The organism is Clostridium sp. CTA-19, from assembly GCF_054767855.1.
The window spans coordinates 1-57671 of sequence record NZ_BAAABH010000012.1; the positions used below are offsets into that span (position 1 = coordinate 1).

The 57671-nt window shown below is 27.3% G+C and carries 60 protein-coding genes (1 of these 60 running past the window's edge); 11 read left to right on the forward strand and 49 right to left on the reverse strand.

The features are described 5' to 3' along the window. Positions 1-428: 428 nt before the first annotated feature. Entirely contained in the window at positions 429-1424 is a 996-nt protein-coding gene (locus ACYUE0_RS08235) for a M42 family metallopeptidase (RefSeq protein WP_061996225.1), read from the reverse strand. 808 nt (positions 1425-2232) lie between these two features. On the opposite strand from ACYUE0_RS08235, the gene ACYUE0_RS08240 reads away from it, so the two are divergent. Beyond that, positions 2233-2982, forward strand: coding sequence for a TSUP family transporter (locus ACYUE0_RS08240; RefSeq protein WP_061996224.1), 750 nt, complete (start codon positions 2233-2235; stop codon positions 2980-2982). 135 nt (positions 2983-3117) lie between these two features. Here ACYUE0_RS08240 and ACYUE0_RS08245 read toward each other — a convergent pair whose 3' ends face one another. After that, positions 3118-3363: a hypothetical protein gene (locus tag ACYUE0_RS08245; RefSeq protein WP_061996223.1), complete on the reverse strand. Its 246-nt coding sequence runs from the start codon at positions 3361-3363 to the stop codon at positions 3118-3120. A 1062-nt stretch (positions 3364-4425) separates the two neighbouring features. Between ACYUE0_RS08245 and ACYUE0_RS08250 the strand changes: the two genes are divergently transcribed. From ACYUE0_RS08250 to ACYUE0_RS08260, 3 genes are all read left to right on the forward strand, one after another. Further along, positions 4426-4779 (forward strand): hypothetical protein, encoded by a 354-nt coding sequence (locus ACYUE0_RS08250; RefSeq protein ID WP_061996222.1) that lies wholly within the window; start codon positions 4426-4428, stop codon positions 4777-4779. Positions 4780-5011: 232 nt separating this feature from the next. After that, positions 5012-5404 (forward strand): hypothetical protein, encoded by a 393-nt coding sequence (locus ACYUE0_RS08255; protein WP_061996221.1) that lies wholly within the window; start codon positions 5012-5014, stop codon positions 5402-5404. Between the two features lie 988 nt (positions 5405-6392). Next, the gene (locus ACYUE0_RS08260; RefSeq protein ID WP_010294046.1) at positions 6393-6764 is read left to right on the forward strand and encodes a hypothetical protein; all 372 of its coding nucleotides are present in this window, start codon (positions 6393-6395) and stop codon (positions 6762-6764) included. A gap of 61 nt (positions 6765-6825) precedes the next feature. Here ACYUE0_RS08260 and ACYUE0_RS08265 read toward each other — a convergent pair whose 3' ends face one another. The 22 genes from ACYUE0_RS08265 to ACYUE0_RS08370 form a co-directional block, all read right to left on the reverse strand. Continuing rightward, positions 6826-7290, reverse strand: coding sequence for a cupin domain-containing protein (locus ACYUE0_RS08265; protein WP_061996220.1), 465 nt, complete (start codon positions 7288-7290; stop codon positions 6826-6828). Between the two features lie 13 nt (positions 7291-7303). Next, positions 7304-8392 (reverse strand): ethanolamine utilization protein EutH, encoded by a 1089-nt coding sequence (gene eutH / locus ACYUE0_RS08270; protein ID WP_061996219.1) that lies wholly within the window; start codon positions 8390-8392, stop codon positions 7304-7306. A 78-nt stretch (positions 8393-8470) separates the two neighbouring features. Then, on the reverse strand, positions 8471-9013 hold the full coding sequence (locus ACYUE0_RS08275; protein ID WP_061996218.1) for an ethanolamine utilization microcompartment shell protein: 543 nt from the start codon (positions 9011-9013) through the stop codon (positions 8471-8473). A 27-nt stretch (positions 9014-9040) separates the two neighbouring features. Then, the gene (locus ACYUE0_RS08280) at positions 9041-9313 is read right to left on the reverse strand and encodes a EutN/CcmL family microcompartment protein (protein WP_010294052.1); all 273 of its coding nucleotides are present in this window, start codon (positions 9311-9313) and stop codon (positions 9041-9043) included. A 32-nt stretch (positions 9314-9345) separates the two neighbouring features. Continuing rightward, on the reverse strand, positions 9346-10068 hold the full coding sequence (locus ACYUE0_RS08285) for a TIGR02536 family ethanolamine utilization protein (protein ID WP_460270183.1): 723 nt from the start codon (positions 10066-10068) through the stop codon (positions 9346-9348). Positions 10069-10103: 35 nt separating this feature from the next. Beyond that, positions 10104-10940 (reverse strand): ethanolamine utilization protein EutJ, encoded by an 837-nt coding sequence (eutJ, locus tag ACYUE0_RS08290; RefSeq protein WP_010294057.1) that lies wholly within the window; start codon positions 10938-10940, stop codon positions 10104-10106. 3 nt (positions 10941-10943) lie between these two features. After that, a complete protein-coding gene (gene eutD / locus ACYUE0_RS08295) occupies positions 10944-11579 on the reverse strand; it encodes an ethanolamine utilization phosphate acetyltransferase EutD (RefSeq protein WP_460270184.1) in 636 nt (211 codons plus the stop codon). Positions 11580-11591: 12 nt separating this feature from the next. Next, entirely contained in the window at positions 11592-12356 is a 765-nt protein-coding gene (locus ACYUE0_RS08300) for a cobalamin adenosyltransferase (protein ID WP_061996216.1), read from the reverse strand. A 207-nt stretch (positions 12357-12563) separates the two neighbouring features. Next, a complete protein-coding gene (eutM, locus tag ACYUE0_RS08305; protein WP_010294063.1) occupies positions 12564-12848 on the reverse strand; it encodes an ethanolamine utilization microcompartment protein EutM in 285 nt (94 codons plus the stop codon). Positions 12849-12906: 58 nt separating this feature from the next. Beyond that, a complete protein-coding gene (locus tag ACYUE0_RS08310; RefSeq protein WP_460270186.1) occupies positions 12907-14376 on the reverse strand; it encodes an acetaldehyde dehydrogenase (acetylating) in 1470 nt (489 codons plus the stop codon). Between the two features lie 12 nt (positions 14377-14388). Then, positions 14389-14934 (reverse strand): BMC domain-containing protein, encoded by a 546-nt coding sequence (locus ACYUE0_RS08315; protein ID WP_460270187.1) that lies wholly within the window; start codon positions 14932-14934, stop codon positions 14389-14391. Between the two features lie 15 nt (positions 14935-14949). After that, positions 14950-15606 carry an ethanolamine utilization microcompartment protein EutL gene (gene eutL / locus ACYUE0_RS08320; RefSeq protein ID WP_010294071.1) on the reverse strand — a complete coding sequence of 219 codons (657 nt, stop codon included), beginning with the start codon at positions 15604-15606 and terminating at the stop codon, positions 14950-14952. Between the two features lie 18 nt (positions 15607-15624). Further along, positions 15625-16509, reverse strand: coding sequence for an ethanolamine ammonia-lyase subunit EutC (gene eutC, locus ACYUE0_RS08325; RefSeq protein WP_460270189.1), 885 nt, complete (start codon positions 16507-16509; stop codon positions 15625-15627). 13 nt (positions 16510-16522) lie between these two features. Further along, positions 16523-17890, reverse strand: a complete 1368-nt coding sequence (locus ACYUE0_RS08330; RefSeq protein ID WP_061996213.1) for an ethanolamine ammonia-lyase subunit EutB — start codon at positions 17888-17890, stop codon at positions 16523-16525. Positions 17891-17911: 21 nt separating this feature from the next. Further along, positions 17912-19345 (reverse strand): ethanolamine ammonia-lyase reactivating factor EutA, encoded by a 1434-nt coding sequence (eutA, locus tag ACYUE0_RS08335; protein ID WP_061996212.1) that lies wholly within the window; start codon positions 19343-19345, stop codon positions 17912-17914. Between the two features lie 217 nt (positions 19346-19562). Further along, positions 19563-20990 carry a sensor histidine kinase gene (locus ACYUE0_RS08340; RefSeq protein ID WP_460270190.1) on the reverse strand — a complete coding sequence of 476 codons (1428 nt, stop codon included), beginning with the start codon at positions 20988-20990 and terminating at the stop codon, positions 19563-19565. Between the two features lie 4 nt (positions 20991-20994). Beyond that, complete coding sequence (locus tag ACYUE0_RS08345) at positions 20995-21573, reverse strand: ANTAR domain-containing response regulator (protein ID WP_061996211.1); 579 nt, start codon at positions 21571-21573, stop codon at positions 20995-20997. A gap of 58 nt (positions 21574-21631) precedes the next feature. Further along, positions 21632-22066, reverse strand: a complete 435-nt coding sequence (locus tag ACYUE0_RS08350; RefSeq protein WP_082761251.1) for a EutP/PduV family microcompartment system protein — start codon at positions 22064-22066, stop codon at positions 21632-21634. A gap of 11 nt (positions 22067-22077) precedes the next feature. Next, positions 22078-22479, reverse strand: coding sequence for an ethanolamine utilization microcompartment protein EutS (gene eutS / locus ACYUE0_RS08355; RefSeq protein ID WP_242865302.1), 402 nt, complete (start codon positions 22477-22479; stop codon positions 22078-22080). Between the two features lie 148 nt (positions 22480-22627). Beyond that, positions 22628-23797 (reverse strand): 1-propanol dehydrogenase PduQ, encoded by a 1170-nt coding sequence (locus ACYUE0_RS08360; RefSeq protein ID WP_460270192.1) that lies wholly within the window; start codon positions 23795-23797, stop codon positions 22628-22630. A 174-nt stretch (positions 23798-23971) separates the two neighbouring features. Further along, positions 23972-24700 (reverse strand): glycerophosphodiester phosphodiesterase, encoded by a 729-nt coding sequence (locus ACYUE0_RS08365; RefSeq protein WP_460270193.1) that lies wholly within the window; start codon positions 24698-24700, stop codon positions 23972-23974. Positions 24701-24771: 71 nt separating this feature from the next. Continuing rightward, positions 24772-25662: a class I SAM-dependent methyltransferase gene (locus ACYUE0_RS08370; protein ID WP_061996208.1), complete on the reverse strand. Its 891-nt coding sequence runs from the start codon at positions 25660-25662 to the stop codon at positions 24772-24774. A gap of 267 nt (positions 25663-25929) precedes the next feature. Here ACYUE0_RS08370 and ACYUE0_RS08375 point away from each other — a divergent pair, with 267 nt between their 5' ends. Further along, on the forward strand, positions 25930-27543 hold the full coding sequence (locus tag ACYUE0_RS08375) for a sensor histidine kinase (RefSeq protein WP_061996207.1): 1614 nt from the start codon (positions 25930-25932) through the stop codon (positions 27541-27543). A gap of 255 nt (positions 27544-27798) precedes the next feature. Here the strand turns inward: ACYUE0_RS08375 and cobT are convergent, their stop codons facing one another. Together cobT and ACYUE0_RS08385 are read right to left on the reverse strand one after the other, a co-directional pair. Then, entirely contained in the window at positions 27799-28881 is a 1083-nt protein-coding gene (cobT, locus tag ACYUE0_RS08380; protein ID WP_460270196.1) for a nicotinate-nucleotide--dimethylbenzimidazole phosphoribosyltransferase, read from the reverse strand. 34 nt (positions 28882-28915) lie between these two features. After that, the gene (locus ACYUE0_RS08385) at positions 28916-29590 is read right to left on the reverse strand and encodes a uracil-DNA glycosylase (RefSeq protein WP_460270197.1); all 675 of its coding nucleotides are present in this window, start codon (positions 29588-29590) and stop codon (positions 28916-28918) included. A gap of 155 nt (positions 29591-29745) precedes the next feature. On the opposite strand from ACYUE0_RS08385, the gene ACYUE0_RS08390 reads away from it, so the two are divergent. Beyond that, positions 29746-30411, forward strand: a complete 666-nt coding sequence (locus ACYUE0_RS08390) for a DUF4397 domain-containing protein (RefSeq protein ID WP_199869769.1) — start codon at positions 29746-29748, stop codon at positions 30409-30411. Positions 30412-30594: 183 nt separating this feature from the next. Here ACYUE0_RS08390 and ACYUE0_RS08395 read toward each other — a convergent pair whose 3' ends face one another. The 7 genes from ACYUE0_RS08395 to ACYUE0_RS08425 form a co-directional block, all read right to left on the reverse strand. Next, a complete protein-coding gene (locus ACYUE0_RS08395) occupies positions 30595-31035 on the reverse strand; it encodes a PadR family transcriptional regulator (RefSeq protein WP_061996203.1) in 441 nt (146 codons plus the stop codon). 3 nt (positions 31036-31038) lie between these two features. After that, positions 31039-31884 (reverse strand): DegV family protein, encoded by an 846-nt coding sequence (locus ACYUE0_RS08400; protein ID WP_061996202.1) that lies wholly within the window; start codon positions 31882-31884, stop codon positions 31039-31041. A gap of 338 nt (positions 31885-32222) precedes the next feature. After that, positions 32223-32447: a DUF1450 domain-containing protein gene (locus tag ACYUE0_RS08405; protein WP_061996201.1), complete on the reverse strand. Its 225-nt coding sequence runs from the start codon at positions 32445-32447 to the stop codon at positions 32223-32225. A 12-nt stretch (positions 32448-32459) separates the two neighbouring features. Beyond that, positions 32460-33221, reverse strand: a complete 762-nt coding sequence (gene cobS, locus ACYUE0_RS08410) for an adenosylcobinamide-GDP ribazoletransferase (protein ID WP_082761249.1) — start codon at positions 33219-33221, stop codon at positions 32460-32462. A 13-nt stretch (positions 33222-33234) separates the two neighbouring features. After that, complete coding sequence (cobU, locus tag ACYUE0_RS08415; RefSeq protein WP_061996200.1) at positions 33235-33783, reverse strand: bifunctional adenosylcobinamide kinase/adenosylcobinamide-phosphate guanylyltransferase; 549 nt, start codon at positions 33781-33783, stop codon at positions 33235-33237. 48 nt (positions 33784-33831) lie between these two features. Beyond that, positions 33832-34434 carry an alpha-ribazole phosphatase gene (gene cobC, locus ACYUE0_RS08420; protein WP_061996199.1) on the reverse strand — a complete coding sequence of 201 codons (603 nt, stop codon included), beginning with the start codon at positions 34432-34434 and terminating at the stop codon, positions 33832-33834. A gap of 371 nt (positions 34435-34805) precedes the next feature. After that, positions 34806-35741 (reverse strand): metal ABC transporter substrate-binding protein, encoded by a 936-nt coding sequence (locus ACYUE0_RS08425; protein ID WP_460270199.1) that lies wholly within the window; start codon positions 35739-35741, stop codon positions 34806-34808. Between the two features lie 284 nt (positions 35742-36025). Here ACYUE0_RS08425 and ACYUE0_RS08430 point away from each other — a divergent pair, with 284 nt between their 5' ends. Both ACYUE0_RS08430 and ACYUE0_RS08435 read left to right on the forward strand, forming a co-directional pair. Further along, a complete protein-coding gene (locus tag ACYUE0_RS08430) occupies positions 36026-36673 on the forward strand; it encodes a metal ABC transporter ATP-binding protein (RefSeq protein WP_199869766.1) in 648 nt (215 codons plus the stop codon). Positions 36674-36771: 98 nt separating this feature from the next. Continuing rightward, positions 36772-37560, forward strand: coding sequence for a metal ABC transporter permease (locus tag ACYUE0_RS08435; RefSeq protein ID WP_460270201.1), 789 nt, complete (start codon positions 36772-36774; stop codon positions 37558-37560). A 54-nt stretch (positions 37561-37614) separates the two neighbouring features. Here the strand turns inward: ACYUE0_RS08435 and ACYUE0_RS08440 are convergent, their stop codons facing one another. From ACYUE0_RS08440 to ACYUE0_RS08465, 6 genes are all read right to left on the reverse strand, one after another. Beyond that, positions 37615-38310 carry an NAD(P)/FAD-dependent oxidoreductase gene (locus tag ACYUE0_RS08440; RefSeq protein WP_460270202.1) on the reverse strand — a complete coding sequence of 232 codons (696 nt, stop codon included), beginning with the start codon at positions 38308-38310 and terminating at the stop codon, positions 37615-37617. Positions 38311-38447: 137 nt separating this feature from the next. Next, positions 38448-39314: a ribokinase gene (gene rbsK, locus ACYUE0_RS08445; RefSeq protein WP_460270203.1), complete on the reverse strand. Its 867-nt coding sequence runs from the start codon at positions 39312-39314 to the stop codon at positions 38448-38450. 98 nt (positions 39315-39412) lie between these two features. Then, a complete protein-coding gene (locus ACYUE0_RS08450) occupies positions 39413-40060 on the reverse strand; it encodes a site-2 protease family protein (protein WP_460270204.1) in 648 nt (215 codons plus the stop codon). A gap of 246 nt (positions 40061-40306) precedes the next feature. Next, positions 40307-41413 carry a hypothetical protein gene (locus tag ACYUE0_RS08455; RefSeq protein ID WP_460270205.1) on the reverse strand — a complete coding sequence of 369 codons (1107 nt, stop codon included), beginning with the start codon at positions 41411-41413 and terminating at the stop codon, positions 40307-40309. A gap of 15 nt (positions 41414-41428) precedes the next feature. Further along, positions 41429-42475 carry a phosphodiester glycosidase family protein gene (locus tag ACYUE0_RS08460; RefSeq protein ID WP_460270207.1) on the reverse strand — a complete coding sequence of 349 codons (1047 nt, stop codon included), beginning with the start codon at positions 42473-42475 and terminating at the stop codon, positions 41429-41431. A gap of 138 nt (positions 42476-42613) precedes the next feature. Beyond that, a complete protein-coding gene (locus tag ACYUE0_RS08465; protein WP_199869759.1) occupies positions 42614-43987 on the reverse strand; it encodes a PhoH family protein in 1374 nt (457 codons plus the stop codon). Positions 43988-44665: 678 nt separating this feature from the next. Between ACYUE0_RS08465 and perR the strand changes: the two genes are divergently transcribed. Further along, the gene (perR, locus tag ACYUE0_RS08470; protein ID WP_199869758.1) at positions 44666-45109 is read left to right on the forward strand and encodes a transcriptional regulator PerR; all 444 of its coding nucleotides are present in this window, start codon (positions 44666-44668) and stop codon (positions 45107-45109) included. Positions 45110-45212: 103 nt separating this feature from the next. Then, positions 45213-46145 (forward strand): hypothetical protein, encoded by a 933-nt coding sequence (locus ACYUE0_RS08475; protein ID WP_199869757.1) that lies wholly within the window; start codon positions 45213-45215, stop codon positions 46143-46145. A gap of 137 nt (positions 46146-46282) precedes the next feature. Here the strand turns inward: ACYUE0_RS08475 and ACYUE0_RS08480 are convergent, their stop codons facing one another. The 4 genes from ACYUE0_RS08480 to ACYUE0_RS08495 all read right to left on the reverse strand — a co-directional run bounded on the left by ACYUE0_RS08480 (position 46283) and on the right by ACYUE0_RS08495 (position 48944). Next, on the reverse strand, positions 46283-47476 hold the full coding sequence (locus ACYUE0_RS08480; RefSeq protein WP_460270208.1) for a hypothetical protein: 1194 nt from the start codon (positions 47474-47476) through the stop codon (positions 46283-46285). A 247-nt stretch (positions 47477-47723) separates the two neighbouring features. After that, complete coding sequence (locus ACYUE0_RS08485; protein WP_460270210.1) at positions 47724-47927, reverse strand: hypothetical protein; 204 nt, start codon at positions 47925-47927, stop codon at positions 47724-47726. A 39-nt stretch (positions 47928-47966) separates the two neighbouring features. Next, positions 47967-48302 (reverse strand): hypothetical protein, encoded by a 336-nt coding sequence (locus ACYUE0_RS08490; protein ID WP_199869754.1) that lies wholly within the window; start codon positions 48300-48302, stop codon positions 47967-47969. 54 nt (positions 48303-48356) lie between these two features. Further along, complete coding sequence (locus ACYUE0_RS08495) at positions 48357-48944, reverse strand: hypothetical protein (RefSeq protein WP_460270212.1); 588 nt, start codon at positions 48942-48944, stop codon at positions 48357-48359. A 540-nt stretch (positions 48945-49484) separates the two neighbouring features. On the opposite strand from ACYUE0_RS08495, the gene ACYUE0_RS08500 reads away from it, so the two are divergent. Then, positions 49485-50213, forward strand: a complete 729-nt coding sequence (locus ACYUE0_RS08500; protein ID WP_460270213.1) for a lysostaphin resistance A-like protein — start codon at positions 49485-49487, stop codon at positions 50211-50213. Positions 50214-50319: 106 nt separating this feature from the next. On the opposite strand, the gene yihA is transcribed toward ACYUE0_RS08500, so the two are convergent. From yihA to tig, 6 genes are all read right to left on the reverse strand, one after another. Next, positions 50320-50910, reverse strand: coding sequence for a ribosome biogenesis GTP-binding protein YihA/YsxC (gene yihA / locus ACYUE0_RS08505; protein ID WP_460270214.1), 591 nt, complete (start codon positions 50908-50910; stop codon positions 50320-50322). After that, positions 50900-53236: an endopeptidase La gene (gene lon / locus ACYUE0_RS08510; RefSeq protein ID WP_061995526.1), complete on the reverse strand. Its 2337-nt coding sequence runs from the start codon at positions 53234-53236 to the stop codon at positions 50900-50902. Before lon ends, yihA begins: the two co-directional genes overlap by 11 nt. 205 nt (positions 53237-53441) lie before the next feature. Further along, complete coding sequence (gene lonB / locus ACYUE0_RS08515) at positions 53442-55130, reverse strand: ATP-dependent protease LonB (RefSeq protein ID WP_460270215.1); 1689 nt, start codon at positions 55128-55130, stop codon at positions 53442-53444. A 263-nt stretch (positions 55131-55393) separates the two neighbouring features. Continuing rightward, on the reverse strand, positions 55394-56686 hold the full coding sequence (gene clpX, locus ACYUE0_RS08520) for an ATP-dependent Clp protease ATP-binding subunit ClpX (RefSeq protein WP_061995527.1): 1293 nt from the start codon (positions 56684-56686) through the stop codon (positions 55394-55396). Positions 56687-56706: 20 nt separating this feature from the next. Then, complete coding sequence (clpP, locus tag ACYUE0_RS08525; RefSeq protein ID WP_061995528.1) at positions 56707-57291, reverse strand: ATP-dependent Clp endopeptidase proteolytic subunit ClpP; 585 nt, start codon at positions 57289-57291, stop codon at positions 56707-56709. Between the two features lie 160 nt (positions 57292-57451). After that, positions 57452-57671, reverse strand: the end of a protein-coding gene (gene tig / locus ACYUE0_RS08530; RefSeq protein ID WP_061995529.1) for a trigger factor. 1073 nt of this gene lie beyond the right edge of the window; the window shows 220 of its 1293 coding nt (coding positions 1074-1293); its start codon lies beyond the right edge, outside the window; its stop codon occupies positions 57452-57454.

The window sequence follows — 57671 nt, forward strand, 5'->3', positions numbered from 1 at the left end:
TACCATCTTGTTTTTCCCTTGTCAACAACTTTTTTAAGTTGTTTTTGAAAAACTTTTTCGCTTTAAGAACTCTTACCTTTCGGCGTTGCCCCTCAGCGACAAGACTTATTATATTAAACTTTTTAAGCCACATTTATTATTATTTACCTCATTTAATTAAATTATTCCTATTTTTCTTTTAAATACTACATTTTTCTTTTAGATTTCATCTATTGACACACACGGTTAAGTTTGTGTTTCTAATCATATTTTTAAACTTTAATATAACCAATACATCTTATTATTCTAATTTTACATTTAATCTTTTAAAGTCAATTTGTTCATATATGATATATATTATAAATACATATTTTTTACAAAACATTAAAAAAGCTATTACTTAACTAATCTTTAGTTAGTTTTGTAATAGCCTCTTTTTATTTTATTCTTTAAAAACGAAACTCTAAATTCACATATTCAGATAAAAGTTCAATTGAAGCCTCTATATCTTTCATATTTACAAATGCATTTGGTCCATGTACATATCTAGTTGCTACTGATATTCCTGAAGATTTAACACCATAATTAGATTTATTTATCGCTCCTGCATCTGTTCCTCCACCATCAATTACATCTAATTGATATTTTATATTATTCCTTTGACAACAAGATATCATTTCTTCAACTAAATATTCATCACAAATAACACTACCATCTGATATTTTTATAGCTGTTCCTTCACCTAGTTTATTACTTCCTTCTGATGAATTTGGATAATCACTAGCTATCGTTACATCTATAGCTATTCCTATTTCTGGTTTTATTCTATTTGCAGCTACTGTTGCACCTCTCAATCCTACTTCTTCTTGAACAGAAAATACAAAATATACATCATTATATGGATTCTCTATTTTTTTAAGTGCTTCAATGAGAATATAACATCCAGCTCTATCATCTACAGCCTTAGCTGTTACATTATCTCCTTTTAACTCTATATAATCACCTACATAACTAGCTATATCTCCTACTTTTACATACTTTTCTGCATCTTCCTTAGAGGTTGCGCCTATATCTATATATAATTTTTTTATATTATTTTTTATTCCATCTATATCAGTTCCATTAGATATAATACCATACATTCCATTTTTAAATTTAACTCTATTCATTATGCTTTGTATAACAGGAATTCCACCTAATCCTCTAACCTTTATAAATCCTTTATCGTCAATTTTTATAACTTGAAATCCTATTTCATCCATATGTGCAGAAGCCATTATCCTTTTTTTATTTTTTCCATAACCCTTTTTAAAAGCTATAAGATTTCCTAAATCATCAACTAAAATTTCATCAGCTAATTCTTTAACTTCCTCCTTTATTACACTACGTATTTCTTTCTCATATCCACTAACTCCAAATGTATCACATAATTTTTTCAACCCCATAATTACACCCCTTTTTAAATTTTCTGATTTTTCAAATAAATTATAACATTTCTTGCATATTTCAACCATATAAATATTATAAATATTTGCATATACAATCATGCCATAACTTTTTTACATTATGCCAATTAATACTTTAACTTATAAAATTGCCAGTTCTACTTTAATTAAACAACTAAATTATAAAATAATTTAAAGAACATAATTATACTTCTATTTTCTATTAAATATCATATATTTTAGATAAAATTCTTCTTAAGCCCAAATCTTAATACTTCTAATTTTTTTAAAACTTAGTAACGCATCTTCTCCTTAACTTTTCATAAAAAATTTCCTATCTTAGAATATATTATTGCTTCAAATTACAAATAAGCTCCTAATAAATAAGTTAAACCTAGAACTTATTTAGCTATATTCCTATTCAATTTATTAACATTATAGTTTACAATATAAATAAAACCTGTCCTAATTTTATCTAAAACTATAAAAATTAAATTCAAAACTTAGATTTTATATAAATATCTTATATTAGATTTTTATGGAATTATTTCAACATTTTTAATATTAAAATTCTATACAGGGTTACAAGTTGTTTTTTTATTACCTAATGCAAAACTTAGATACCCTTAAATTAGAGATATTCTCAAGAGTACTTGAACTTTAACAAAAAATTTAAAATAAAAATATCTTTAGATTTATTAGTAATTTAGATTTTAGGTTATTTATCTATATCATCAATTAAATTATGTTTTTGTTTTTATATATATTTTTTTACTTACAATGAATTTGCTCTAGGAGGTTATTTATCATGTTAAAATTAGTTTTTTTAGCCTTAGCTGGTTTTTTTGCAGCATTTATAGATGCTATAGCTGGCGGAGGTGGTCTTATAAGTATGCCTGCATATTTGATGGCAGGAGTATCCCCACATCTTAGTTTAGGTACTAATAAATTTTCATCAACTATGGGGGCTTTTACAAGTTCATATAACTTTGCTAAATCCGGTCTTGTTAACTTTAAACTTATTAAAATTTTAGCACCATTTACTCTTGTAGGTTCTATTTTAGGTGTGAAAACTGTACTGCTTTTAGATGAGAGCTTTTTAAATGTATTAGTTTTAGTACTTATCTTAGCTATTGGATTATATACAATCTTCTCTAAAAATATTGGTGCAGATGATAACTTTCATGGATTAAATAAGAAAAACTTAACTTTAGGAATTATTTTTGCATTTTGTCTAGGATTTTATGATGGATTCTTTGGACCTGGCACTGGATCATTTTTAGTTTTTGGTTTAATAAAAATATTTAAATTTGATTTTTTACATAGTACTGCAAATACTAAATGTTTAAATTTTATAAGTAACATTGCAGCTTTAATTACATTTGCTTTAAATAATTCTATAAATTATAAACTAGGATTTGTTGTAGCAATATTTATGGTTTTCGGTGCAAAATTAGGTACTAAAGTAGCAATAAATAAAGGATCTAAAATAATCAAACCTATATTTATAACTATGTCCTTAGCTGTTGCCATAAAAATGCTTATTACTTTAATATAATATAATAAAGTATTTAAGAATACTTTAATGTCATAGCTCTTAGAGTCTATGCATTTTAAAAAAGCGTTCTTAAATACTTTTAATTGATTTATTTTTTTATATAAAATTCTAAAATCAATCCTTAATCTTTATCTCTTATAATACTTTTCTTATATCTTCTATTAAAACTTCTTTAACAAATTTATTATTCATATCGTCTACTAATATTAATAAAACTTCATTTTGTTTAACTTTTAAAACTCTCCCTTTTTTCTTTGTTCCTATGATGTTTACAGAGGTTCCCTGAGTTATAGGTTTTAAATATGTTCCATTACAATATAAGCATACATCACTATTTGTTCCTACTCTCTTACAATCTACACAATAATAAATTTTACTCACAATTTTTCCCCCTTTATTGAAAATAAAATATATATTTTTTAATTATAACTATTATAGGGTTCCAAGTTGACTCTTAAAGTTATTTGTTCCAAAACTTGGATACCTGAAATAGTGAGACATGCTCCGAATCACTTAGAATTCAACACTACATCTTGTGTAAAAATATTTTAAGGTTGCTGAATAAATTTAAATTGGAGCTTGTTTCCCTATAGGATTTTCCAAGTTGAAAATATTTTTAAGTTATTTAACAAATTTAATTTTCATCTTGTATTCTATAATATTCTATAATTTTATTTTTTTATTTTTTTATATTGATATTTTATTTTTATGTTAGATTTTATTAAAGTAGTACTCTTATTTTAAATTTTACTAATGAACCATTTTTACTAGATCTTTAAATTTAAAATATTCTTTTATTAAGGATTAAAAAATCTTTATTTTATAAAATATTTATGATACATACTTTTATAGAACAGAATTTGATATATTTTCAATTGTATATTGGTCTATAGCTTTAACTATAGATTCTTTCCCTTGCTTTAAGTTTCATTAATTTTATATTTTTCATCTTTCTAATTATTTTTATATCATCTTGTTATAAGATCATACAATATTTAAATTCAACATAGTTTGAAGCTTTTCCTTTTATTATAGGATTTCATATTAAAATTTTTAGTAACATTATCTTTAATATAATTTAAAGACTAAACCTACCTCTTTAAAAATGTATTTTAAACTCTTTTAAGTTTAAAATATATTAATACTCTTAATACTCTAGTAAAACAAACTCCTATTTAAATTTATCCACTAAATTAAAAATATTATAAAATGTGGTATTAAATTCTAAGTGTTTCCAATCATTTTTCACTTTTCAAATATTTAATGTTTATACTATTAACCATAGATACTTTTTAAAATCAATTTGGATTCCATATTTTTAAATTGAAGAACATTTGAAGATTGTAACTTATTTAACTAATGCACTTCACAAATGTGAACATAATACTTATAATTAATTTAAAGTCAAATAAATTATATAGAAATGAAGTGAGGATAAAATTTATGACACTGGGTATACTTTATTTAGTATTAATTTTTATATTTTTCTATTATGGGAAAAAAAATTATTTACAAAAAGCTAAAAGAATAAATAAAAATTTAGAAGAATTTAATTTAGATATTTTAAAAACTTATAATTCTTTAAACCTTAATAATCAAAGTAGACTTTTAAATGGATTAACAGATATAGAAAGTTACTATTTTAATTCTATCATGGACAATTCTTTCCCTTATAGTCAAAATATAAATAAAGTTCAAACATACATGTTTCATTTAGAGGAAATAATGAAAAAGCTTAAAATTCTTAAAAGAAAACAAATAAAAGAAGATTCTCTTAACAATAAATTATCTTACTAAAACCATACATAAGAAATTCAAAATAAATTATAATGAAATTTTTATACTATATTAAGAAATACTACGTTGTTAGTGTAAGTTTTAAATTATTTACATTGAATATGTGATTGCATACTGAAAAATAATTTAATAAAATTATTAAATTATTATCTAAACTTGTTTCACTTTATTTAACTGTAAATCCAATTATAAAATTTATATTATATTTTAATATATTAAAGGAGTGAATATTATGGTAAGAAAATCTAAAAACAATAAAAGCGCAGTTAAAATTGCGTTAGCTATAACTGGCGTAGCAGCAACCTCAATATTTTTATATGAAAAATTTGTTCAAAATCGTGATAACAAAATAAGGCAATGTTTTGATCGCTATGAAGAAAATTTTGATGATGATTATTTAGAAGACTGTGATTGTGGTGATAGCATCAATGAAAATTATGCAACAATAACTGTAGAAAAAGATAATGAAGGCTGCTCAGGTTGTGAATGTACTGAGAATTCTTGTGAAGATTTAAATATAGACGATTCTTATAATAATGTTGAAAACTTAAATAGTGAGAATGAGGTAAACACTTCTTCTGAAGAAAATACTAACACTAAAAACAAAGACACTGATTCTATATAATTTTAAGTTTTAAATTTTTTATCTGCTATATATTTCAATTTAGAAATTATATATTTAAAATTATATAGATAAAAAAAGGGGGAATTCCCCCTTTTTTATATTGTTAAATACAATATAATCTGTATTCAAAGTATTTTCTGTATGTAATATTTAGAAACATCTTAATATATGAAACAATCTTGAATTTAAATCTATCCAATAATTTTAAAATATTTTTATACAAGATAAAGTGTTGAATTCTAGATGATTCGGAGCACGTCTCAATATTTTGGGTATCAAGGTTTTGGAATGATTAATTTTAAAAGTCACTTTTGAACCCCATGTGCGTAAATCTAAGCCACTTTATTCCAATAAAATATATTTCTTTTAATTTATTACTACATTATGTAATAATAAAAATTTTAAATAACTATTCATTGAAAATTGATTTAGAAATTCTTATAGATTTTTGTTTGATTTTTTTGACCTAATCCAAGGACGGATTAGCCGGTGCATCAGATAAGGACGTCGTTTCTCGGGGTAGTTATAAAAATCAGATAAAAATATATTTAGAGTTTCTTTGAAAATTTTACAGATTGCATTTTAAATTTTTTCATTATTACTTTTAAGACTATAATTTTGGACTTTTTTGTGCTTTTTAGGTTTAGCTTTACGCCTATGCTTGGAACCCTATATCTTATCTTTAAATATTAGCTATTATTAAATTTAATTTATTAAAAATTTATATATTATTCAATTTTTTTTCATTATATATATATATAATTATAATTAATAACTACATTTCATATATTATTTTTTTATTTGTTTTTTCATTGCTTTTATATTTTAAACATTGTATAATAGTAATAATAACCATCAATATTTATTACTTGAAAGTAAAATTTATTTTACTTTTTTATTTATACTTAAATATAAATTTACAATATTATATTTAAAATATTCAAAATCTTTTAAATATACTGATTATTTAGAGAGGGTGTGATCTTTTATGATGATTAAACTAACAGTAAGAAACATTATGAACCTTGGCCTATGGGGCAGACTTTGCGAATATAAGGGTTGGGATAAGCAGATAGTTCAGAATGGTCTTATTTCGCCTGATACAGAGGTTGAATTCGATGATGAATTTTTAAAAAAAGATGTAGTCCCAATAGAGGATTTAAAGATATTCCTATTTAATATCAGTAGTGAGCAAGCAATTTATTGTGGTACTCTTTTAGCAAAAAACTTAGAAGATGCTAAAATTAGATTAGGTACTATTCATAATATAAATAAAGTAACAACCATACAAGAAATAACTAAAGAGCAGCTTTATAATATGAAAAATAAACATTTAGTATTATCGAGAATTCCACTTTAACAATTAATTATATAAAGTAAAATACCCTACAAGTAATATGCAGGGTATTTTGCTTTATTTTTTATTGTTGTTCTGCCCAATTTGCTGGATAAGTTACATAAACAAATCTTGCATGGTTTGGCACTGTAAAATGTATAGATGAGTTTGCAGGTATAAATATTATATCCCCTTTATTTCCTACAACTTTTTTACCATTTATATCTATTTCTAAAGTTCCGTCAATTATATAATCTACTTCATCATATTTTAATGTCCAAGCGAAACTAGTTTCATCCATCTCCATAACTCCACAACCAAGTCTTGGACTTTCTTCTAATGTCACTACATCTTTTAAATAAACTTTATCACCAGCTTTTCCTGTATCAAATTTTTCAGGTTTAACTGTTTCTGTTTTTATAGATATAACTCCACTTTGATCAACAACTTTTTCAAAATCACATTTTGAACATTCAGTTGTTTGACCTAATTTTTCGTTTATTATTTTTCTTACTATCTCTTCTATAAGTGTTTCGTTTAAATTTTCCATTTAAATCTCTCCTTTAAGCTTCTTTAGCTACAATATTTTTAGTCATCATAACAGCTACTATTACTGCTGTTACACCACCTACTAATTTACCAACTATCATTGGAGCTATAAGATCTGGGTTTACTCCAGCTGCAAATCCTAAATGGTCTCCAAATACAAAGGCTGCACTTACTGCGAAAGCTACATTGATTATTTTTCCTCTTTCATCCATGTCTTTCATCATTCCAAACATTGGAATACTATTTGCAAGTGATGCTATCATACCTGCTGCTGCTACATCATTCATCTTAAGTATTGATCCAATTTTCATAAGTGGTTTTTTGAATACTTTTGTTATAAAGTGAACTAGTGGATATGCTCCTGCTAATATTACAACTATATCACCAACTACTGATATTCCTTCTTCAATTGGTGCCATTCCTGGTATTAAAACAAGGCCTGTTGTTTTTTCAAGTATTGCTGCTACTAATCCCACAGTTATTACTACTGTTATAAACATTCCAAAATATGTGAATCCTTTTATCATTCCATTTGGTATAAGTTTTAATCCTATAGCTATAAGCGCTGCAACTATTATTATAGGTGTTAAGTTTTTAAGAACTAACAATGGAGAAATTCCCGCTAAAACTCCACCTATAAAAGTCCCTATTGGAACAGTTATAATACCTGCTAAAACCCCTTTAGCTAAATATTGTTGATCTTCTTTTTTTATAATTCCTAATGCTACTGGTATAGTAAATACTATTGTAGGTCCCATCATTGAACCTAGAATCAAACCTGCAAAAGGTCCAATTTGTTGAATTTCAGCTAATTGTGTTGCTAATTGATATCCACCCATATCACAAGCAAGTAAAGTTGTTGCAAACATTGAAGGGTCTGCTCCTAATGCTTTATAAACTGGAACTACTATAGGCTTTAAAAGTGTTGCTAAAACTGGTGCCAAACAAATAGCTCCAACCATTGCTAAAGCAAGAGAACCCATTGCCATAATACCTTCTTCAAATTGTTCTCCATATCCAAATTTGTTTCCTAAAAGTTTATCAACTGCCCCTATAACTAAGAAAACCATCATAATATATACTATAATTTCGTTAATACTCATATATTACACCTCACTCATTTTTTAATAGATAACTTATAAAATACAAAATACAGCTCACTCTATTAATAACTATATAATTTAAAGATTTTTTAAAAGAAGTTCACTAGGAGAAGGTATTACTGTTTGATGTATAATTCTTTTAGAATCTATACTCTTCATACTAGCTTTAATACCTTCTTCAACACTTGACACAGATCCTGTAAATATGAAATAAGCTTTTCCTGCAATTCCATTACCTAATACTAATTTAACAAGTTGTACAGAAGATGCCTTAAGACCTGCATCTAATGCTACCAACATAGATGTTACAGTAGAACATTCCATTATACCTATTGCATCATATTGCAATACTAAAGGTCTTTTCTTTAATCCCTTTAATAATTCTTCATGTGCAGATGATATAATATTAGTTTCTACAATTTTTTTATCATCATCTTTATTAACTTTCTCTAATGCTTCTCTAACCTCTTCTACATCACCTGAAATTATTGTTAAAAATTTTCCTGGACATATATGTCTAAGTATTTCAACTTCAACAAAAGAAGATTTTAAAAGTATGTCACTAACTTCAAACCCTTTTGAAATACTACTAAATTCCAATATTCCTAAAGCTTTTTTCATATCTTTTCTCCATGTCTAAGTATTATTTTATTCATTAAATATTTCTAAAGAATCTACTATTCCTACTATAGTTGCATCAATTGGCGCTTTATTGTTATCAAATACATATCTTGCTGAACTTCCTTTTGAAATAAGTACTTGATCTCCAATTCCAGCACCTACTGAATCAACTGCAATAATCACATCTTTAGTTAACTCACCATTAAAATCTATGGTTCTTACTACTAAAAATTTAAGTCCACTAAGATTTTCATCTTTTCTTGTAGCCCATAAATTTCCCGTTACTTTTCCAATAATCATATATCTTTACCTACCTTCTCCTACGAACTTTCTTAACTTTCTACTTTAATTACAAGATTATTTATTCTTGCAAAATCTTTTGCTAATGGAGTAATTATAGATTTCTTAGCAACTATAATTTCATTTACTCCTTCTTTTTTTAAATTTCTAATATCCATTTCTGAAATTAATTTTTTATTTAATACTCTTTCATTTCCTATGCAGCATTTTTCATTAACTATACTTTCCATATTATTTTTTATGTTCTCTTCTTTTTTAACTACTTCTTTTATAGTTTTTTCAACCTTATTAGTATTACTTATAATAGATTTTAAAGATGTAAAAACAACTCCAAATAATTCTAATTTATTTTTATATTCTTCAAAAACATTTATTAATACTTTAGGTGCCACATCTTTGTATTCTTCAAATTCTACACCTTTTTCTAAAGCATATAATTTTTCACCTTTTAAAATTAAATCTACAATTAATTTTTCCTTTTTAGAACTTCCATATCCCTGAGAGATATTTCTAAGTTCATTGTTTGAAATATTTTGTATTAATATACACTTATATTCATTTATATCTTTCATAGTATCTATAGAATCTGCTATTATATTATTTTCTTCTAATCTCTTTTTTACTATTGGGCACATATTTTCATTATGCTCTAAAATTAAAATTTTATTTTTTATTGAATTATTCTCTTCAATAATAGCTTTCATTCTACGAATTACTTCTTTAGTTATCAATTCAACTAACTTTTCATTATTCATCTTTTAGGCTCCCTTTCTTTTGATAATTTAGAAATTTAATTTTCTTTTTTATCAACACAATTAATTGCTATGCCTAAAGGAGTAACTAAGAATGGATTTAATGGTTTTATTGTTGTTATTTTTGTCTCTTTTTCAATTATTTTTTCAAAATTTTTCAGACAACAAGTTCCACCAACTAAGTATATGTTTTCTACATTAAATCCTTCTATATGATTTTTTATAATAGATGCTATTTTTTGGATTACTGGAGTTACAATATGAAAAATTTCCTCTTGATTTCTAACATTTTTCTTTTTTTCCTCTGCATCTTCAAAAGGAATTTTATATGCACCGGCTACTACTAGTGACAGTTGTGTTCCACCTGTAGCTTCATCAGCAGTATATATAACTTTTCCATTTTCAAATATTGAAAGCCCAGTAGTTCCACCACCTACATCTACAACTACACCATTTTCAATATTAAGTACAGCATTTGCAGCAGTTGGTTCATCATCTACTGACACAACTTCCATACCTGCACCCTCAACTACATAGATATGAGTTTTTATGTCTCTTTCTCCAGTTCCAGGTGGAACGGCTATTGCTGCTTTAGTAAGTTCTATTTTTAATTTATTTTCTATTTTAGATTTAAGCTCTCTTACTATATTAGTAGCGCCAATAAAATCTACAACTAAACCATCCCTAACAACTTGAGCAAACTTCATTTCACAAGCTATAGGATTTTTATCCTTATCTAGAACTACTATTACTATATAAGCTGTTCCTAAGTCTACTCCTACATAAAGCTCTTCATCATTTGAAATTTTCTTAGGATTATTTATTGAATTTTCAACAGCTTGTATAAGCTCATCAACTCTATTTAGATTTTTCATAACCTACCTCTTTACTATTTCACAATAAGTGTCTTTAGTATATCCACAGGCATTAGCTTCATCATAATCTAAATGAAGAACTGTATTAAATTTATCACTTACTCTAACTGCTACATCATCAAAAATTAAACTTCTTTCTCCATTTATTTTAACCATAACATTCTCTTTATCTTTTACACCATATTTACTAGCATCTTCTGGAGTTATATGAATATGTCTTTTAGCTACTATAACTCCTTCCTCTAACCTAGCAACAGCATTTTTACTTGCTAATGTTATTGGTGCACTGCCTTTAATATCTCCGGACATTCTAACTGGTGCATTAACACCTATAGAAACAGCATCACCTTTTGAAAGTTCAACTTGAGTATGTTCTCTTGCTGGTCCTAATACAGATACATTTTGCATTACACCTTTAGGTCCTATGATAGTAACTTTTTCTTCACAAAGATATTGTCCTGGTTGTGATAAATCTCTTTTTTTATTAAGTTTATATCCTTTACCAAAAAGTGTTTCTACCATATCTTTTGAAAGATGAATATGTCTGCCTGATGCCTCAACTAATATACCTTTTTTCCCATATAATCTTTTTACCACTTCTTCAACAATATAGTTGACTTCTACATTAGATATTGCCAATTTTTTCACCTCTTATTTATACTTACCTGAAACGTATTTGCACATCATTACATAAAAACAGCTACTCAATCTATTCATTGCTAGTGCTATATCATTTCTTGAAAGTTCTCCATCTTCTGTTTTAAAAGCATTAAAGGCCACTATTTCAACCTCTCTACTTTCAGTTCTTAAACTATTAAGTTCAATAACTACATCACCCATTTCATAATTTGCAAATATTATATGATCTGTATTTAAATATTTCTTAGGGTTATGAGAGTATGATCTTAATTCTGTTTCATTTAATCCTAATAGTGAAACTTCTGGTAACGACTTTTCTGTTACCTCGCACTCTAATATCTTCCTTACATATGCTAAAACTTCTTCTAAATCTTTTATAACTTTTTTTTCATTTAAATTCTTGCATATTATTTGTGCCTTTAATATTTTACTCTGAAGTGAATCTAATCTTCCTCTTAATACTATTCTTTTATGATTTTTCAATACTAATTTATTTCCATACAATTGAGTCATATGTTCTGGTTTCTTTTCAAAAAATCCACCAGTTAACCCTTCATATCTTGGAAGAAATTTATTTTCAATGGTTTCTTCTTTTTTAATCAATTGATTAGTATTATTATTTAAATTCACATCGTCTTTATAAATCAATTTTATACTTTTATCTTGTAAATACTGTTTAGCTGATGGAGTAACTATAACTCCCCTTTCAACTACATATTCACTAATATTCTGATTTTTTAATTTGCTTCTTAAAGCGCTTTCTGTTAAAACACTCATAATTTCACATCCTCTAACAAGATGTTTTAGGTTAATTTAATAACCTAAAATATAAAAATAATCTAAATTTTATAGATTAACTTATTTTACCTAAACTATGCCCATGACCTGTAATAATTATTGAATTATAAGTTCATGGGCATGTTAGATAAATTATATATATCTTTTATTTAAAGTAAATGTCACAATTTTTTAGGAAATTTTTAATTATAGTTCACTTTTTGGAAGTATAACTTCAACTTCACTATGTGGTCTTGGAATTACGTGAACAGATATTAACTCTCCAACTCTTTCAGCAGCAGCAGCTCCAGCATCTGTAGCAGCTTTAACAGCTCCAACGTCTCCTCTTACCATTACAGTAACTAATCCGCCACCAACTTGCTCTTTTCCTATTAAAGTTACATTTGCAGCTTTAACCATTGCGTCTGCTGCTTCTATTGCTCCTACTAATCCTTTAGTTTCTATCATTCCTAATGCATTCATGTTTGCCATTTTAAGTTCCTCCTTAAATTTACCTTTATTATTTTAAATTTTTTATAATTTATTTTAATTAAGAAAGTGCTGATAATTGCTCAACAACTTTTTTAATTATTAATTCTAATTGTTCTTGAGACATACCACTATTTGAAGTGTTATTTAAATCTTCTTTTGGTCTAAGTTCTTCAATTTCTCTTACACCACATGCAACTCTTCTTATATTCATCAGATTTAAAGGTCCTATATTGTCTGAAGTTGAACTTCCTCCAATAGCACCGCAACCTAATGTAAGTGCTGGAACTAAATTAGTTGAAGCTCCTATTCCACCTAATGAACCTGGAGTATTAACTAATAATCTTGATACTGGTATTCTTAATCCAAATGTTCTTATAACTTCATCATCATTAGAATGAACAATTAAAGTATGACCTTTACCTTCATTCATTAATATATCAGTACAAAGATTTATTGCATGTTCCATATCTTCTACTGTATAGAATGCTAAAATTGGAGTAAGTTTTTCTCTTGAATATGGATTATCTTTTCCAACAGTACATTGCTCTGATATTAAAACTTTACTTCCAGCTTTAACATTTAACTTAGCCATTTCTGCTAATTTTTCTACACTCTTTCCAACAATTTGAGGATTCATTGTACCATTTGATCTTAATATAAATTTACCTAATTTATCAGATTCCTCTTCATTTAAGAAATAAGCACCTTGTCTTACAAGCTCTTCTTTTACTTTTTCTTTCATAGATTTTTCAACTACTATTGATTGTTCAGATGCACAAATTACTCCATTATCAAAAGTTTGACTATCTATTATTCTTTTTACTGCTAATTTTATATCGGCAGTTTTATCAATAAATGCAGCTCCATTTCCTGGTCCTACGCCTATTGCTGGAGTTCCTGAGCTATATGCAGCTTTTACCATAGCTTCTCCACCTGTTGCTAGTATTAATGCTGTATCCTTATGTTTCATTAATTCGCTAGTACCTTGAAGAGATGGGATTGTTATACATCCTATAAGTCCTTCAGGTGCTCCAGCTTTAATAGCTGCTTCATTTAATATTCTTGCAGTTTCAATGATACATTTTTTAGCATTTGGATGTGGAGACACAACTATTGCATTTCCTGCTTTTAATGAAATTAAAGTTTTATATATTGTTGTTGATGTTGGATTTGTTGATGGAATTAATCCTGCAACCACCCCTACTGGAACACCTACTTCAAAATATTTTTTTTCTTTATTTTCATTTATTATTCCAATTGTTTTTAAATCTTTTATATTTTCATAAACAACTCTACTTGCAAAAGTATTTTTTACTATTTTATCTTCCCATTTACCAAAACCAGTTTCTTCGAATGCCATTTTTGCTAATTTTACAGCTTCTTTTTCTGCTGCTTCTGCAACAGCTTTAACTATTTTATCAACTTTTTCTTGAGAAAATGTTTTGTAAACTTCTTGAGCTTTTTTAGCATTTTTTATAAGCTTTCTTGTTTCTTGTAATGATAATAAATCTTTATCTAAAAGCTCCATTCATTTCGCCTCCTACTGCTCATTAAGTATAGCTTCTATTAATTGATCTTTCTTGCTAAACTTAATTTGTTTCTTAGTTAGAGAAAGTTTATGTTCTTCTTTTAATTTTCTTGCCAATGTTCTAAGTTCTTGAACTTTTAACGCTTCAAGTTCTTCTTTACTCATTTTCATTAATTGCTCAATTCCTATTGGCTGATTTTTCTCATCATTCTCTTTCTCTTCATACTTTGTTTCTTTTTCATCTTTATCTATGTCATTACTTTTTGATTCTTCTTTTGATTCTTCTTTTTTATTGAATATATTTAAAACTTCATTATCTGCCCTTGCTATAACATGAGCATTTCTTAAAGTTCCTACTCTTTCAATTGCTGTACATGCACTTTCTATAGCAGCTTTCACAGAGGCAACATCTCCTGTAATTATAACAGTGACTATTCCTCCGGTAACAAATTCACAGCTAACAAGTTCAACATTTGCAGACTTTAAAGCTGTATCTAGCCCTTCTACTGCACCAACAAAACCATAAGTTTCTAAAAAACCCAGTGTGGATTTATTCATTTTATCCACCTATTATTAGTACTCTTTTGGATTATCAGCTACAAATTTTACTGCTGTTGCAAAAGCTTCACATGCTGCTTTACACGCTGATTGACTTCCTGTTAATAATCCTCCACCAAAATTTGTTTCAGATGGCGGTCCAAAGAATGCTTTTAAGTCAACTGCTGCTGCCTTCATAGCTGCATCTAATGCATACATTGCTTCTATTGGTGGTGCTATTAAATATGCTAATGCTTCCCCTTCTTTTATTCCTGCTACTTGAGAAAGATATGAACCTGTTCTAGATACACATTGTGCATAATACGCTATAGAATCATCTTCATTAGCACTATAGAATGTAGCAACTCCACCTTCTATAAAATCAACTGCTGCATTTAGTCCGCTTCTAACTTCTGCTGGGCTTGGTCCTGCAACTATTCCTATAACTTCACCAGCTAATTTACTATTCGCATTTGCAGCTCCACCATAGAATGATTTTGCATAAACTACTTCTACTTCTGCTGCCTTAGTTGCTTCATCTAATGCAGTATAAGTCACATCATCAGAATCCGCTGTTAATATTCCTATACTTCTATGTTCAGGTTTTAAATTTAATTCCTTAGCCATATCAGGATTAACGTTAGGTATTATCTTAACGCTTAAAACTGATGCACGAAGTTGATCATTTTTCATAATGTTATTCCTCCTGAATTATAATTTTAAATCTAATCCACTTGCTTTTTTCTCTAGCATTAATTTGATTATATCTGCTATATAAGCTCCAGCCTCAACTGATGGAGTACCACCTTTATGAATGTTTGATACAACTGTTCTTCTTGATTCTGGCATTCCTACTGTTGCTTTATAAGCTATATAAGCACTCATACTTTCAGCAGTTACAAGACCTGGTCTTTCTCCAACTAAAAGGCAAGTTACATCTGCTCCAAATTCTTCTGATATAACATCCATAGTTCCAACTCTTCCTAATCTTACAAAGAATGGATCTCCAACTGATATTCCATAACCTTGTAATCCTTGAATTAGAGCCGGTAAAATATCTTTTATATTTGCTTCTATTGCTTTTGAACTTAATCCATCTGCAACAAATATTTGAACTTGAGGATTTCTCTTAAGTGAACTTAATTTTGATAATTCCTCTTTAGATATTTTTCTTCCAAGGTCTGGTCTTGTTATAAACTCATCTTTAGATTCACACATAGTTTGAACTATTGGTAAATTCATTTCTTTTAATAACTCTTCATTTACATCTGTAAATACAGCATCTTGTGCTGCTGCATGGTCAGCTCTAAATCTTAACACTGTTTCTGTTTTATATCTTGTTCCTGCTTTACCAATACCGATTCTTGCAGGAGTGTGTTTTTTCATTTTTAAATACGCTTCTGCATCAGCTGGATTATCTACTAATAAAGTTTCTCTTATATCAACTTCTGTAATATCTGGAATCATTCCATTCTCATTAATTGATATATTTTCCTCATTTTTTTGTGTTGCTACGTTAGCGCTTCCACCTTGCTTAGATGTCATTTCAACTAATACTTGTTCTACTAATTTCTTTAAATCATTTTCTGAAAACATAGTACTTACCCTCCTACTTTCTAAGTAATACTGAAGCATCGCCTGCTTTTGCTGTTAATTTTCCATTTTCCATAAAGCCCCATTTTTCTAACCAAGCTTCGAACTCAGCTATAGGTCTTTTGTTTAATAATTCTCTTAATGTTGCTGTCTCATGATATCCTGTAGTTTGATAGTTAAGCATTATGTCGTCTCCATGAGGTATTCCCATAAAGTAAGTACAATCTGCTGCTGCTAATAAAACAGCTAAATTTTCTACATCATTTTGATCTGCTTTCATATGGTTTGTATAACAAACGTCACAACCCATTGGTATTCCTGTTAATTTACCCATGAAGTGATCTTCAAGTCCAGCTCTTATAACTTCTTTGCTATCATATAAATATTCTGGTCCTATAAATCCAACAACTGTATTAACTAAGAATGGTTCAAACTTTTTAGCAAATCCATAACATCTAGCTTCCATAGTTACTTGGTCTGCACCATGATGAGCATCTGCTGATAATTCTGATCCCTGTCCTGTTTCAAAATACATAACGTTTGGACCAGCTGCTGTTCCTTCTTTTAATGCAAGTTGTCTTGCTTCTTCTATTAAAGATCCTGAAAGTCCAAATGCTTCATTTCCTTTTTCAGATCCTGCTATACTTTGGAATATTAGGTCTGTTGGAGCACCTTGTTTTATAGCTTCCATTTGTGTTGTTACGTGTGCTAATACACAGTTTTGAGTTGGTATTTCATATTTTTGTTTTATATCTTCAAACTTTTTAAGTACTTTTACTACACTTCCAACAGTATCATCAACTGGATTTAATCCTATAACAGCATCACCTATACCAAATGTTAATCCTTCTAGTAAAGAAGCAACTATTCCATCAACATCATCTGTTGGATGGTTTGGCTGAAGTCTAGCTGATAATCTGCCAGTTTCTCCTATTGTAGTATTACAATGAGCTATTACTTTTATTTTCTTAGCTCCACATATTAAGTCTAAGTTTGACATAAGCTTAGTAACTGCTGCGATAACCTCACTTGTTAATCCTCTAGATATTCTTTTTAAATCAGCTCCTGTTGTAGTTGATTGTAATATCCATTCTCTTAATTCTGAAATTGTCCAGTTTTTAATTTCTCCATATATTTTTTCATTTACTGCATCTTGGATTATTCTTGTAACTTCATCCATTTCATATGGTACAACTGGATTATTTCTTATGTCTGCTACTGTTAAATTACTTAACACAACTTTTGCAGCAACTCTCTCTTGAGCAGTCGATGCAGCTACGCCAGCTAGCTTATCACCTGATTTTTCCTCGTTAGCTTTTGCTAAAACTTCTTTAACATCTTTAAATTGATACACTTTTCCAAATAACTTAGTTTTAAGTATCACTATCATTCACCTCTCTAAAAATTATGAATTAAATACTAATGTTTTTATTACTACTGGTACAACTTTCCCATTTACTAATGGTTTTCCAATATCTATGTAATCACCATTTTCAACTTTGATACTATCTATACAAACTATATTATTTTTTCTATTAAGCTTTGCATAAATAGTTTGTCCTAGGACCTTTGCTATATCATTTTCAACAATTACAAATAATGGATAATTATTCTTTATAAATTCATTCATCCCATTTATAATTGACGTAGCTAAGTTTTGTATATCTATAAAGGAAGGATTTTTCATTCCTTTTAAAGCAACTGCAACTAATTGATTTTCATTTTCTACATTAAACCAATTTATTTTTTCTTTAATTGCATCTTCTATTTTTTGAAAACCATTTTCTTCATCTTCCTGCGACAACTTTAATATTGGCAAGTTTTTTATTGGAAACAAATCGTCTGTATAAGTAATTGTGCTACCACTTATATCCGTAGTATGAGATCCTGCTCCTACCACTGTAGCTCTTATTGTTTCTATGGCTGGTTTTAATTTTAGCTTTGATAATAAATTGGATTTTTTTATTTCTTCTCCTAAAATTACTCCCATATCACCAAATTTAAAGTAATCAGTATAGTCATCTTTATATATATAATCAGCTACTCCTCCAGAAAAAGTTACATATTCTATCTCGTAGCCATCTTTTATTCCTTTGTTTGTTTGAAGTAAATTATACATTTCACTTCTTTCTTTTATACATACAGATTCTTCTAAGATTTCTGCCATTTTTTTAGCTATTTTTCTTATCTTTTCTAAATCTGCTACATCTCCAATATTTATATCTATACCTATGGAAGATGCTAACTTTTTTATTTTAGGGTAAATGTAATATATTTTTTTAGTTTCAATGTCTATTTTTATTAGCCTTCCACCTATATCCATACACCCTGTATCTATAAGTTCACCATTTTTAAATAGCGCTAAGTTGGATGTTCCTCCACCTATATCAACATTAACTACATAAGCATTTTCTTCATCTGATATTTTATCGGCGCCAGCACCTCTACCTGCTATAATAGACTCTAAATCTGGTCCTGCTGTTGCTACAACAAAATCACCTGCAAATCCACTTAATGTTTGAAGTACATCATTAGCATTTTCTTTTCTTGCAGTTTCTCCGGTTATAATTACAGCACCAGTCTTAACATCTGCTACATTTACATTTGCTTTCTCATATTCGCTTCTTATTATTTCTTTTACTTTTTCTTTATCTATTTTGTTTTGAGTGATCAAAGGTGTGAAATAAATAGCACTTCTATATATAATTTCTTTATCAACTATATTTACTCTTGGTACAGTAAAATTGCTTGCCACATTTTCAATAGTAATATTACTAAATACCAATTGAGTTGTAGAAGTCCCTATATCTATACCTACACTTAAAATTGTTTCTTTCATATCATTTAACCGTTATAAAGCTTTAATTTTCTATAACTTTAAGTGCTTAATACGGATTGCCTCCTTTCCAACTTTAGTTCACTTCTTAAAATTTAGATTTATATATTTTAAGATAAAAAAGCCCAGAATAATTATCAGTATAAAAATTATACCTAATAATTCTCTGGGCTCCATTGCCTTAACTAATATCTACATCCTTGTAAATATGGTTTTTTATTTAGTTTTTAAAATCAAACAAAAGATTTGTTCCATTTTCATTTGACTGTATATTTAAGTTTCCTTTTAGTTTATCTGAAACTAAACTATTAATTATCATAAGTCCTAAGCTACTATTGGATATTGAATTAACATCAAATCCAATACCATCATCTCTTACTGAAACTGTAGAATAAGAATTACCTTTTTCTATTTTTACAACAATTTTTCCACTATTTTTCCCTACGAAAGCATGTTTTATACAATTTTGTATAGCTTCATTTACAACTAATGCAACTGCTGTAGATTTATCTGAACTAATAATAAGGTCATCACCTTCTATTTCTATTGATAAATCTAAATCATCTCGTTTATCTAATGTAACCATAAATCTTTTTATCTTATTTATTACATCTTTTATATTAACTTCATCAATACCTTGCTTTGCTAATATTTCATGAGTTATCGCTATACTAAGTATTCTATTTATACTTTCATTTATAGCTATTGTAAATTCTTCACTATGTATTCTTCTTGACTGAAGTCTCAATAAACTAGCTATTGTTTGAAGATTATTTTTAACTCTATGATGTATTTCTTTTATAACAACTGATTTTAAAATCAGTTCTCTTTCTTTTTCCTTTACATCTGTAATATCTTTTATAAGCATTGCAAGTTTTAATACTTTACTACCTTGAGATATATACTTTATTTGAAAAGACATATCCCCTATATCTATTTCTTCTACTTCTATAGATTTTTTTTCTATTATTTGTGATAAAGTTGACTTTGATAATGCTAAGTTAGAGAAATCCATTCCTATTAATTCTTGATTATATCCAAGTTTCTTATAGAGCTCATCTGCTACTGGATTTTTAAATCTTAATATACCATCCTCATCAAATATCAATATAGCGTCATTTACATGATAAGCAATATCTCCATTTCCATACTTTATCTTTTTACCTTCAATTTGTGAAATTAATTCTTCATTAGTTTCTGCTAATATCTCAAGTTTTTTATTTTCCTTGACATCTTCTGTAACATCCTTTTCTGATATTATTACTGCTATAACTTCATTTTTTTCATTTTTTATTGGTTCAACATTCTGTTTTACAATTATATTTTCTTGAGTTATAGCTTTAATATCTCTAGATGGAATTCCTGTTTGTAATGTTCTTATTACTGCAGGTTCATTTTTTCTTATTGCAAGTTTCCCTACAACATTTTCCTTATAAAGTGATTGTGAGTTTCGTGGCTTAGCACTTACAACAACTATTGCTGAATCGCTTTTAGTTTTGCTTAAACAATCTATAAAAACGTCTGCTTTTGAAGAGTCTGCTATGAATTGTAGTGTTTTAGATATACTTTGTATTGCTTCTATATCTTTATTGCTTAAATAAGTATATTTTAAACATAATTCTCTTATATTGTTCATATTACTTCTCACTGCTTTAAACTTCCTCTTCACTCATTATTATTATTTTTGATATTTCATCCATTGTTACTCTTTTTTTCATGCTAAGATTTCTTATGTATTTGTATGATTCATCTTCTGTAATGTTTCTTTGCTTCATAAGTATTCCTTTAGCCTTTTCTATAACTTTTCTTGATTCTAGCTTATTTTCTAAAGTTTTAACAGTGTTTTGCATATCTTTAAATTCAGTTGCTTTAGATAAACAGACTTCAATAGTAGCTATTAAAGATTTATTATCTAAAGGTTTGACCAGATATCCCATAGCACCTACTTCTTTAGCCTTTTGTATAAAACTTTTATTACTATAAGCACTTAATAATACTACTGCATTTGCTAATTGTTCTTTCAAAATAATTTTAGTAGCATTTAAGCCGTCTAACAATGGCATTTTTATGTCCATTATTATAAGTTCAGGAGAATGTTTTCTGGCTAATTCTATAACATCAAAGCCATCTGAAGCTTCAGCTACAACATCGTAACCTTCCTCTTCTAACATTTCTCTTATATCCATTCTTGTAATAGGTTCATCATCGGCTATTACAATTCGTTTTGTCATATGTTCCACCTCTTTTGGATTCAACAATAATATATATTATTATTTTACCATAAAAACCTTAAAATATTTCTAAATATTTTTTTAATTCTTCTATTCCATTATTGTTTACTACACTAATATTAAATATTCTATCAGCACCTGCAATTTTTAAAAACTCATGGCTTCTTAATATTTTATCTTCATTATCACATAAATCAGTTTTAGTGCAAATTCCAATAACAGGTTTATTGAACATATTTCCAAACCCTGGTGGAAAATTAATATTTTCATTTGTACAATCATGAAGCAGTCCTATAACATCTGCTTCTGCTGATGTTACTATTAAAGCGTTATAATAAATTCTATTTTCTATATATTCCCCTGGAGTGTCTATTATAAAATCATTAAACTCAATAGCTTGTGTTTTCTTATATTCTATAAGTTGATTTTTCAAACTTTGAGTTAATGTTGTTTTTCCAGCTCCAATGGAACCTATAAGCATTACTTTTTTCACTAATATCTCTCCTATGATTTAGTAATTTTAGTCGTTGTAAAACTTAATATATTTTCAAGTACATCACAAACTTCTTTTAATGCTGCCTCAACACTTGAAACATCTCCAGTAATAACTAAAGAACCACTAAATCTATCTAAAAATCCTACCTCTACTCCAGCACCTTTTGTTGCTACGTCTGCAGCAATTATAGCTGCTTCACTTGGAGTAATTGTTAAAATTCCTATAGCCTCGCAATTTTCATCACTTAGCCCTAATTTTTTATATATTGATTTATTAGGATGTGCTATTAAGTGAGCTAATGTTACCTGTTTACCTGGTACATATTCCTGTATAACCCTTTGTTTTTCTTCCAAACATCTCACTCCATTTCCTAAAAAATTATAAAAAGCCCCTAAAAAAATTACAAACATTGTATTTTTTTAGGAGCTCCATTGCTCTTAATAAAAATTGTACGCCATTGCACAATTAAAATTTATTTAATTTATGTTATTATTATATAATTCCAAAAACTAATTGTCAATTATTTTTCGAAAATATTCTTTAATTGGAAAACTAAAATTATTTTCCTTCGTAAACTACTTTAAATACTTCTTTAAGTTCAGTTGGATTAGGGTATCTTGGATTAGTTTTAGTACATCCATCATTTATTGCTATATTAACAATATCTTCTAAATTACTTTCAAAATCTTTTCTTTCAACTTTAGCTTCTTTTAATGATGATTGTATATTTAAGTTTCTTTTTAATGTACAAATAGCTCTTATTAAAGATTTAACGCCCTCTCTAGCATTGTTACTGCTTGTTAAATTTAAGAATTTAGCTATTTCGGCATATCTTTTAGCTGTATCACTATACTCATTTCTGTTGAATTCTTTTAAATTTGCGTTATATTCTATAACATAAGGAAGCAATATAGCATTTGCTTTTCCATGTGGAATATGGAATCTTCCTCCTATTATATGAGCCATACTATGATTTATTCCTAATGATGCATTAGTAAATGCCATACCAGCTATACATGAGGCATTATGCATTTTTTCCCTTGCTTCTAGATCATTTCCATCTTTATATGCTCTTTCTAAATAACCAAAAACTAATTTAATAGCTTTTTCAGCTAAAGCATCACTATAATCTGAGCTTTCTGTAGATACATATGCTTCTATAGCATGAGTCAATACATCCATTCCTGTATCTGCTGTTATAAAATTCGGAGCAGTTTTTACTAAATTAGCATCTAATATAGCCATGTCTGGCACCATAGCCTCATCAACCAATGGATATTTAACGTTAAATTTTTTATCCGTTATAACAGAAAATGATGTTACTTCAGAACCTGTTCCACTGGTAGTTGGTATTGCTATAAATAATACTTTTTTGTCTGTTTTTTCTGAGTGTAATCCTTTATTTATCATATTTCTAAAATAACTAATTGCTTTTGCTGCATCAATTGCAGACCCTCCACCTAATGTTATTACAGCCTCTGGATCAAATTCATCCATAGCTTTAATTCCTTTAGATACTATTTCAAGTGGTGGATCTGGAACTATATCAGAAAAAACTTTATAATTTATTTTTGCAGCATCTAAATGATCTGTCACTTGATTTATTGCTCCTGATTTCACCATGAAAGGATCTGTTACTATAAATGCTTTTTTACAATTAATTTCACGAAGTTTTTCTAATTTTCCAACTCCAAAATAAACATTTGGTCCAACTTTAAAGTTACCCATATTTTCACTTCCTAACAATTTATTTTAAAAAACAAAAGCTCCCTAAGAAAATTCTTAAGGAGCATCATTACTCTTTTAAGTTTGCACATCATTGTACAAACATTTTATTTATTTTTTATATTTTATATTTTATAATCATATTTATTCCATGTCAATACACACTATCAAGTTATATTAAAATTTATTTTTATCGATTACCTCTTTTAGTTTGTCTGGGCAATTAGTTATTATCCCTTCAATTTTATATTTTATAAATTTTTCCATGTCTTTTTCGTCATTAATAGTATATAAATTTACGCCCATTTTTTTATTATGACATTTTAATATTTCCTTTTTGTCTGCAAATATATAATTAGGATGTATATATTCAAATTTATCTATTTTATATTTTTCCAAATCACTAACTATATATTCACAAAGAGCAGCAATTTTTATTTTAGGATATATTTTTTTTAATTCAATCATTGAATTGTGATTAAAACTTGAGACAATTATATTATCTTCAACTTTCGCATTTAATATTTCAAATAGTATCTCTTTTTCTATTCCTTTATATGGAATTATAGAATTTTTTATTTCTAAATTTATTTTTATATTTTTATCTTTAACATAACTTAAAAATTCTTTTAATGTAGGTATTTCTATATTTTTATATCTTTTATCCTTAAATTTACCTGCATCTAATTTTTTAAGTTCTTTATAAGTATAATCACATACCAATCCTACACCATCAGTAGTTCTATTTACATATTCATCATGTATAAGAACTAAAACTCCATCCTTCGTTCTTTGTATATCCGTTTCTATTCCAGTACATCCCATTTCTAATGCTTTTTCAAATGCAAGCATAGTATTCTCTGGATATATGAAACTCGCTCCTCTATGGGCATAATTTATAATCACTTTAAATCACCTCTAATATTAACAACTATTTTAATATAATTATAGTAAAAATTTATAAATTAATTGATTTTTTATTTTTTAATTATTAGTACAGATGATTTAAATTTTTGACCTTGCATAGGAATTATATCTAGTTCATTGAATTCTCCAATTGATTCTCCAATTTTTTCATTTTTAAATTCAGAAAAACCTATCTTTTTATATATTTGTAAAATTAATTGCTCTACAGACACAATTTCTGGATTTGGAAAATTCATATTAGCTGTAGCTATTGCTTTTAATTGATTATAATATTCATCTTTATCTGATACTAAAATTCTAGCGTCTAATACTAATCCTTTCCGTCTTAAAATTCTATAGCTTTCTTGCATAACTCTAGGTGATGATTGTGCCATATTTGGAAATCCATAATATGACGTTATACAATCAAAAGCACTATTTTTAAAGGGCAAATTTAAATAATCACATGCAATATAGGTAATTTTAGCTTTAGGGTTAATTTTTTTTATCATTTTCCTATTATACTTTAAAACGGCAAAGTTTAAATCCAATGATACTATATTAGGATTATGGGAAAATTTTTCAGCCATTCCTTCTAGAAGTATACTTCTACCAGAAGCTATGTCTAATATATTTTTATATTTTTTCTTCTGTATAATAGCATTCATATATTGTTTGGATAAATTTTGGAAATTCCTTAAATTGTTAGGAGTTTTATTTTCAATAGCTATATTAATATTTTCAAAATCTCTTTCAAAATAAAACTGTGCTAAATTAGATACATTTTTATTTTCTTTATAATGAAAATCTATAATCCCATGTTTTATATAAAATTTATGATTTTTTTCACAATTTAAAGTTCCTTCAATTATTTCTTCTCCTTCTTTTAAGTAAATTTTTCTTATATTAATCTTACTTCCACATCTAGGACAAACTAAAATATCTTCTACTTCCTTATACATACATACCCTCCTAATAATTATTTAGTTTGTACATAAAATTAATTATTGTTTTTACATACCTACTCACTATATATTTATATTAAACAACAACATCATTTGTTACATTTTTTTACAATATAAATTTAAAGTATTATAGTTATTTTTAAGAGTAATAACATTTATTTAAATTTCTAATGATTTTTTTTGTTTATTTGTCGCAATATTTTACATTTTTTTCACTGCTACTTTGATATAATTTTATATTATTACGATTTAAGGTGAGGATTTATGATAAATGATTATATAAAAGGCGAAACATCGGATTTATTTGAAACCATTGACGATTTAGACGAAATGGGTTTCTTTATATATGAAGTTCTTTTAAATACATTTGTACTTTCAAAAGGGTTATGTTCTATTTTATCTATAGAAAATACTAATAATTTTTCTTTTGATGAATTTATGGATAATTATATACACGAAGATGACCATTCCCTTATAACTTCTATAACTGCAACTCCTTCTGTCCCCAAATTTAAATTTAGGTTTAGACTAGTAGATAACTTTGGATTTATTCGTTATGTAGAAGCAAGTGGCAAAGGTATATTTGATAATGATAATAACTTAATAAAGTATTCAGGCATTATTAGAGATTTATCAGAGGAAAAATATTATGAGATGAGATTAAAATTTGCAGATAAACTTTTCTCAGAACTAATTAACAACTCCTATCAAATAGTTTATTCAATGTCTGAAGATGGATATTTTACTTCTTGTTCATCTAATGCATTTAAATATTTAGGTTATACTGTTAATGAAATTATAGGACAACATCAATGTATTTTTACAGACGATGCTACTAATGATATATTAACTGATTTAAGAAAAAAAGCCATTGAAACTGGTAAACCTCAAGAATTAGTTGATTATAAAATTTATCATAAAGATGGCTCTGTAAGGTTAAATACTACTACTTTGTTTTATATAAAAGATAAATACTTAAACACTGGAATGTTTTGGGGTGTTGTTAAAGATATTACAACCACTAAAATTATAGAAAATAAATTAAGTGAGAATGATAAAAAACTAAAGGACAGAGAAGAGTGGGAAAAAATCAAAAATGAATTTATCGCAAATATTTCCCATGAATTACGTACACCTGTAAATGTAATTTATTCTTCACTGCAACTTTTTGACTTATATATAAAAAATCAAGATGATTTGCAATTTAAAGGTAAAATTTCTTATTATTCTAAGATAATGAAACAAAATTGTTTTAGACTACTTAGACTTATAAACAATTTAATAGAGTGCTCCAAATTTGATGCTGGTATAGTTAACTTAGAAACCTACAAACTAGATTTAGTTACTTTAACTGCAAGCATTTGTTCATCAGTAGAAGAGTATACTTCTAAAAGAAATTTAACTTTAAATTTTAATACTATTATTCCATTTGCAATAATAGAAGGAAACTCAGAAAAACTTGAAATTGTTATTCTTAATCTTTTATCCAATGCTATAAAATTTTCAAAAGATTGTGGAACTATTGATGTATCATTATATATAAAAGAAAAAAATGTAATTTTATCAGTAAAGGATAATGGTATTGGAATTTCTAAAGATAAACAATCTAAAGTTTTTGATAGATTTATCCAAGCTGATCCTCTTTTCACAAGAACTAACGAAGGCAGTGGGATTGGACTTTCCGTTGTTAAATCTTTAGTAGAAACCCATAATGGCACCATTGATCTTATTAGTGAAGAAAATTTCGGTAGTGAATTTATTGTTACATTTCCACTAATTGCTACTACAAAAAATGATTTAGATAAAATAAATAGAGTCATCCATACTAATCATGCTGATCAAATAAATATTGCATTTTCTGATATTTATGATAATTAAAAAACGCTACCATCTTTTATGTAGCGTTTCTTTTAATTTCTATTTAATTTTAGTATTAATTTATATACTTCTTCTCCTTAAAACATCATAGTAAAATAAATTTCTAACATATGTACTAGATTATAATCTATTTATCTAATAAAATAAGCCATTAGAAAGCTTACTTAATTTATAAATATGTATGGTATTAATAATGATACTCCAAAATTTAATTTAGTATTTCTGTTCTAGTCAATTACACATTATAAGTCATAACTATATAGAATCCTGTTCCCTTATATCAATATAATCATTTTTGCAAATCCTTGCTTCTTCAAAAGTTGCCATATTCTCCATAGTATATAATGCTGCCTCCATTATATTAAAAGCCAATGGGCATCCAGATCCCTCACCTAATCTCATTTTTAAGTTTAATATAGGTTCTAGTTTTAATTCTTTCATAATATATATAGCTCCTGGCTCTGCTGATAAATGTGATGGAAACATATAATCTTTACAATTCTCATTCAATCTTTGTGCACAAAGTGCTGATATTGATGCTATAAATCCATCTATAACTATAGGAATTCTATATTTTGCAGCCCCTAAAAAGCATCCACAAAGTCCAGCTATATCATATCCTCCAACTTTCCCAATAACATCTATTATATCATTTTTATCAGGTTTATTTATCTCTATAGCTTTCTTAATTACATTTTTCTTATGATTTAATTGTTCATCTGTAAGTCCAGAACCTTTTCCTGTCACCTTATCCACATCTAGTCCAGATAATACACTTAAAACTGCTGCACTTGTAGTTGTATTTCCTATTCCCATTTCACCAGTTCCAAGAACTTTATATCCTTCTTTTGCTAATTTATCTACAATTTCAATTCCTGATTCTATAGCCTTAATTGTTTGCTCTTTCGTCATTGCAGGTTCTTTTGCCATGTTTTTAGTTCCATAAGAAATTTTTCTTTTTAAAATTTTTTCACTATTCATATCACATTTTATACCTAAATCTGCTATTGTAAGTTCTGTATTAGTAAATTTAGATAATGCACATACCCCTGTTATACCCTTAACAAAATTATAGGTTACAGTTTCAGTAACTTCTTGTGGACATGTACTTACTCCTTCATCTACTACACCATTATCTCCACAAATAATTATTATGTTTTTCTTAGATAACGTATTATAAACATCACCAGTTATACCTGATATTTTTACTGCTATCTCCTCTAATATTCCTAAACTTCCTATAGGTTTTGCTAAAGCATCTAATCTTTCCTTCGTTTTTATCATTACTTCCTTATAACTAGGCTCAATGCACTTTAATGTATTTTGTAAAATTTTCATAATACCCTTCCCCTTAACATATAAATTTATATTTTTAAATATTTTTTATTTGCCAATCTATTTGTTGCTTATTTAACGCAAGTAATATTTCATTTGCTTTTCTAAAATGATCACATCCAAAAAAACCTCTATTTGCTGATAATGGACTTGGATGTGCCGCCTTTAATATATAATGGCTTTGGTTAGTTATTAATTCAACTTTTTCCTTTGCATTATTTCCCCATAATATAAAGATAATAGGATCCTCTCTTTCATTTAAAATAGATATAATTTTATCGGTAAATATCTCCCAGCCTTTATTTTTATGAGAATTTGCTTCTCCACCCCTTACAGTTAATGATGTATTAAGCAATAATACACCCTGTTTAGACCAATCTACTAAAAATCCATTATTAGGTATGTAGCATCCTAACGTATTATTTAATTCTTTATATATGTTTAAAAGTGAAGGCGGTGTTTTAATGCCTTTCTCAACAGAAAATGCTAAGCCATGTGCCTGATTAGGCCCATGATATGGATCTTGACCTAATATTACTATTTTAGTATCCTTATATGACGTCAACTTTAGCGCCTCAAATATTTTATATTTATCTGGATAAATTGTATGATTATTATATTCTAATACAAGGAATCCTCTAAGTTTTTTATAGTATTCTTTTTCAAATTCTTCTTTTAATAATTCATCCCAATCATTATTAAATAGAACCATAAATCTCATTCCTTTCTTAAACTTTATTTTATTTTTTTATATACTAAAATTATAAACCAATAAATTGTTTTTTGCATAAATATTTTTATTTCCAATCACCATTTTTTGTAAGGTGCATATACTGATTTTAGAAACACTAATTAATGAGGTGCGATATGTATTTTAGGAATAATTCAGATAATTTAAATAATAAAAGTAACATATTAACCTTTGTAAGGTTATTACACGCATCTCCCGATGCGCCACCAGTAGATGTTTACGTAAATAATTTACCCTTAATAAAAGATTTTCATTATAAAGAATTCACAAATTACGTTAAACTATTACCTGGAAAATATAATATTAAAATTGTTAAAAGTAATAATCCTAGTGAAACTTTATATGATACCATTTTGGATATTCCTGAAAATAAAATTTTCACAATAGCTGCTATTGGAAAATTTCCAAATGATTTCGAACTATATCCAATTATAGAAAGCTATACTGGACCTGTTAATGATAATGAGGTAAAAATAAGAATAGTAAATTTAATACCTGAAAGTCCAAATTTAGATGTATCACTTAACGATAATGAAATAACTTTCAATGATTTAATGTATAAGGAGGTAGAAAATTATAAAGAAATACCTCCTAAAAAATACAGTTTTGATATAAAATTTCAAAATACAGACATTACTATGCTTTATATACCTAATGCACTTTTAAAACCTACTAAATTTTATACATTATATTTGGTAGGAATATTAGGTACTAAACCAGGTGTTGAAGGTTTAATTCCATTAGATGGAATTACATATTTGAACCATTATTCAGATATGTAAATTTTTTAGCAAGTATCTTTCAAACTGATTATAACAGTTTGAATTTCCCCCATAAAAAATTTATTTAATTTAATATTATTTTATGATTTAGACCTTATAAAGGTCTTATTTTTTTATATTTACCTAAATTATATAAAAAAAACACTAATAATACAAAATTAAATGTATTATTAGTGTTTTTCGTTACTCATACAAATCTTTATATATTATTTTAAATACTTCTAATGCCTCTTCTATTCTATCTTTAAGCAAATATTTCTTATGATGTAGTTCTTTTTCGCCTTCCTCTGTTAAATTATATATCTTTTGCATCTTCTTTTTTGAATCATCCCAGTTTCCCACTATAAGCTTTTTCTTTTCTAATTTTTTTAATAGTGGATATATGCCCCCTGTACTTGGGACCCATTTTCCATTAGTTCTTTCACCAATTTTATTAGATATATCATTTCCATTAGTTGCACCAATACTTAATATGTATAATACATATATTGGGAGCAAACCTTTAGTAAAAACTTGACCTACAGCTTCTTTTTCCTGTTGAACTTTTTTTAATTCATTCAATTTATTTTTATATTCCTCATATAATATACGCTCTTCCTCTTTTATATCCTTTATAGTAGCCATTTACTAAACCTCATAAAAAGCTATTCCTAAAAGTCCTGGACCTGAATGTAATCCTGCAACTGGGCTTATATCTCCACTAAAAAATATGTTATTAATATTAGGGTGATTTGATATTTCTTGTAAATACTTCTCTGCCTCTTCTTTGGCATCTCCATTACCTATATATACATCACACTTTTTATCATCTAATATTTTTTTACCTATTGATAACATTTTATTTATAGATTGTTTTCTTCCTCTTGCTTTATCATAAGTAGAATATTCTCCTTCTTCATCAACAAGAACTATAGGTTTTATATTTAATAATTCACCTATTACACCTGCAACTTTTCCTATTCTTCCACCTTTTTTTAAATATTCTAATGTACCTATTATAAAAAATGTTTTTATCTTGCTTCTAACTTCTATTAATTTTTCTACAATCTTCTCAAATTCTAATCCACTATTTATCATTTCTCCAGCTTCTTTTATTATAATAGTCTCTGCACATGATATACTCTTTGAATCTATTACTTCAGTCTTTATTGTTGGATAATCCTCACTTACAAGCCTTAAAGCATTATTTAATCCTGACAATTTGCTTGATATTGTAACTGCTATCACATGTGTATATCCTTCTTTTTCCAGCTGATTAAAAAGTACTCCCATATCTTTCATAGATGGTAATGAAGATGTAGGTGACTCCGTATCTAAAACTTTGTAAACATCATTTAAAGTTATATCTACTCCATCTCTATAATCCTTATCTTTTATAATTATTCTAAAGGGTAATACTTTTACATTGTATTTATCTATTACATCTTTTCTTATATCAGATGCACTATCTGTTATTAACGCTATTTTATTCATAAAAGTCCTCCTAATAGTATTTATATTATTTTACTAGTATTTATATTATTTTACCTATAATTTATTATATACTATTTTATACCTAATTATCAATAGTGATAATTAGCACTATTGATAATCATCGCTACTGATACACTTTAAATATTTATTATATTACAAAAAGACAAAGGCCTTAGCAATATATAATTACCACGACCTTCATCTTAACACATTAAATTAAATATAATAAATTTACTTGTTTAAGGCAAATTCTAAACTATTTTCACCAAAAAGTCTATACTTTACAATAAATTTGTTTGAAAATTTACTTTGAATAAATTTTTTTTATTAAAATTTACTTATTTTTTCAAAATTAATTTTATATTTTCATATAAAGATTCTTTTGATTCTGACACTATAAGCTCACCATCTACTCTAGCTATAAAATCCCAACTACATTTATCACAAGCTCCTATGCACTTATTTATTGTCGTTTCATGCTCTGGAAATTCTTTATCTATTCTTTCTTTTACATATTCAAATCCTGCATTACAAGCACAAAAACTTATTCTCTTTTTATTCATAAAAAGCTCCTTTTATATCATAAAAAATACCATTAATGCTAAAACCTCTGCTAATTCATTAACAGCACCTAAGGTATCCCCTGTTAATCCATTAATTTTAGAATTACAAAAACAATTAAATCCATATGCCATTATTAATACAGCTAATGTTATTGTGCAAGCCTCTCTAACATTTATAAAGATCAGTTCTAATGCTATAACTAATATTATAGTTAATACTAATTGACTTTTTTTTATTTTTCCTATAAATATATTTCCACTACCATTTTCTTTCGCTGGTTTTCCTATGGTAGAAATAAACACTATAGCCAATCTTCCTACAACTGGTGCAACTATTATTAATTCTGGAATGGAACTCTCTATTGCCAAACTAATTAAATTATATTTAAGTAATATATCCATAATTATAGCTACACATGAATAAACTCCAATTTGGCTATCTTTCATTATCTCTATAATCCTTCCTTTTCCACCTCTAAAAGCGAAGAAACCATCACATACATCGCCTAGTCCATCCATATGTAATGCACCTGTTAGTATAGCCGATGTTATTAATACTAAGATAGCTACTATTGTTGGAGGGAAAAAGTTTATCATTACTACATACACAACGTACTCTATAAGACCGATTATTAAAGCTATTATTGGGAAAAATATAGATCCCCTTATAAAATTTTCATTTGTGCACTCTAACTCCATATTTATAGGTATTCTTGTAAAAAATTGAACATATAATAAAAAATCATTCATATATTTTTTTATATAATTTTTCATAATACTCTCCTAATTATTTTAATTTTAAAGGCAATCCACAAGCCACAAAATAAACCTCATCACACAATTTTGCGATAAATTGATTAATTGAGCCTGCTATGTCTCTATATATTCTACTTAACTTATATTCTGGTATAAGCCCACTGCCAACTTCATTTGTAACCATTATTAAATTTTTATTACACTCTTTTGCTTTTACAATTAACTTTTCTACTTGAGCCTTTATAAGCTCTTCTATATGATCTGCTTCTTCTAATGATAAATCATCAAAATTTGTTTTTTCATTAAACATTAGATTTGTAACCATTATAGTAATGCAATCTAATAATATATTCTTTTCTTTGCTATTTTCTACAGCAATATGTAAATCTTTAAACCCTTCATATGTATTCCATTTACTATTTCTTCTTTCAATATGTTTATTTATTCTGCTTTCCATTTCTTTATCTGTTACTATAGCTGTAGCTATATATAAAACATCATTAGTATCTTTAAGTAGACTTTCTGCAAAACCACTTTTTCCACTTCTACTACCACCAGTTACTAAGACTATTTTTCCCATAAATTACACCTACCTTAAAATATTTATATTTAATTATTGAAATAAATTTTACAAAACATTATTGGGTATAATTCCTTCAATAAATAAATTGTTATATTCATATTTAATTATTGAAACATCTCCATTTTTAGAAGCAAATTTCCAAAACAATTCCATATTATCATCAGCAATATAACAATATATACTTCTAATTACCCCACTATGGGCAACTATTAAAACATTTTCATCATCTTCTTTTATAATCTTTTGAAAAAAACTTTTTACGCGAAAATACATATCTTTATAACTTTCACCTTCAGGTGGTTTAAAGCCAATCCAATCTTTTCCCCATTCATCGCATTCTTTTGTATATTCTGACTTTAACTCATCATACTTTTTACCTTCAAATGCTCCAAAATTTCTTTCATTTAATCTAGAATCTCTAATAATCTCATCATAATTAAACTTATCACATAATATTTCTTTTGCAGTTTGAATTGTTCTTTCTTTTTCGCTTACATAAACCTTATCTATTTTTTTATCTTTTAAAAAATTTCTTAGTTTTTCACACTGATATATTCCATAATCGGTCAACCCATTATCTATATCACCATAAAATTTTTCATCCTTATTTTCTTTAGTTTCTCCATGTCTAACTAAATATATATTCAATTTATCACCTTCTATGTACTTAAAACTTTTTAGTATTAGTTTATTTTTTAAGATTATAAACTTTAATTTTAAAACTGCCTTACATATCTTATATTACTGTTTTTTCTAATAAAAAACAAGGAACGATATAGTAAAAAATCTCTAACTTTAATTTATTATTATATATAGTGTTCCAAGTTGACTTTTAAAATTATCCATTCCAAAACTTGAATACCCAAAATAGTGAGACATGCTCCGAATCATTTAGAATTCAACACTGTATCTTGTATAAAAATATTTTAAAGTTATTGAATAAATTTAAACTGGAGCTTGTTTCCCTAAATAAATAACAAGAGCAATATAATTATAATTAATCATATTGCTCTTATTATTTATTTTAAACTATTATATATAATATCTAAATTTGACTTCATAGATTCCAAATAGCTTAAATTATCTTCTTTACTATGTAAAGTATAAATAGTAGCAGTTTTTCCATCTACTTCTTTTGCTAAAGTTTCTGACACTTGAGGACTAACTAAACTTTCCATAAATATAGTTTTTATATTTTTCTCTTTACATAAGTCTGTTAACTCTTTCATTTTTTTAGGTGACGGTTCTCCTTCTGCAAAAACTCCCTCAATACTAATTTGATTTAAATTAAAGTCTCTACAAAGATATGCAAAAGTTGCATGTCCTGTAACAAAATTTTTATTAGCTATTGAGTCAAATTTAACTTTATAATCTTTATATAAATTATCTAATTCATTGGCAAACGCAACATAATTTTCTTCATAATACTTACTATTAACATTATCAAGTTCAACTAAAGCATTTTTTATATTTTCACTTTGAATTTTTGCAGTAGTCAAACCTAACCATAAATGTGGGTCTACACCTAAATTTTCATGAGTATTTTCTGATTCTATATGTGAACTATCACCATTTTCCTCAGATATATTTATAAGATTAACTCCTTGTGATGTATCTATAACTTTTAATTTTTCATTCTTAATTGCTTTTATAACATCCTTACTCCAATGTTCCATACCTGCACCGTTCAGTACTAACATATCTGCATTTTCTAATTTTCTTAAATCTTTAGCTTTTGGTTCAAAATCATGTGGCTCTACGCCTTCAGGAATTATAGTATAAACATTAACCTTATCTTTACCTATTTCTTTTACAAACTCCTCCATAGCATAAAAACTTACTACAACATTTAATTTCCCATTTTGTGTTTCTATTTCTTCTTTTTTACCACTGCACCCTATTAGTGATAAAGTTATTATTATAATCATTGTATACGATATAACTTTTTTAAACATTTATTTTAAAATCCTCCACTAACTTATTAATTACAAATTTTCAATAGGTATTGCAAATCATTTGCGTTTATATTATTATAACATTTGTATTAATATATTCCAATAGTGTTTTTTCTAAATTTAAATTAAATAAAAATTCATTATAAATTTTGTACAAAAGATTTATTTTTATTCAATCAAAGTATTATTTTTCAATTTATTTTTTCTTTTCCGTTTTTTATTACATATTTTGGATATAATTATAGTAATTATGTCTTTTTTAATAAGATGTTTGGAGGTTTTTTATGATTTCAATAGATTCATTATCCTTTTCATATAACTGTAACAAAAATTATTTATTAAAGGATATAAATTTAAATATAAAAAGTGGTAGTTATGTTTCTATAATTGGTGAAAATGGCAGTGGAAAAACAACGTTAATTAAACTTATTTTAAATCTAATTAAGCCCAGTAAGGGCTCTATTTCTTTAAGTAGTAAAAATATATCCTATGTACCTCAAAGAATAACTAACTTAAATGCTGGTTTCCCTATAACTGTTTATGAGGTTTTAGATGTTCATAGAAAGGTCCTTAAAATTAAAGATAAAGATTGCATAATCAATGCTTTAAAATCAGTAAATATGTATAATTTCAAGGATTGCTTAATTGGTAGTTTGTCTGGAGGTCAACAACAAAAAATCCTTATTGCAAGAGCAATAATAAGTAAAAGTGATTTGATAATTTTAGATGAACCTTCTACTGCATTAGATGAACAAAGTACAAAAGATTTGTACTCTATTATTACAAAATTAAATAAAGAGGAATCAGTAACAATTTTATCTATAGAACATAACATTAAACTGGCTATTAAAAATTCATCTCATATTTTATATGTTAAAGATGGAAACGCACTACTTCATTCAACTAATGATAATCTTGATTTTTTATCATAAACTTTAAAATTATTTTTAATCTATAAAATTAATAGATTAACCTTAATATTACAATGTATAATATTTATACATAAATTTTATTATTTTGGAGGATTAAAATGTTTCATTACGAATTCATGCAAAATGCATTTATTGCAGCTATATTTATATCTATACTCTGTCCTCTAGTAGGTGTTTTTCTAGTGTTAAAACGCTATTCTATGATGGGGGATACACTAGCTCATAGCTCTTTTGCTGGTGTAGCTATTGGTCTGGTAACAGGTTTTAACCCTATACTATGTGCTTTTATATTTACAAGTTGTTGTGCTATCTTAATAGAAATTCTACGAAATTATTATAAAAAACAGGCAGATTTAATTTTAGTTATAATATTAACTCTAAGTGTGGGAATTGGGATTTCCTTATCTAGTAGTGGAAAAACTAACACAAATATAAATTCTTTTCTTTTTGGAAGCATATTGACAGTAACTAAACAAGACTTATTCACTATGCTTATATTAAGCATCATTTCTATAATAACCTTATATAAGCTTTATAATAAACTTATTTATATAACTTTTGATGAAGAAGGTGCATCGATAAATAATATACATGTTACTAAAATAAATTATATATTTGCTTTATTAGTAGGATCTACTATTTCTGTTTCCATTAGAGTTATGGGTATCTTAGTAATCTCTTCTATGATTGCACTACCTGTAGCTACTGCTCTTCAATATCATAGTGGCTTTAAGAAAACTATGATATTATCTATAATTTTTGGATTTATAGATATAATATCCGGATTATTTCTTTCTTATATTATGAATTGTGCACCAGGAGGAACAATTGCCCTTGTTTCTGTACTAGTTCTTGTGATAGTTCTTGTAGTAAAAGGAAAGCGCTAAAAGACTCAGGATACTGTAGTGAATTTTTTTCTACTTATCCTGAGTTCTTATATTTTAAATAATATTATTTTCTTTTGTATATTCTAAATTTGCCTTATTTATAACTGCTTTTCGAAAATTCTCGACACCTATTTTATCTATAAAAAATCCTAACTTTTCACCGAATTCAGCTTCTTCTTTATAATAATCTAATATGGATTTAACTAATTCGAAAGCTTCATTCTCTGAAAGCTCTGATTTTATTATATTAGCTAATCTTTGATGATATCCTGAGGATCCACCTGCTGAAACTATAAGTTTCCCATTATAATCTGTTAACACCCCAATATCTTTTGAATACACACTACCACATGCATTTCTACATCCTGCTACTCCAATTTTAGTTCTATTAGGCATGTCAACACCGTGAAATGCATTGCTAATTTTCATTCCTAACCCTATAGTATTATGCTTAGATCTTTTACAAAATCCTGCAGGACACATTTCTACATTTTTTACTGAATATTGATTTTTAACTGCTGGCTCCATTTCTAATTCGTTCCAAATGCTACTTAAGTCATCTTCTTTCAAATTAGTAATCATAATTCTTTGACCTGATGTTATTTTTAAAACTCCATTATATTTTTCAGCAACAATAGCAATTTTCATTAAAGTTTTTGGAGTTAAAAATCCACCTGGTATATGAGGAGTAATAGCATATGTTCTTTTTCCATCTCTTATTTTTTGTAAATTACCATAATGACTACTCATAATCTTACAGTACTCCTTTAGAATATATTTTTAACTTATTATTAGTTTTATTAAATTTACTTTTATTATACCATTTTACTTAATTATTGTTTGTAACTTATGTTACAATTCTTAGAATTTATCCCATTATTTTATTTTTACAAATCTTTCAAATAAGGCATACCACCTTGTGCACCTAATTTAGTTACTGAGATTCCCGAACACTTAACACCAAACTCTATAGCTTCTTTTAATGCAAATTTATTAGCTATAGCACCTGCAAAAGTTCCTACAAAAGTATCTCCTGCTCCTGTTGTGTCTATAACTTTAACCTTCTTTGCAGGTATATTTACTACTTCTTTTCCGTCAAAATACCAAACACCATTTTCACCATTAGTTATTATAAGTTTGTTTGGATATTTTTCCAATTCCTTTTCCATAGCATTCTCTGTATGTAATACAACTTTATACTCATGCTCATTAGGTATTATGTAACTTACTTTGTCTACAATTTCTTTTGAAAGTTTAATTGCTGGTGCTGGATTTAAAATTATTTTTTTATTATTTTTATATGCAAGATTTATAATAAATTCTACTGTATCTAAAGGTATTTCTAATTGAAGTACTATAATATCACATTCTAATATTTTTTCTTTAATGGAGCTTATATATTCTATATTACACTTACTATTAGCACCTGCAACTATAACTATTGAATTTTCTCCATCACATAACGTAATATTAGCTATTCCAGTTTTAACTTGTTCACAAATTTTAATATTTTTTACCTTTAGGTTATTCTTTTTCATAGATTCTAATAAAAATTCTCCATGAGTATCTTTTCCTATAGCTCCAAAAAAATTTACATCTCCACCTATTCGTGATGCAGCAACTGCTTGATTTAAACCCTTTCCACCTTCACCTATAAAAAAACTCTCTCCTATTAATGTTTCTCCTGGTTTAGGTAATTTGTTAGTTTTAGTTACTAAATCTGCATTGGCACTTCCTATTACTGCTATTTTCATTTTATCTCTCCTTATTTTTTTATCTTAATGTCATTTTTCATTTATATTATTTTATAAAAAAGGATCAATAACAATATTTATGCAATCGATCCTTTTATCTATAAAATAGAGAACGCTAATTTACTTATTGCTTCCATAACTACTTCTGTAGGATAACCTACTATAAAACTAAATATAGATTTACCTCCAAATATAGGTATTATTAATAATATAAAAATTATATTTTGATATCTATAAAATTGATTAGGAATCTTTAAAAATTGTTTAGGAAATAAATCCCTTATTATATGGAACCCATCAAATCCTGGTATAGGTATTAAATTTAAAAACATCCATAAACAATTATAATATGAAACCCTATATACTATAGTATTTAATATTAAGTGTAAATCTTCATTTTTTATAGGTAATTTAATTACCAATACTAAAAGCAACATAAAAATTATAGAACAAAGTAGGTTTGCTAAAGGTCCTGCTATTGATATTTTTAAATCATCCTTATAATAATTCTTAAGTGCACTAGGATTTGTTTGTACAGGTTTTGCCCATCCAAAACCAATAATTATCATCATAAGAAAACCTAAAAAATCTATATGTGAAAATGGATTTAAAGTTAATCTTCCTTGATATTTAGGAGTTTCATCACCTAACATAACTGCTACTTTAGCGTGAGCATATTCATGAAATGTAATAGCTACCAATATTGCTGGAAGCATTAGTACAATTCTCAATAATTCATCCTTCATATTTTCATCCCCTTCCTTCAAGTTTTATTGAACATTTAGCTAATTATTCTTATGTTATCATATTATAATTAATCATTTCAATAATCACCTAAAAAAAATTAGCCACCTATTTATGTAGATATAGCACTTTTAAAAATTCTATAATTCAAAGTACTTTTCACTATGTTCTTACAGTTGAATTTAAAAATAAGAGTAAGATTTAACCATCTTACTCTTATTGTAAATAAACTAATATTAAATATATTATTATTTTTTATATTTTATTACAGAAATATTTTGTCCATTTTTAACCATTATCCCATCATTTCTAAATGATAAAAACTCACCATTATATGTTGTAATACTTTTATCTATTTCATTTGTCACAGTTTTTCTTGTTTTATCATGAACATAAATTTTTCCTTCACTATTTATAAATATATTTTCACTTTTTGATGGGCTTGTCATTTTTATTTGTGTAAAGTCATTTTCATAATCATTAACAAATTCATTTTTTTCATCTTCTAACTTCTCTGCATCCGTCTCTTCAGATAAATTTTGTTTACTTTCTATTGTTTTATAATATATACTTTCAACCAAATCATTCTTCAAACTACCAACATATATATTTTTTTCATTATCGGTACCTAGAAGTGTTAATTTGTCAACATCGTCTATATTTATTTCCTTATTATCTTGAGATGAATATATTTTGTTATATACTTCACCTTCATAATATAAAATATCTTCTGTTCTTAGTAATGACATGTTACTTATATATTTAGGTACAGTCTCAATCTTTGAGCCTTCTCCCATTCTATCAATTCTATAAATACTACTAACATTATCACTATCCACAGTTTTTATGTATGTAAGTCCTGTAAGTGTCGATAATTCTATATCGCTAACTTCTATATTTTCATCATAAACCTTAAAATCTTTAATTAATATTTTCTCATCCTTTTTTACATCATAAGAGGATACCATTAGTTTTATTCCATTATATCCAGAGTTTTTTTCTACAATTAGCATTCTATCTCTATCCGGTAACCATTTATAATAACTAATTTCTGAATTATCTTCTAACTGTACTTTTTTTATTTTTTCTGACTTTATTTCCTCTACATATAAATGATTTTTTTCTATATAAGATAGATATTTACAGTTATGAGAAAATTGGATTTTACTTGCATTATCAGATATTTTCACATCAACATCTTCATATTCTTTTTCATCTGTATCAAAATCTTCTATTTTTTTTATAGTTACATTACTAGCAGAGCTTAAAAACTTACTATCTACATAATAAAAGCCCAAAAATTGAACAAATAAAGAAATGACTATCCAAAGTGTTAATTTTTTTATCGCTTTCATATACTTCTCCTTGTCCTATCTTTCTACATATATAACGGATGGAACAGATCTTTCTCCTAACGAATCTGATGGACTGTTTATAATTTCATCATTGTAAAACATTGTTGATGATGATCCACCATCTAAATTACTTGCATTCCATGCCCCATATTCATATAGTATGTCTTGTACATCTTTTAGTGTGGCTCCTAAACTATTAGCCTGCCTTCCATCTATTACTAACAATAATATTGTTCCATCTCTTTTCTGAGCAATAGCAGTTCTAGGGGCAATTCCCCATCCTCCGTCACCAGAGTTTATTGCCTTTTGTCCATCTACAATTAATGCTGGTCCAAAACTTACAGCCTCTGTTACATTTTTTTGTAAAAGCTCATTAAAACTATATTTTCCAACAAGTAATACACCTTCTTGAGTTATAGCTACAACTTCTCTTTGTAAGTTATTATCTTCTATATCATTAAAATGTGTCTTTCCACCACTCATAATTATACCTGTAGGAATTCCTCCAGTGCCTGTCCAAAGTGACCCTGTAGCTTCATCTGTAAAACCACCACCATTAACGGCTGCAATAGCATTATTATTCATTGCTATTTCACTTGTTAATTGTCCTTCTGTAGTTCCTTCTGTGCTAAGTTTTGAGCTAAATCCTACTTTAACTCTAGTTGGGTCCTTTATTGTTAGTAAATATCCCTTATACTTACTTGTTTGAACCTCTTCTAATAATATAGTCTGGTCATTTTTATTTTCTACTTTGACACTACTATCATTTTTATTTTGAGCTAAAGTTGTAATTGCCTGCTCCTTCAAAATTTCATTTATTTTTTCTTCACTTAAAAACTTGGTGGCAATCCATTGGTGACTTAATGTAGTCATTGCTGTGGTAACTAATGTGTTTCTAACATTTTCAAATGGCCCGTAATACGCTATGTAAGGTGCTGTTGAACATGTAAATATTAATTGAAAAACTAAAAATCCAATTACTCGCTTAAATTTTTTCTTCTTTTTTATAACTTTTCTAGACTTTTTAGACTTGTTCTTGTTTTTGTTTTTGTTTTTTTCCATTATAATCTTCCTTTTAAAATATTATATAGTCAATGTTTAATAATATTGTAAAACACTAATATAATATCGTAGAAATAAAAAAAAATCAATTAAAATTCGATTACAAAATTTAAAAATCTTGTAATCGAACTTTTTATACTATAACTTTTTAGCAGCTTCAAATGCTAATGGAGATCTCTCACATTCATCAAATTTTAAAGTTATTTGATAGCAAAGTTCACTACCTTTCATTCTTTCTGATGCATAACATAACCCATTTGATCTAGAATTCATAAAAGGATGATCTATCTGGTCTGGATCCCCTACTAAAATTAATTTACTACCACTACCAATTCTTGTTGTTATAGCCTTAATCTGCTTAGGTGATAAATTTTGAGCCTCATCTATAATAACCCAATTTTTCACTATAGATCTCCCTCTAAGATAAGCTACTGCTTCTGTTACTATTATTCTACGATCAAATATTTCTCTTACTTTATCTTGAAGTTCTTTTTCATTTTTATACCTTTCAACTTCATCAGAATCAACTAATATTTCTAAATTATCTAATATAGGTCTCATAAATGGAGCTATTTTTTCTTCTTCTGTTCCAGGTAAAAAACCTATTTCCTCATCCATTGTTACATTTGGTCTACAGACTAATATTCTTCTATATTCACCTTTATTTTCCTCAAAAATTTTTTGTAGTCCTACAGCTAAAGAAAATAATGTTTTTGCCGTTCCTGCTGGCCCCTTTATAATTACTAATGGTGCTTTGGAACTATCTGTGCATAATGCTTCTATCATAAATTTTTGTCCTATATTTCTTGGACTTAACCCCATTGGTTTTACATCTTTATAATAAAGTGGGACTATATTTTTTCCATCAAATCGTCCTAATGCAGTCTGCCTTGAATTCTCCATTGCATGCATCAATATAAATTGATTAATATATAACTCCGGCTTATAATAATCTTCTTTTTCTTCATCATATGCTAAAAAATCATCCTTAGTTATAACTCTATTTTTATAAAATTCTTCTATTTTACTTGATGGTATATAAAGTTCAATTCTTCCTGTATATTGTTTATCTTCTGACACCTCTGTATCATAAAAATCCTCACTTTTTATATTCACCGTATCTGCTTTAATTCTTTCAAATATGTCTTTAGTTATTAATATAACCTCTTCTCCGCTTTCTTTTAATCCTTTGCACACTTGTATTATTCTATTATCTGCCTTTGATTTATTCCATGAAGGTGGTATCTCTGTTTCATGATGGTTCATCTCCACTCTTATTTTTCCACCATTAGGCAATTCAACCCCTTCTATCAAAGAACCTTTTTTTCTTAAGGCGTCTATCATTCTTCCTGCATGTCTCGCGTTTTCGCCTAAGTCACTTTTATCCTTTTTAAAGTTGTCTAATTCCTCAAGAACTACCTCCGGTATTACTACATTACCTTTGCCAAAAGATAATATAGCTGAAGATGAATATAATATAACGTTAGTATCTAATACATAGGTCTTTTTCACAGTATATGCCCCTCCTCTCATATATTATTAATATATGAGAGTTTTTTAATAAATGAATATATTATAAGTTAATTTTAATAATTTTATTTTAAAATTCCAGTAATATTATTAGTTTTTTAATTTTATAATTTTTCTAATTATTATTTAGTTTACAAAAAGTATTTTTTATCTTACATATATATGCTATTATTATATTTGTTGTTTTTACAAATTTAAAAGTATAATATATTAAAATTATTCAAATAATACTTACTACATATATAGGGAAACAAGCTCTAATTTAAATTTATTCAACAACCTTAAAATATTTTTACACAATATGTAGTGTTAAATTCTAAATGATTGGGAGCATGTCTCACTATTTTAGGTATCCAAGTTTTGAAATAAATGATTTTAAAAATTAATTTTAAATATACTATTAATTAACTTACCTACAAGTATGTACTAAATTTTAGAGTTATACAAAGTTTACAATTTATAGATTAAAATATGATTTTGAATCCCATATAATTTAATATCAATTTTTTATTTCTATTATTGTATTTCTCAAAAGAAGATTTATAAATAATGAATTTACATTATTTTCTTTTAATTTTGAAATATTTTTATTCAATATTTATTGATAATTAATAATTTTTATTATATAATAGTATTAATCATAAAACGAGGTTGATAGTTATGCTAAATTTTACACAAATCTTCAAAGAAAAAAAATTAAAACTTACACCTCAACGTATAGCTGTTTATAAATATTTATGTTCTACTACAGAGCATCCTTCTGCAGAAACTATTTATAAATCTCTGCAAGAAGACTATCCTACTATGAGTCTTGCAACTGTTTATAAGGCATTAAAAGTTTTAGTGTCTGTAAATCTTGTTCAAGAGTTAAATGTAGGAGAAGGCAATTTCAGATATGATGCATCTGTTTGTCCACATCCTCATATACAGTGCATTAAGTGCTCTAGAGTTGATGATGTCAATGGAATATCTTTTGTACACTTAAATGATGATATAAAGGATTATACAGATTATGAAGTTCTTTTAAACCAAGTTTACTTTTATGGCTTATGTAGTGAATGTAAAAATTCAGCGCAGTTAGAGGAAAAAAACGAAACAAAATAAACTGATAGCTTAAAGCTATCAGTTTTTTTGCATATATTTTTTTCAAACTCATATAATTCATAAATAGGAATGTAAAATCTATTTTTATTTAGGAGGACATTTTATGCGGTTTAAAAGACTTTTTAAAAATAAACTACTATACTTATGTATTATATGTACAATCTTGTTTTCTATATACTTACTAACTTCAAATAATAATGACACTACGTTGCCTACATTTTCTCCTACTGTAAACAACTCAGTTATTAATGAGGACTTAGATGGCAATGGTAGTAAAGATGCATTATACATCAAGACTGATGATAAGAATTATCTGATTCAAATTAATTTAAATGGAGAAAATAGTTTAAGCTTAAACCCTTCAAAAGACTTTTCTACTTTAGGTGAGCATAAAAGTTATTGGCCTATGAGAATTACTATAGCAGATATTTCTAGAAACAATACTAAAGAACTATTTACTCAATCTTCAATTGGAGAAAATCCACTTCAAACCATTTTCATATTTAAAAATGGTTCTTACGAAAATGTTTTTTCAAAGGAAAATAATATTTTGGGTCTTATAGATAATTCAAATAACAAAACTCCTAAAATTATAAGTGGTAAATTTAGTAGCGGATATATGGATTTGCATAGTTATATTGTATCAAACAATTCTTTAAAAGAATTTCCCTATGTATATAAAAAAAATTATATAGGAGACAGTATTATATGTGATTTTATAAACTTGATTCAAAGTTTTCCTTATGATTCTCTAGAAATCCCTAACTACTTTAGTCCTACATTAAACGATAATTCTATAACTTATATTTATACAGTTGCCAATAACAATTTAAATTATATCTTTCAAGATTGCTTTTTTAAAGATATAACTTATGATGAAAAAGGACTCCCTAAAGATGTTAGTTGGACTTTAAATTTCAAGGGAATAAATCCAAATGACCCTAGCAAAATTAGAAATTTCACTTTTGATATCATATTAACAAGATTGGATGATTCTTTTGATTATAAAATTACTTCCTTAGATTTAAGTTGCTAATTTTCAAAAAAAAATTGGGACCATTCAAGGTCCCAAGGGGGATGGGGGGTAACTAAAGATAAATATCTTTAGTTAATGGAGATTTTAACTCCTATTACATTATATATGTTACCCATCCTCATAATTTTTATTCACTTTTATTTTTTATTTTCTTTTAAAAATTTTTGTAATAATTCTAACTTATATGGTTCTATTAACTGAATAAGTATTTTTATTATATCATAAAGTTCATCTTCACTAAATTTTCTTGATATATGTGATTTAATTTTTGAATTTTTCTCTTTTTCATCTACTTCTACTACATCTTCTACATCTATAATTTCACCATTGCTATTTAAATTTTCATTGAGAGAGTTTAAACTTAAATTATTCAACTCTAAATCTAATCCATCCAAATCAACATCTTGCATATCAGTATTATTCAAAGTATTTAATACTTCACTTATATCGGCATCTTGAAAAAACTCTTCTATATTTGGCATATTTTCATTTATAGTATCTCTAGCCATGCCAAAAAAGTTTGATATTATTCCTTGAAATGCTGCTACATCATTTTCTGATATATTATTAAACATACTTTCAAATTCTGATTGCATATTATTTTGTTCTTTTCTCATAGAACTGTTATTGCTTTGATTATTTGAGTTATTTGAGCTTTTTTGTTTGTTTTGATTGTTCTGTGGTTCATTTTGATTCATAAAACTATTAACCATTTTAACAATCTCATTGAAATTAAATCCTGGTGGCATCATATTTTGAATATTAGGCTGATTGGAATTATCATTATTATTAAAGTTTGATCCTCCTTGATTTCCTCCTCCACCAATAAACGTAGATATTAAATTAGATAAAAAGTCTCCTTGTGGTTGTGATCCTCCACCTCCAAGCCCTGTTAAAGCAGACAAAATGGACATCATTCCTTGATTTAGTCCACCTCCAAAGAAATTTGAAAATGGATTAGGTGGCATAAATTGTTGAGGATTACCTTGAGAATTCATATTATATCCTTGACTATTTACATTATTCCATTGGTTCATATTCGGATTTTTACCACTTACCTGGTCATTATTTGTCTGTGCTATATTTGGATCCATGCCCATATTCGGATTCATTCCCATATTTGGATTCATTCCCATATTTGGATTCATTCCCATATTTGGATTCATTCCCATATTTGGATTCATTCCCATATTTGGATTCGTTCCATTATTGGGATTTAATCCCATATTAGAGTTCATTCCCATGTGCATCTGTTGATTTATAGGACCCTCATAACTGTTATAATTAGTTGAATACTTTTCTTCCCCTCTTCTTTTTTTATGTTTACCCATACAATCACCTCTTTACTTCTCAAACACTTCAATTCAAATTTATAATGAAACTCCATACTATCTATTTTAAATTTAATATTAGGCTAAGTTTTATGTATGTTTTTGTAATAATTTGTAATTGAATTATTACTTTAAAAAGCAATCCATGTATTCACATGGACTGCTAAAAATCTTATCTCTCTGCAAAACCCCCCACCTTGGGCCATGGCTTTAACGCAATTTATATTTTATCTTTAGTTGTAAAGTATTAACAACAGCAAATTGTTCTATATGGACTATACGCTACATTATTACTTGAACGTCTGCAAACGCACATCCATAGCAATACTAATAAAATTATAGTTATTGTTGACCTTCCATCTCTACAATTGGTATTTAATAGATTTCCTTGGTTTAATATTACTATTACTAATAATAGTAAAAATAACCCCATGCCATTATTGCATCTCATAGTATCTACCCCTTTTACTCTGAATTTACAGATGCTAAATTATCTACAGCAACAACAACAAGGTTTGCATTTAGGTTTTTGTCTTTCTACACAACAAACTGGAATACATGACATAGTTTGTGCAGCTGGTCTGTATGGCATATATGGCATATATGGTCTAACATTATTATTCATAGTGTTATTATAGTTATTGCCACAACAACCTGAACACAACCAGAACAAGAATAACAATACTAATGCATTTCTTGATGAGTTGTCTTTACAGTTTCTAGTATTTAATAATCCTTGGTAATTAAATATAGCTATTATTAATAATATAATGCATGGATTGCAACAGCTATTAGAATTTCCGAAATTATTTCCACATCCAAACATACTTATCCCTCCTTGTTAAGTTTTGTCTAATTCCTTTTAAACTATTTTTATATTTTAACAGAATCTTCTTCCACCAAATCCGCATCCACAAAATAGGAAGAATATTATTATTATCCACCAGAACCACATACCACCAAATCCGCCGAAGCATCCATTTCCTCCACCGAATCCGTATCCGTAATTAGAAACTTGTTGTTGTGGAAGTACTTGTTGTGGAATATAGCAGCAAACATATTCTTTCTTAGATTTTTTAGATTTTTTACTACCGCAGCAGCATGGTTCACAGCAACATGAACATGGATCACAACATGCACATGGATCGCAACATGGGTTGCAACATGGGTTTGGCATTGGTTGAGGCATTGGTTGAGGCATTGGTTGAGCTCCACCACATCCGAATCCACTTCCGCCACATCCACAGAAGCACCAGAAGATAATTAATAGGAATACCCATATCCAAATACTATTTCCTCTTCTGTTTCCACATCCACATCCGTCGTTATTATTTCCACCACAGTTATGGTTATGATTAGATCCACCTTTATCACATTCACAATTTGAGCTATATCCTTCTGCATTATTTTCTGTGTTTTCTCCATTGTTTAAACTGGAAATTAAGTTTAATAAAGCATTCATATCCATAAAATATTGTCCTCCTTTTATTTTAGATATATTTTTTATTTCTTTTGTACACTACATCTTATGATTTTTTTCCTTTTTTGACACTAATTTATATTTATTTCGTTAATCTTACATTCTTTTGTTTCTCAATTAATTCTTCTGTTTTCTAATAATATACTATTTACATAGACCATATTTTGTTACATAATATTACTATTTTTTATAATAAATATTTTAATTAGAAAAAATTGAATTATAAAATCTGTTCTAAGGTTAATATATTAATGCTACAATATATTATAGATTTACTTTTAATTTTCTTATATTGATAGGGAAACACGCTCGCATTTGAATTTATTCAATAACTTTAAAATATTTTTATGCAAAATGTAGTGTTGAATTTTAAGTAATTCGGAGCATGTCTCACTATTTTCGGTATCCAAATTTTGGAATGAATAATTTTTAAAGTCAACTTGGAACCCTAGAATTAAAAATAAATCAATATTTTATATTAGTCCATAAAATTTAGCACAATTAATATTTACATAAGGGGTGTTTTTATTGTTATTACCATTAATTATTGATATTTTTATAATAATATTAGTGTATTTTTTTCCATTTATATTTTTTATGTATAAATTAGTATTTGATTATAAAAAATTCTCTATTTTTTCTTTCAAATCCATTGCTACAATTATCATTTATACATTAGTAGTACTATTACTTCCTCCAATGCACGCTAATACATTGCCTTTTTTTGCAGTAGTATTAGCGATTATGTATATGAAAAACGAACGTGATAAAGATTATTTTTCATATAATTTTAGTATTGGAAATACTAATTTCATATTAGCTTTTAAATATGCACTTTTCAGTTATGCTATTTCAATCGTAGCTGCTTTAATTTGGGATATAATTTTAAAATTTATTGGAGTAACCACTGAACAACAAGACGTAGTACAAATATTATCAGATTATACACTTCTTAAATTTTTGATTTCCGTTCCATCTACAGTTATTTTTGCTCCTATTTTAGAAGAATTTGTTTTTAGATACCTTTTCTTTGAGAAATTCTTAAATAAGTTTATTCATCCAATAATTTCTGCTATAATAACAAGTTTAATTTTTGCATTCATGCATTTTAGCCTAAGTGCATTTTTAACTTTATTTACTCTTAGTTTATTAACATGTTATTTCATGCATAATAAAGGATTTTGGTATTCAGTATCTATTCATATGATGATGAACTTAATTACTACCGCCTTGATTTTTATTAGTAAACTCGCTTAAACTCAAAAAAACACATACTTTTATAAAGTATGTGTTTTTTACAGTTATTAAAATTTCTAAGCTATTAATAAATATTTAATCTTATTAGCTAATAAATATTCATTAACTATTCCCATTCTATATTTTTATTTAATTCTTCTAATAAATTTTCTTTACCCTCTTTTTTTAATGATGAAAAGAAAACTATTGATTCTTCTTTATCCATTTTTAAAGTTTCTCTTATAATTTTTTTACTTTTAGCTGCCTCATTATTAGTTAATTTATCCCTTTTTGTAGCTACCACTATAACGTTATACCCATAATGTTTTACCCAGTTATACATAATAACATCATCATTAGTAGGTTTATGTCTAGAATCAACTAAAAGCACTATTTTTTTTAGCTGTGGACGTTCTATTAAATATTTCTCCATCATTTTTCCCCAGCTATCCTTTTCTTTTTTAGATACTTTTGCATATCCATAGCCTGGCAAATCTACAAAATAAAATTCATTATTTATTAAGAAAAAGTTTATTAATCTAGTTTTTCCTGGTGTACCACTTACCTTAACTAATTTTTTTCTATTTGTTAAAGTATTTATAAGTGATGATTTTCCAACATTTGAACGTCCCACAAAAGCAAATTCTATTCTATTATCAGTAGGATATTGTTGTGGTTTCACTGCTGATATAACAAATTCTGATTGTTTAATTTCCATTATTCATCTCTCCAATAACTAAAGCATTCTTTAGTACTTCATTTACATTTTCTACTGGTATAAATTTTATCTTATTTTTAACGCTCTTAGGCAGTTTATCTATATCTTTTTTATTGTCTTTTGGCATTATTATAGTATCTATACCCATCCTATATGCAGCTAGACTTTTTTCTTTTAGTCCTCCAATAGGCAACACTTTTCCAGTTAAAGTTACTTCGCCAGTCATTGCAACATTATGTTTTACTTTTGAATTACTTAACGCTGATACCATAGCTGTAGTCATTGTTATCCCTGCTGATGGACCATCTTTAGGTACTGCCCCTTCTGGTACATGTATATGAATATCTTTGTTCTTATAAAACTCATTTTTTATACTAAATCTGTTTGCATTAGATCTTACATAACTATATGCAGCTTTTGCAGATTCTTTCATTACATCACCTAACTTACCAGTAAGTTCAAGTTTTCCATTTCCGTCCATAACCATTACTTCTATAGGAAGAGTATCTCCACCATACGCTGTCCATGCTAAACCAGTAACTACCCCTATTTTGTCATCTTGTTGCATATCATCATAACTAAATATTTCTACACCTAAGTATTTAGTTACATGATTAGATGTAATTGCTATTTTTTCTTTATCCTTTTCTACAAGTTCAGTTATAGCTTTTCTTATCATTGTAGCTAATTTTCTTTGTAAACTTCTAACTCCTGATTCTCTAGTATAATTTTCTACAACTTTTTTTATTGCAGAATCATGTATCTTAATTTGACTTTCTTTAACATTATGTTCTTTTAATAATTTAGGAACTATATGCCTTTTAGCTATATTAAACTTTTCCTCTAAAGTATATCCACTTACTTCTATAATCTCCATTCTATCTAAAAGTGGTCTAGATATAGTATCAAGTGAATTGGCTGTTGTTATAAATAATACTTTTGATAAGTCAAAATCTAATTCTAAATAATGATCCCTAAAACTATTGTTTTGTTCTGGATCTAAAACTTCTAATAGTGAATCTTCTATATTTCCCTTATGATCCATTCCTGTTTTATCTATCTCATCTAAAAGAAATACTGGATTTTTAGATCCTGCTTTTTTCATACCATTTATAATTCTACCTGGAATAGCTCCTACATAAGTTTTTCTATGACCTCTTATTTCCGCTTCGTCTCTTACTCCACCTAAGCTCATTCTTACAAATTTACGTTGTAAGGCTTCTGAAACAGATTCAGCTATGGAAGTCTTTCCAACTCCAGGTGGTCCAACTAAGCATAGTATTGGGGCTTTTAATCCTCTGCTAACTTTTCTTACTGCTAAATATTCTATTATTCTTTCCTTAACATCTTCCATACCATAATGTTTTTCATCTAATACTTTTCTAGCGTTTTTTATGTCTAAATTATCTTTTGTTATTGTTCCCCAAGGTAGACCTAACAGCACATCTAAGTAAGTTTTTGTGTTAAGACCTTCTTGAGAAGATGCTCCACTGCTTTTTAATCTTTTAATCTCATATAATGCTTTTTCTCTTGCTTCTTTAGGAAGCTTAGCTTTTACCATCTTAGATTCATACTCTCTAAGTTCTTTTAACTCTTCATCATCTTCTCCCAATTCTTCTTGAATTGTTTTTATTTGTTCTCTAAGATAATATTCCTTTTGTACTTTTCCAATTTTACTTTTCACTTTTGTGCCTATTTTCTTTTCTAGTGCTACAATTTCTAACTCACCTTTTATAATTGTTAACAACTTTTCTAAACGTTCTTTAATATTAATTGCACTTAGTAATTCTTGTTTTTTACTTTGTTTTAATAGCATATAGGATGCTATAGTATCACATATTCTTCCTAAATCTTCCTCATCATCTAAATCTATCATTATATCCATGGACTGATTAGTAACTTCTAAATAATCCTGAAAACTTTCTAGTATAGATGCGACATAAGCTTGACACTCTACCATATCTTCTCTAGGTATTTTATCTTCTATAATTTCTATTTCACCTAAAATACTGCTTTCATCTTTTATATAATCTATTAATTTCCCCCTGCATTCACCTTCAACTAACACTCTTATGTAATTTTCAGGTAATCTGACTAATTGTTTCACTGTACATATAGTTCCTATTTGTTGTATATCATCTTTTTCTACATCTTCAACTTTAGCATCTTTTTGTGAAACCAAAAAAATTTTTTGATCTTTAGTCATAGCAGTCTCAAGGGCAACTATAGATTTTTCTCTTCCCACATCAAAATTTAATACATTATATGGGAAAATACTTAATCCTCTTAAAGGTATTAAAGGAAGTTTTATTATATTATTCTCCATTTTCTCCCCTCATTTCTATAAATTAATGTTATTTCATCGCTTATCATTTAAAAAAGTATATAAATAGACTAATATATTATAACCATAATTAAGATTTTTTTCAATTGATAAGTAACACCAATTGTATATTCTTTAAATATATATGCTTTCAATTAAATATGTAAGAGAACTGTTACTTAATTAAATATACCTTATATTTTATTAACTATATAGATTTAGCAGTTAATATATCTAAGTCACCTTGAACATTCATATCTACTGTTTCATAATCTTGGTTTACTATTGAAATTCTTATTACTTCTTTTATATGACTTACTGGTATAATATCAACACCTTTAATCTGACTAAAACTTTCTTGCCAATTTTCTTTAGGAATAATTATCCTTGTAGCTCCAGCTTTTATAGCCGCTTGAATTTTAGAACTTACTCCTCCTACGGGCATCACAAGACCATAAATAGATATTTCACCAGTCATAGCAACTTTATTATTTACTTTATTTCCAGTTATAGCACTATATATAGCAGTAGCTATACTTACCCCTGCTGATGGACCATCTACTGGAGTTCCACCTGGGAAATTTACATGTATATCATATTCATTTACATTCAGCGAAAAAGTTTTTTCAATAACAGTAATTACATTTTCTAGTGAAGAAGCTACTGTACTCTTTCTCTTTATTTTCTTGTTATTATCTTTAATTTCCTCCTCCTCAACTATTCCTGTTATTTTAATCTTTCCCATACGAGACTTAACTTTCATTGCTGTTGCCTCTATTTCCATTAATGCTCCTATATTAGCTCCATATACAGCTAAACCATTTACATTTCCTATCATAGGTACAGTTTTTACTTTTTTTATAGGTCTCTTACTATAATGACCATTTTCAATAACCCATTCAACATCTTCAACACTTACATAACTTCTATTTTCATTTATAGCTATTCCTGACGCCAATTGAATTAAATTAACTGCATCTCTTCCATTTGAAGAATATAACCCTACCAACTTTGCTGCATCTTCTTCTAAACTTAATTCTAGTTTTTTCATAGCATTATTAGCGATAATTTCTATTTCTTCTGGTGTAAGAGCTCTAAAAAATATTTCTACACATCTTGATCTTATAGCTGGAGGTATTTCTTCTGGATTTCTTGTTGTAGCACCTATAAGTCTAAAATCTGCTGGAAACCCATTATCAAATATATCCTTTATATATTGTGGCATGTTATTATCTTCTGAATTATAATAAGCACTATCTAAAAATACTTTTCTATCTTCTAAAACTTTTAATAATTTATTCATTTCAATCGGATGCAATTCGCCAATCTCATCTATAAATAAAATTCCACCATGAGCTTTAGATACAGCTCCCATTTTAGGCTGCGGTACCCCAGCTGCCCCTAAAGGTCCGGCACCTTGATATATAGGGTCATGAACAGATCCTATAAGTGGATCAGCAATTCCTCTTTCATCAAATCTTATTGTTGTTGCATCTATTTCTACAAATTTAGAATAACCACCAAAAGGTGAATTTTCTATTTTTTTAGCTTCTTCTAAAACTAATCTTGCCGCTGCTGTTTTACCAATACCTGGTGGTCCATAAATTATAACATGTTGTGGATTAGGTCCACATATAGCCGCTTTTAAAGCTCTTATACCCTTTTGTTGCCCTATTATTTCATTAAAATCTGTTGGCCTGCTTTTTTCTGAAAGAGGCATAGTTAATGATATACTTTTCATTTCTTCCAATTTTTGAGCCTCTTCTTTTTTGCCATTAACATTTGATGAAGAATTTTTTATGCCGCTCTTACTTGAAAACATATAAATTATTAATGAAAAAATAATTATAGAATGAACCGTTAAAATAATAAAAATCGTTGAATTTTCCATAATCATGTACATTATCCTCCATAAATTTTTATTTAGGGAATCTTAGTTTTTTTATAGTAGTATAAAAGTACACACATTCCCTTTTATACTACTATTATTTTCATATTTTCCTTTAATATTCTTATTCATCAAATAAAATTCTTAGCTATCATAAGGATAAAATATACATTTTAATATGAAATTAAAACAATTATATAAAAAAATAAAGACACTATAAAACATATAGTGCCTTTATATATATTAAAAATATTTACTATTATTTTCTAATATTATGCTGGTTCTAAACCTCTTTTAGATTTACCTTTTGGTTCAATTTTTAAAGGTTCTCTTTTACCACTTTCAGCTATAACAACGTCAGGTTCTTTAGTCTTTATAGTATCTTTAGTTATTATAACTTTTTCAATTTCTTCTCTTGAAGGAATTTCAAACATGATGTCCTTCATAGTTTCTTCTATTATAGCCCTAAGACCTCTTGCTCCAGTTTTTCTTTTAATTGCTTCATTAGCTATCTGTTTTAATGCTTCTTCATCAAAATCTAATAATACATCATCCATTTCAAATAGCTTTTTATATTGTTTGACAAGCGCATTTTTAGGTTCACTTAATATGCTAACCAACGCGCTCTCATCTAAAGCTTGTAAAGTTACTATTATAGGTAATCTTCCAACAAACTCTGGTATTAAACCAAATCTTAACAAATCTCCTGGCATTATTTCTTTTAATAATGCTCCTATATCTTTAACTTCTTTAGTTTGAACATCTGCACCAAATCCCATTGATGATTTTTGAGTTCTTCTAGATATTATTTTATCTAAGCCATCAAATGCTCCACCACATATAAATAAAATGTTTGAAGTATTAATTTGTATAAACTCTTGATGTGGATGTTTTCTTCCGCCTTGAGGTGGTACAGATGCTACTGTTCCTTCTAGAATTTTTAATAATGCTTGCTGTACACCTTCACCTGATACATCTCTAGTTATAGATGGATTTTCAGATTTTCTTGCTATTTTGTCTATTTCATCAATATATATTATACCCTTTTCTGCCTTTTCTACATCATAATCAGAATTTTGAATTAATTTAAGTAAGATATTTTCAACATCTTCACCTACATATCCAGCTTCTGTCAATGTAGTAGCATCTGCTATAGCAAAAGGTACATTTAACATTTTAGCTAAAGTTTGTGCAAGTAATGTCTTACCTGAACCTGTTGGTCCTAATAATAAAATATTACTTTTTTGAAGTTCAACATCCCCCTCACTAACATTAGAACTTATTCTTTTATAGTGATTATAGACAGCAACTGATAAAGATTTTTTAGCTTCATCCTGTCCAACAACATATTGATCTAAATATTTTTTTATTTCTGCTGGCTTCGGAAGAGTTTCCATGTCCATTTGAACACTGTCTTCTCTTTCATCTACTATGATTTCTGAGCATAATTCTATACATTCATCACATATATAAACCCCTGGTCCAGCTATAAGTCTTTTTACCTGTTCTTCACTTTTTCCACAAAAAGAACATTTAAATTTTTTCTTTTCATCATTTCTTGGCATGTCTACACCTCTCTAAAATGCTATTTCTTTTTAATTATTACCTCATCAATTAATCCATATTCTTTTGCTTCTTCTGCACTCATAAAGTAATCTCTTTCAACATCTTTTTTAATTACTTCAAGGGACTTACCAGTATTTTTACTTAATATCTCATTTAATGTTTCTTTTATTCTTATTATACGTTTTGCATGTATATCTATATCTGTAGCCTGCCCTTTAAATCCACCTAATGGTTGATGTATCATTATTTCACTATTTGGAAGAGCAAATCTTTTTCCTTTAGCTCCAGATGATAATAAAAATGCTCCCATCGATGCAGCTAATCCTGTACAAATTGTAACAACATCTGGTTTTATATAGTTCATAGTGTCATACATAGCCATTCCATCTGTTATTGATCCTCCAGGACTATTTATATAAAGATAAATATCTTTATCTGGATCTTCTGATTCTAAAAATAATAATTGAGCAACTACTAAACTTGCAGTAGCAGAGTTTACCTCTTCTCCTAAAAATATTATTCTTTCTTTTAAAAGTCTAGAATAAATATCATAAGATCTTTCACCCTTATTAGTTTGCTCTACTACCATTGGTACTAAACTCATACAACTTCCTCCTTTTTGTACTATATTTATAATACAAATACTACACTAACTAATTCTGTCCATAAATTTAATGTTTAAACTATAATTTATATATTATTAAAATTAATTGCCAGAAAAAAATCTGGCAATTAATCATATTTTAACAAAATTTGTTATTCTATTAATTAGTAGCTTTGCTAGTTTCAACTAACATTTTTCTTACTTTTTCAGCAAGAACTTGAACTTCTAGGTATACCTTTTGGCTTTCCATTAACATTTCAGCTGTTTTTTCAGCATCTTCTGCACCATAGTACATTTTAGCTATTTCTTCTGCTCTAGTTTTTAATTCTTCTTCTGTAGCTTTAACTTCTTCAACTTCAGCAATTTTATCTATTACCATT

Bases quoted from the DNA above. Each gene is read 5' to 3' on its own strand.
- ACYUE0_RS08235 (WP_061996225.1), bottom strand. From the start codon at position 1,424: ATGGGGTTGAAAAAATTATGTGATACATTTGGAGTTAGTGGATATGAG.
- ACYUE0_RS08240 (WP_061996224.1), top strand. From the start codon at position 2,233: ATGTTAAAATTAGTTTTTTTAGCCTTAGCTGGTTTTTTTGCAGCATTT.
- ACYUE0_RS08250 (WP_061996222.1), top strand. From the start codon at position 4,426: ATGACACTGGGTATACTTTATTTAGTATTAATTTTTATATTTTTCTAT.
- ACYUE0_RS08255 (WP_061996221.1), top strand. From the start codon at position 5,012: ATGGTAAGAAAATCTAAAAACAATAAAAGCGCAGTTAAAATTGCGTTA.
- ACYUE0_RS08260 (WP_010294046.1), top strand. From the start codon at position 6,393: ATGATGATTAAACTAACAGTAAGAAACATTATGAACCTTGGCCTATGG.
- ACYUE0_RS08265 (WP_061996220.1), bottom strand. From the start codon at position 7,290: ATGGAAAATTTAAACGAAACACTTATAGAAGAGATAGTAAGAAAAATA.
- eutH (WP_061996219.1), bottom strand. From the start codon at position 8,392: ATGAGTATTAACGAAATTATAGTATATATTATGATGGTTTTCTTAGTT.
- ACYUE0_RS08275 (WP_061996218.1), bottom strand. From the start codon at position 9,013: ATGAAAAAAGCTTTAGGAATATTGGAATTTAGTAGTATTTCAAAAGGG.
- ACYUE0_RS08280 (WP_010294052.1), bottom strand. From the start codon at position 9,313: ATGATTATTGGAAAAGTAACGGGAAATTTATGGGCTACAAGAAAAGAT.
- ACYUE0_RS08285 (WP_460270183.1), bottom strand. From the start codon at position 10,068: ATGAATAATGAAAAGTTAGTTGAATTGATAACTAAAGAAGTAATTCGT.
- eutJ (WP_010294057.1), bottom strand. From the start codon at position 10,940: ATGAAAAATCTAAATAGAGTTGATGAGCTTATACAAGCTGTTGAAAAT.
- ACYUE0_RS08300 (WP_061996216.1), bottom strand. From the start codon at position 12,356: ATGAGTGTTTTAACAGAAAGCGCTTTAAGAAGCAAATTAAAAAATCAG.
- eutM (WP_010294063.1), bottom strand. From the start codon at position 12,848: ATGGCAAACATGAATGCATTAGGAATGATAGAAACTAAAGGATTAGTA.
- ACYUE0_RS08310 (WP_460270186.1), bottom strand. From the start codon at position 14,376: ATGGAGCTTTTAGATAAAGATTTATTATCATTACAAGAAACAAGAAAG.
- ACYUE0_RS08315 (WP_460270187.1), bottom strand. From the start codon at position 14,934: ATGAATAAATCCACACTGGGTTTTTTAGAAACTTATGGTTTTGTTGGT.
- eutL (WP_010294071.1), bottom strand. From the start codon at position 15,606: ATGAAAAATGATCAACTTCGTGCATCAGTTTTAAGCGTTAAGATAATA.
- eutC (WP_460270189.1), bottom strand. From the start codon at position 16,509: ATGTTTTCAGAAAATGATTTAAAGAAATTAGTAGAACAAGTATTAGTT.
- eutA (WP_061996212.1), bottom strand. From the start codon at position 19,345: ATGAAAGAAACAATTTTAAGTGTAGGTATAGATATAGGGACTTCTACA.
- ACYUE0_RS08345 (WP_061996211.1), bottom strand. From the start codon at position 21,573: ATGACAAAACGAATTGTAATAGCCGATGATGAACCTATTACAAGAATG.
- eutS (WP_242865302.1), bottom strand. From the start codon at position 22,479: ATGTTTGTAATTTTTTTAGGGGCTTTTTATAATTTTTTAGGAAATGGA.
- ACYUE0_RS08360 (WP_460270192.1), bottom strand. From the start codon at position 23,797: ATGGGTAACTTTAAAGTTGGACCAAATGTTTATTTTGGAGTTGGAAAA.
- ACYUE0_RS08370 (WP_061996208.1), bottom strand. From the start codon at position 25,662: ATGTATAAGGAAGTAGAAGATATTTTAGTTTGTCCTAGATGTGGAAGT.
- ACYUE0_RS08375 (WP_061996207.1), top strand. From the start codon at position 25,930: ATGATAAATGATTATATAAAAGGCGAAACATCGGATTTATTTGAAACC.
- cobT (WP_460270196.1), bottom strand. From the start codon at position 28,881: ATGAAAATTTTACAAAATACATTAAAGTGCATTGAGCCTAGTTATAAG.
- ACYUE0_RS08385 (WP_460270197.1), bottom strand. From the start codon at position 29,590: ATGGTTCTATTTAATAATGATTGGGATGAATTATTAAAAGAAGAATTT.
- ACYUE0_RS08390 (WP_199869769.1), top strand. From the start codon at position 29,746: ATGTATTTTAGGAATAATTCAGATAATTTAAATAATAAAAGTAACATA.
- ACYUE0_RS08395 (WP_061996203.1), bottom strand. From the start codon at position 31,035: ATGGCTACTATAAAGGATATAAAAGAGGAAGAGCGTATATTATATGAG.
- ACYUE0_RS08400 (WP_061996202.1), bottom strand. From the start codon at position 31,884: ATGAATAAAATAGCGTTAATAACAGATAGTGCATCTGATATAAGAAAA.
- ACYUE0_RS08405 (WP_061996201.1), bottom strand. From the start codon at position 32,447: ATGAATAAAAAGAGAATAAGTTTTTGTGCTTGTAATGCAGGATTTGAA.
- cobS (WP_082761249.1), bottom strand. From the start codon at position 33,221: ATGAAAAATTATATAAAAAAATATATGAATGATTTTTTATTATATGTT.
- cobU (WP_061996200.1), bottom strand. From the start codon at position 33,783: ATGGGAAAAATAGTCTTAGTAACTGGTGGTAGTAGAAGTGGAAAAAGT.
- ACYUE0_RS08425 (WP_460270199.1), bottom strand. From the start codon at position 35,741: ATGTTTAAAAAAGTTATATCGTATACAATGATTATAATAATAACTTTA.
- ACYUE0_RS08430 (WP_199869766.1), top strand. From the start codon at position 36,026: ATGATTTCAATAGATTCATTATCCTTTTCATATAACTGTAACAAAAAT.
- ACYUE0_RS08435 (WP_460270201.1), top strand. From the start codon at position 36,772: ATGTTTCATTACGAATTCATGCAAAATGCATTTATTGCAGCTATATTT.
- ACYUE0_RS08440 (WP_460270202.1), bottom strand. From the start codon at position 38,310: ATGAGTAGTCATTATGGTAATTTACAAAAAATAAGAGATGGAAAAAGA.
- rbsK (WP_460270203.1), bottom strand. From the start codon at position 39,314: ATGAAAATAGCAGTAATAGGAAGTGCCAATGCAGATTTAGTAACTAAA.
- ACYUE0_RS08450 (WP_460270204.1), bottom strand. From the start codon at position 40,060: ATGAAGGATGAATTATTGAGAATTGTACTAATGCTTCCAGCAATATTG.
- ACYUE0_RS08455 (WP_460270205.1), bottom strand. From the start codon at position 41,413: ATGAAAGCGATAAAAAAATTAACACTTTGGATAGTCATTTCTTTATTT.
- ACYUE0_RS08460 (WP_460270207.1), bottom strand. From the start codon at position 42,475: ATGGAAAAAAACAAAAACAAAAACAAGAACAAGTCTAAAAAGTCTAGA.
- perR (WP_199869758.1), top strand. From the start codon at position 44,666: ATGCTAAATTTTACACAAATCTTCAAAGAAAAAAAATTAAAACTTACA.
- ACYUE0_RS08475 (WP_199869757.1), top strand. From the start codon at position 45,213: ATGCGGTTTAAAAGACTTTTTAAAAATAAACTACTATACTTATGTATT.
- ACYUE0_RS08480 (WP_460270208.1), bottom strand. From the start codon at position 47,476: ATGGGTAAACATAAAAAAAGAAGAGGGGAAGAAAAGTATTCAACTAAT.
- ACYUE0_RS08485 (WP_460270210.1), bottom strand. From the start codon at position 47,927: ATGAGATGCAATAATGGCATGGGGTTATTTTTACTATTATTAGTAATA.
- ACYUE0_RS08490 (WP_199869754.1), bottom strand. From the start codon at position 48,302: ATGTTTGGATGTGGAAATAATTTCGGAAATTCTAATAGCTGTTGCAAT.
- ACYUE0_RS08495 (WP_460270212.1), bottom strand. From the start codon at position 48,944: ATGGATATGAATGCTTTATTAAACTTAATTTCCAGTTTAAACAATGGA.
- yihA (WP_460270214.1), bottom strand. From the start codon at position 50,910: ATGGAAATTAAACAATCAGAATTTGTTATATCAGCAGTGAAACCACAA.
- lon (WP_061995526.1), bottom strand. From the start codon at position 53,236: ATGGAGAATAATATAATAAAACTTCCTTTAATACCTTTAAGAGGATTA.
- lonB (WP_460270215.1), bottom strand. From the start codon at position 55,130: ATGATTATGGAAAATTCAACGATTTTTATTATTTTAACGGTTCATTCT.
- clpX (WP_061995527.1), bottom strand. From the start codon at position 56,686: ATGCCAAGAAATGATGAAAAGAAAAAATTTAAATGTTCTTTTTGTGGA.
- clpP (WP_061995528.1), bottom strand. From the start codon at position 57,291: ATGAGTTTAGTACCAATGGTAGTAGAGCAAACTAATAAGGGTGAAAGA.